Raw genomic sequence first — 55,406 nt, 5'->3', positions numbered from 1 at the left:
CGACGGCACCGCCGCGCGTACGCCGGAACCTCCGCCCGCAACCGCTCGTACGTCTCGACGGTCAGTCCGCCCTCCGCGCCGACGCGCAGCGACTCGGCATCGTCGAGCAGGTCGGCGAGCAGCCCGGCCAGCGCCTCCGGACGGTGGTCCGGCACGCCGAGGGCGACCAGTTCGTCGGCGCGCGACGCGGTGGCGAGTTGCAGCGCCGCGTACCCGGGCAGGGCCCGCTCCCAGCGCGTCAGGTCGGGGTCGCGGCCCAGCACGTCGCGCAGCGTCTCCCCGCCGTCGGGGAGCAGCGACCAGCCCCGCTCCCGGTCCACCCCGATCGGGGCCAGCACCCGCTCGGGCGTCAGCGCGGCCAGCGTCGCGATCAGGACCGCCTCGTGCGTCGTGCCGGAGTTGTTGGCCTTGAACCAGACCGGTCCGTCGTCGGTCGGCACCCGCCAGACCAGCGACCACGGCCGGACCCGGGGCTCGACCGGCCCACTGACCCGCCGGCCGGTGCCCGCGAGTCGCTCGTCGACCCAGGACCGGGCCTGCTCCTGCCACTGCACGCTGGACCAGTCGGGAGCGCGCTCGTCGGCGATCGTCGTCACGATGGGCACCCTAGGCGGCGTGCCCGGCCTCGGCGAGAGCATTTCCGGGGCGGATCAGACCAGCTCGACGATCGTGGCGTTGGCCATGCCGCCGCCCTCGCACATGGTCTGCAGGCCGTAGCGGATTCCGTTGTCCCGCATGTGCGCCAACATCGTCGTCATGATCCGGGCGCCGGAGCCACCGAGCGGATGCCCGAGGGCGATCGCCCCGCCACGGGGGTTCAGCCGCTCCGGGTCCGCCTCGGTCTCCGCCAACCAGGCGAGCGGTACGGGGGCGAACGCCTCGTTCACCTCGTACACCCCGATCTCCTCGATGCCCAGCCCCGCGCGGCGCAGCGCCTTCGCGGTGGCCGGGATGGGCGCGGTGAGCATGGTGACCGGGTCGTCGGCGGCGACCACCGCGGTGTGGATGCGGGCCAGCGGGCGCAGGCCGTGCCGGCTGGCCCAGTCGGACGTGGTCACCGCGAGCGCGGCGGCGCCGTCGGAGATCTGCGACGCGGAACCGGCGGTGACCACACCGTCGGCGCGGAACGGGGTGGGCAGCTCGGCGAGCCGGTCCAGTGAGGTGTCCCGGCGGATGCCCTCGTCGGCCGCGACCGTGCCACCGTCGTCGAGGGGCACCGCCGCCAGCTCCGGGTCGAACGCGCCGGCGTCCTGCGCGGCGGCGGCCTTCTCGTGGCTGGCCAGGGCGAACTCGTCGAGCTGGGTACGGGAGAAGCGCCAGCGCCGGGCGATCAGCTCGGCCCCGACGCCCTGGTTGAAGGGGAGCGGCGCGTCGTCCGCGAAGCCCTCCACACCCCGGTAGCGGGCGCGGAGCTGGTCGCTGAACGGCAGGCCGTCCGCCACGCTGGAACCCATCGGCACCCGGGTCATCGACTCCACCCCACCGGCGACCACCAGGTCGGCCTGGCCGGAGAGCACCGTCGCGGCGGCGAAGTGCAGGGCCTGCTGGCTGGAACCGCACTGCCGGTCGAGCGTGGTGCCGGGCACCGCCTCCGGCCAGCCAGCGGCGAGGACGGCGTTGCGGGCGATATTCCACGACTGCTCGCCGACCTGGGACACGCAGCCCCAGAAGACGTCGTCGACCTGCGCTGGGTCGAGCCCCGTACGCTCGGCGAGGGCGCGCAGCACGTGCGCCGACAGGTCGACCGGATGGACACCGGCGAGACCGCCCTTGCGCCGCCCGACCGGGGTGCGTACCGCGCCGACGATGACCGCGTCACTCATGTTTACTCCCCGGTAACTTGGGCTGTCCCGATCCTACGCTGACGCGGCGGGCCGCCGCCCGCCCCTCTCCGGCGTCGATCATGGAGTGGTGGTGGGCAGAAGCGGGAGGCCATGACCGCTGGCATGCTGGGCGGGTGGATGACATTCCCGGAACTCGGCAGTGGCGGGTGCCGTCGACCCTGCCCACGGCGAAGCTCGCCGGTGCCGTTCTGCTGATCGCACTCGGGTTGCTGTTCGCCGACGGTGACCCGGTGCGGCTGGTCGTGGCCGGCGTGGCCGCCGCCGCGCTGGCCGTCTGGGCGGTACGCGACCTGGTGGCGCCGGTCCGGCTGGCGGTCGACCCGGCGGGGCTCACCGTCATCCACGGCTTCGCCGGCCGGCGGCTGCTGCCCTGGTCGACGGTCGAGGCGATCAGCGTGGACCGCCGGCAACGGCTCGGATTGACCGGCGAGGTCCTGGAGATCGACGCGGGCGAGTCGCTGCACCTGTTCGGCAGGTACGACCTGGGAGCCACCCCGGAAGAGGTGGCCACGGCGCTGCGGGCCGCCCGCCCGGTCAGCTGAGCAGTTGCACGGTTCGGAAGATCACCGCGGCGAGCAGGATCAGCACGATGACCGAGCCGCCGACGACCTGCACCAGCGTGCGCCGCTCCCGTGGCGCGTACGCGAGCACCGCCGCCATCGCCCCGCCGACCACCAGGCCACCGATGTGCCCGGCTTTCGAGATGCCCGGCACGGCGAAGGTGAATACCAGGTTGATGACGAGGAGCGGAACGATCGCCGAGGTGTTCAGGCCGAGACGACGCATGATCACGAAGATCGCGGCGAAGAGCCCGAAGGTGGCCGTCGACGCGCCGACAGTCAGACCTTCGTTGGGAGCACTGGTCAGGAAGACGGCGACATTGCCCCCGATCCCCGCGATCAGGTAGAGGGCGAGGAAACGCACCCGCCCGAGCGCGCCCTCCAACTCCCGCCCGAGCACCCACAGCGCCCACATGTTCAGCAGCAGGTGGAACACGCCGTAGTGCAGGAACATGGCGGTGACCAGGCGGTACCACTCACCGGCCGCGACACCGTGCACCGGGCCGAAGGCAACGTACGAGGCGTAGCCGAGCACGCCACCCCAACGGGTCAGCGGCGTTCCGTCCCCGGCCAGCCCGCCGAAGCCGGAGCCGCCCAGCACCGCGGTAAAGGACCGGGCGGAGGCGACGGAGAGCAGGAAGAACAACACGTTCAGGGCGATGAGCGCCTTGGTGACGTAGCCGTGCCGGCCGGCGGCACCGCCACCGAAGGCGGTACGCGCCGGCCGGACACTACGACGACCCTCGTTGACGCACTCCGGGCACTGGTGCCCGACGGACGCCTCCCGCATGCACTCCGGACAGATCGGCCGGTCGCAGCGGGTGCACCGGATGTAGGTCTCCCGACCGGGGTGCCGGTAGCAGACCGGGGTGGTCGGCGGAGACTCGCTCACCGGGCCGACCCTCCGTCCGCCACCGCGCGAGGCACCGACGCCGGCCGGCGTGATGCTCCGGAGCGCTCAATCATGCGAGCAAAGGTACCTCGCGATGTCGTCAGGAAGCGGATCGCTCGATCTCGACCCGCTCGATGACGACGTCCTGCAGCGGACGGTCGCTCGGGCCGGTCGGGGTGTTCGCGATCGAGTCGACGATCTTCACCGACTCCTCGTCGGCGACCTGGCCGAAGATGGTGTGCCGGTTGTTGAGGTGCGGCGTCGGGGACACGGTGATGAAGAACTGCGAACCGTTGGTGCCCGGTCCGGCATTCGCCATCGCCAGCAGGTAGGGACGGTCGAACCGCAGCTCCGGGTGGAACTCGTCGGCGAACTTGTAGCCCGGCCCGCCCCGGCCGGTGCCGGTCGGGTCGCCCATCTGGACCATGAAACCGCTGATCACACGGTGCGAAATGGTGCCGTCGTAGTACGGCCCGTTGCCCGGCTGACCGGTGCGCGGGTCGGTGTACTCCCGGTTGCCCTCAGCCAGGTCGACGAAGTTGCGGACGGTCTTCGGCGCGTGGTTCGGGAAGAGCTCCAGCCGGATCGGGCCAGCGTTGGTGTGCAGGGTGGCGTAGACAGCCTCGGCCACGGGTACTCCTCACTTGTTGGTCAGTTCCATGCGGATCCTCCCATGTGCCCGATCTGGCATCGCGGAGGCATCCGAAGGTGGAGGATGACGAAGGAACAACTCCCAGGAGGTAGGACCGTGTTTGGAATCGGGCGGCGTAAGTCCCAGGGCCAGCTCGCGAAGGCAGAGCTGAACCAGAGCATCAGCCACCTGATGCAGGCAGCCAACCACGCCGCCAAGGGCGCCGGCTCCTCGGTCGGCCCGCGGGTCCAGGCGGCCCGGGGCTACGTCGGGCCGGCCGCGGTGAAGGTGCGCGACCGCGCGTCGACCGGTTGGGGTACGACACTCACCACGCTGGCACCGCTGGCCGCGGCGGCTCGGGACGGCGCCGCGCAGGCAGGGCCGCTGACCAGGAAGGCCAAGTCGAAGACCATGCGGATCACGGGGAAGAAGAAGCAGCCGCGCCGTCGCGGTTCGAAGATGACCGGCCTGCTGGCCGCGGGCGCCGTCGTCGGTCTGGTCGGTGCGGTGGCCCTGCGCCGCCGCCGCGAGCAGCAGGAGTGGGCCGAGTACGACCCGACCCACACCCTGGAGCCGATGCGCGACGAGGTCGACTCGATCGAGGTGCGTACCCCGGCCGCGACCAAGGGCTCCGACGGGTCCGCCATCTCCGGGATGACCGGCGCGGGCAGCTCGGCGGTGGCCGGCGGCGACAGCGCCAGCACCACCGCCACGGCCAAGCCGACCGCTGTCCGCCCGACCGACAAGGTTCCGTCGGTCGCCGAGGGCGCCAAGGACGTTTCGGGACGCCCGGCCGACGACCTCACCAAGGCGCTGGGCAAGGACACCGCCCGCACCAACGGCCGCCGCTGACCCCTGACAGCAGCGCGACGAGCGCCGGCGACGCGGGCTTGCCCCCGCGCACCGGCGCTTCGCGCGTCTGCCGGGCCGGTCAGAGCCAGCCGTTGCGGCGGAACCAGCGGTAGAGGGCCAGCGAGACGCCGAGCATGAGGGCCAGGGCCACCGGATAGCCGTAGGTCATCTTCAGCTCGGGCATGTTCTCGAAGTTCATGCCCTCGACCCCGGCGATGGAGGTCCAGACGGCGGCGATGGCCGCCCACGCCGCGATCTTGCGCATGTCGTTGTTCTGGTCGACGGACACCTGGGCCAGCCGCGCCTGGAGGATCGAGTTCAGCAGGTCGTCGTACGAGTTCACCTGCTCGACCGTACGACTCAGGTGGTCCTGCACGTCCCGGAAGTACTTGCGGATCTCCTTGGGTACGTCCCGGTTGACCTGCGAGGTCAGGTTCATCAGCGGCCGCTGCAAGGGGACCACCGCCCGCTTGAACTCCACCAGCTCCCGCTTCATCTGGTAGATCCGCTGGATGCGCCCGTGGCTGTTGCGGTCGAAGACCTCGGCCTCCAACTGGTCCAGGTCGTCCTCGAGCTGCTCGGCCACCTCGAGGTAGAGGTCGACCACCCGGTCGGTCACCCCGTACGCCACCGCCCACGGGCCCTGGAGCAGCAGTTCCTCTTTGGTCTCCAGATCCGCCCGGACCGGGGAGAGCCGGCAGGCGTCACCGTGCCGGACGCTGATCAGGAAGTTCGGGCCGATGAAGAGCATCACCTGACCGGTCTCGACCACCTCGGAGGTCTCGGTCAGCTCGGTGTGCTCGCAGTACCGGGCGGTGCGCAGCACCAGGAAGCTGACGTCGCCGAAGCGCTCCAGCTTGGGCCGCTGCTCGGCCTTCACGGCGTCCTCGACGGCCAGCTCGTGCAGGCCGTACGTCTCCGCGATGGCGCTCATCTCGGCCAGCTCGGGCTGGTGCAGCCCGATCCAGACGAAGCCGTGCTCCTCGCGACGTGCGGCCTCCAGCGCCTCGGCGTACGACCAGTCGCCGGGCTGCCGCCTGCCGTCGATGTACAGCGCGCAGTCGACCACTCCGCTGCGCCCGGCGCCGCTGGGCGCCGGGGTGGGTGGTGAGCCGTCGGCGTTGAGCATCCGGGTCATCGCCCGGACCGGGGACGGCCAGGCTCGGGGTCGCAGCACCCGAGATGTGTTCAACGGCGCCGTCCGGCCCCGCTCCGCCCGATCCGTCATCGCGACACCTCCCCGCGCTCGCCTGCGGCTTGCAGGCTACGCCGATGGTGGCCATCGGCAGGTGTGACGGCGGTCGCGGGTGCGGCGCCGGGCGGGCCGGGCCGCATCGGGGGGTGAAGGGACGACACGGCCCACCCGGCGCCCGTGGGGGCGGGGGTTGTGCTGCACGCGTGATCCGAGGTGGGCGGGCGGTGATCTCCGCTACACCTGACGGATGACGCTCGCAGCATTGTGGGCCGCCGGCCGCCCGCTGGGGAGACCTGAGACGGCCGGCATCGTCTTTTTGTCGGAAACCCGACAGATTTTCAGCTTCGGCTGGCCTCGACGGCCTCGGCGAGCCGGCGGACGCCCTCGTCGATCCGGTCGGCCGTCACCGCGGAGAAGGCCAGCCGCAGGGCGTGCCGCCCGCCGTCGAGGACGAAGTCACTGCCCTTGACGACGGCGACGCCACGCTCGGCCGCCGCCGGGGCGAGCCGATCCACCAGCACGTCCTCGGGGAACTCCACCCACAGGAAGTAGCCGCCGTCGGGCTCGACGAACCGCGCCTGCGGCAGGTGCCGGCGCAGCGACTCGGCCAGCACCTGGGCCCGCTCGCCGAGCGCCGCCCGGACGGTCTCGATCGAGCGGTCGATGTCGCCGGAGACGCAGAACTGGTGCACGATCGCCTGCGACACCATGCCGGGCGAGATGTAGAGGCTGGTCGCGTTCTTGGCGATGTCGGCGATCAGATCCGCCGGACCGACCAGGTAGCCGACGCGTACCCCCGGGCAGACCGTCTTCGTGAAGCTCGACGCGTGCACGACGACGTTGCGGGTGTCCATCGAGAGCATCGACGGCAGCGCCTCGCCCCGGAAGCGGATGTCCGCGTACGGGTCGTCCTCGAAGATCGTGAAGTGGTATTCAGCGGCCAGGTCGAGCAGCTCGCGGCGCTTCTCCAGCGACAGCGTCACGCCGGCCGGGTTCTGGTAGTTCGGGATGACGTGCGCCAGCCGGGGGCGCACCCCGGACTCCAGCAGCTTGCGCAGCTCGGCGGTGTCCAGGCCGTCCGGCTGGACCGTCACACCGTGCAGCTCGCCGCCCATCCGCTGGAGGTTGAGCAGCGTGCGGTCGTACGTGGGGCGCTCGACGACCACCGCGTCGCCGGGGCGGATCAGGTGATCGAAGAGGAACGCGTCGGCCTGCAGCGACCCGTTGGTAACCAGCACCTGGTCGGCCGCGACGCCGTGCTTCTCGGCGATCCACTTGCGCAGCGGCACGTAGCCGACGGAGGTGCCGTACGCCGTGACCCCCGCGGGATCGGCGTCGAAGGCGCGTACGGCGGCGGCCTTGAGCCCTTCGACATCGACGATGTCCAGCGAGGGGGCCCCACGGGCAAAGGAGATCAGCTGCTCGGCGGTCATGGATATTGAGCGTACGGGCGGCGGCGGGGGACGCGCCGACGGCACGGCGATGTCCGCATCCTGAGCCACCGGGACGGGTGACCCGGCCGGGCCGGACGGCGACAGATCAGACCGGAAGTGCGAGCGAGTCGTGCTGCGCCGCCCGGGAGAGGCCGTCAAACTGCACGCCGAGCGAGTCGAGGAGCTGGCTCCAGTCGAAGTAGGAGCGCCACGCGACGATCCGACCCCGGCGTGCCCGGACCACGTCGGCGACCTCCCAACTCACCGAACGGCCGGTCGGGGCGACCGTGCCGTACGGCGAGTGCAACGTGCCGGTGTGGGTGCCACTGAGACGCAGCTCCACGGCCGCGCCGCTGGACGTGCGCACCGTGCCCAGCGGGTCGACCAGCAGGTCCGGAAAGGCCCCCGTCCAGGTACGCAGCAGCGCCGGCAGCTCGATCGGTCGGACCGTGACACCCGGCATGGAGTAGAACGCCTCCGGGGCGTATAGGTCCGGCAGTCGGGCCACGTCCCGCCGCAGGAGCATCGCGTACTGCTGCTCGACCAGGCGCTCCGCGTCACGCATCGGGCCCTCCCCCACGGGCCACGGCATCTCCGCGCCCGCGAGGGATCCTTACCCGTCGATCCGACCCGGCACACCTGCGCGGTTCAGGTCGTGGCGGCCACCTCGCTCCGGGCCCAGACGCGCATGATGTCCCGCACCGAGATCACCCCGGCCACCTCCCCGCCGTCGAGCACCACGAGGTGCCGGAAACCACCCCGGGCCATCGCGGCGGCCGCCTCGGCGACCGTCCACTCCGGCGCCGCGTACACGACGTCCCAGGTGAGGTGGGCGCCGGTGCGTTCGGTGTCGCAGTCGAGACCCGCGCCGATGGCCTTCAACACGTCGCGTTCGGTCATGATGCCGACCCCCTCGGACTCGGGATCGATCACGACCGCCGACCCGACACCGCGGGCCGACATCATCCGGGCCGCCTGACGGAGCGTGTGCTCCGGACCGACGACGAGGACCTGGCTGGACATTGCTTCCCGTACCTGCATCACGCATCACCCCTTTGGGACCGTGGCATTCGGTACGGACATGGTCGTCCGTGGATGTTTCCAGGACAAGACCGGACATCGTCGGGATGCGGCGACGCTCGCTACTGTCGACGCGTGTCCACCGAGCCCCTGCGCTGCGCCGGCGCGTTGATCGTCGACCGCGACGGCCGCATCTTCTTCCAGCGCCGCTCACCACACCGGCGCCTGTTTCCCGACTGGTGGGACATCGTCGGCGGCCTGATCCGGCGGATCGCGGAGGAGGGCTTCGCGCTCCTGCGGTCGATCGGCCGGTGAACAGCGTCGCGCTGCCGCCGCACCGGATCGCCGGACTGCTCGCCCCGGCCGTGGACCGCACCTTCCGCGCCACCATGCTCGCCGGCCACCACGGCGGTGGGGCCGAGTTGTCCCAGCGTTACGGCGGGGCGGCGGCGAGCGGTTTCCTCGTCGACCTGCGCACCCGACTGGCCGCGCCCGGTGGCGCTGTCGACGGGGCGGGGTTCGCGGCGATCACCAGGTACCGGGATCCGATCGCCTGCCGACGAGCCGTGGACAAGCAGGTGGCCCACGCGATGATCTACCGGAGCCCGGACGGCGCCCTCTCCGCCACCGAGCGCGGTGCCGCCTTCCTCGGCGAGCTGTACCAGGTGCACGCCGAGGTCACCGAGGAACTGTGGTCCGGGCACGACGAGCGGGTGGCGCGACTGGTCGCCGTGCTCGGACGGCTGGTGGCGTACGCCCTCGTGCTGGCCGACGAGGAGGGGACCCGGAGCGGCTCCGCCTTCGCCGCGCTCGCGCCCCCGCACGAGCCGGACGGCACCCCGCCCGGTGTGCTGCTGCTCAACCGCCTCGGCGCGCTGCGCTACCACCGGGCGGACGCGCACGCCGCCGCCTGGACCGCCGCCGGGCACACCGCGTCCAGCGTCACCGCCCTGCCACCCGGTCCGGAGCGGCTCGCCATCGAGCTGGAGACCGACCGCCGGGCCGCCGGGCCGTACGCCGTGCTCGCCGCCGAGGAGCGGCTGACCATGCTGGCCGACCTCGCGGCGCTGCCCGGCTGACCGGTTGGCCGGAGTCGCCGGGCTTGCCGGGGCTATCCTCCACCGGTGACGGCAGCAGGACGAGGGAGGATGTCGCGATGATCGGAATGGTGCTCGCGGCCGGGGCGGGGCGCCGGCTGCGCCCGTACACCGACACGCTGCCGAAGGCGCTCGTGCCGGTGGACGGCGAGATCACGATCCTGGACATCGCGCTGGGCAACCTCGCCGAGGTCGGGCTCACCGACATCGTGATCGTGGTCGGCTACGCGGCGGACGCGGTCCTCGTGCGGCAGGCCGAGCTGGAGAAGAAGTACGGGGTCACGCTCACCCTGGTGCACAACGACAAGGCCGAGGAGTGGAACAACGCGTACTCCCTCTGGCTGGCCCGGGAGCACTTCGCGCGCGGCGTGCTGCTGGTCAACGGCGACACCGTGCACCCGGTGAGCGTGGAGAAGACCCTGCTGGCCGAGCGCGGACCGGGCATCCTGCTCGCGGTGGACACCCTCAAGCCGCTGGCCGAGGAGGAGATGAAGACCACCTTCGACGCCGCCGGCCAGCTCACCCGGATCACCAAGATCATGGATCCGGGCGAGGCGTACGGGGAGTACATCGGCGCGACGCTGATCGAGCCGCAGGTCGCCGACGCGCTCGCCGACGCCCTCGAGGCGACCTGGCGGCGGGACCCGAACCTCTACTACGAGGACGGCTACCAGGAGTTCGCCGACCGTGGTGGCGAGGTCCGGGCCGCGCCGATCGGTGACGTCCCGTGGGTCGAGGTCGACAACCACGCCGACCTGGCCCGCGCGCGGGAGATCGCGTGCCGCTACTAGCCCGGAGCGTCCTCACCCCGCTGCACATCGACGTGCGACGCGGGGCGGTCGCCGACCTGGCCGCGATCCTGGCCGACGGGCGGATCTCCTCCGGCGGCGACGTCGCGGTGGTGCTCGGCCCGGGTCAGGGCGCCCAGATCGCCGAGCTGATCCAACCGTCGCTGCGCTCGGCGGACGTCTTCACCGTCTCCGGCGGGACGCTCGAGGCCGCCGACGACCTGGGCGGCAAGCTCCGCACCCGCTCGTACGACGCGGTCGTCGGCATCGGCGGTGGCAAGACGATAGACGTCGCCAAGTACGCCGCCACCCGCCGAGGGCTGCCGATGGTGTCGGTGGCGACCAGCCTCGCCAACGACGGGATCGGCTCCCCGGTGGCCAGCCTCATCACGGACGGGATCAAGGGCTCCTACGGGGTGCACATCCCGATCGCGGTGATCGTTGACCTGGACTTCGTGGAGAGCGGCCCGGACCGGCACAACCGGGCCGGCATCGGCGACGTGGTCAGCAACATCAGCGCGCTGGCCGACTGGGAGCTGGCCCGGCAGGTACGCGGTGAGCCGGTCGATGGACTGGCCGCCTCGCTCTCCCGGGCGGGCGCCGAAGCGGTGCTCAACCACCCCGGCGACATGAGCGACGACTCCTTCGTGACCGTCCTCGCCGAAGCGTTGATCTCCAGCGGCCTGGCGATGGCGGTCTGCGGCACCAGCCGTCCGTCCAGCGGCGGCTGCCACGAGATCATGCACGCGGTCGACTCCCTCTTCCCCGGCACCGCCTCGCACGGCGAGCTGGCCGGGCTGGGGGCGTTGTTCTGTACCTGGCTGCGCGGTGACCAACGCCGCTTCGCGGAGATGTCCGCCTGCCTCGCCCGGCACGGTCTGCCCCGGCTCCCCGCCGAGGTGGCGCTCACCGACGACCAGTTCGTGGAGGCGGTGCAGTTCGCGCCGCGTACCCGCCCGGACCGGTACACCATCCTCGAGCACCTGGCCCTGTCGCCTACCGAGACGCGGGAGCGGCTGGCAGACTACGCCGGTGCAATCCGCGACCAGCTTGGCTGACCCCCGTCCCACCGTCGCCGACTTCCACCGGGTCAACCGGGGCGGCGGCCTGTTCAGCGAGTCGATCAGCCAGTGGCTCGGCGCGGTGTTCGCGCTGGTCGCGCAACGCCTCGGGCTGCGCCCGACCGCGCTGACCCTCACCAACCTGGTGCTCGGGCTGGCCACCTCGATCTCCGTGGTAGCGCTCGCCGGTCCGGTCGCCGACGGGGACGTACCGGCCTGGGTCGTCGGCCTGATCGCCCTGGTCGGCTGGCAGGTGGCGTACTCCCTGGACTGCGCCGACGGGCAGCTCGCCCGGGTGACCGGCCAGGGCAGCGCGGCCGGGGCCCGGATCGACGTGCTCTGCGACGTGGCCGCGCAGATCGCCCTGGTGGCCGCGCTGGCCGCCACCGCCGTCGCGCAGGAGCCGTCCACCCCGACCTGGCTGGTGGCCACCTTCGCGGGCACCTGGATGGTCAACCTGGTCACCTCGGTGATGCAGGCCGGCCCGAACGCCGCCAGCATGGTCACCTCGACCTCGCTGCCCGTACGCCTCGTGAAGCTGGTCCGCGACTACGGCGCGGTCGTCTTCGTGGCCGCCCTGGTCCTCGCCGCAGCGCCCGCGCTGGCGCTCTGGGTGCTTGTCGCGTTCACCATCGTCAACGGCGGCTTCCTGCTGGCGAGCATCGCCTTCTCCGCCCGCGCCTCGCTGCGCTGACCCCACCCCCGCCGCGTTCCGCAAGATCCGCAGCCTCCCTGCGCTGACCCGCCTGCGGCTGCGTTTCACAAGATCCGCACAACTTCCCCGAAACTGCTGCCTCCTGGATGTGGGAGGCAGCAGTTTCCCTGATGTCGTGTAGATCTTGCCGCGCCCGTGCGCCCGAAACGACCGCAGTGGTGTCCTGACCCGACGCCCGCCGACAAGATCGTGCTCGAACCAGGAAACAGTGCCATCCAGTCGCCCCGAGGCCACTAGCTCCTGGTTCGAGCACGATCTCGCGGGGGCGCGGGGGCGCGGGGGCGCGGGGGCGCGGGGGCGCGGGGGCGCGGGGGCGCGGGGGCGCGGGGGCGCGGGGGCGCGGGGGCGCGGGGTGTCGGCGTGTGGGTCGACGGAAGGCAACCCGTTGGCATCGGGGCGTCTCGTCTTCGCCGTCGGCAGCGCTGCCCTCACGGTCCCGCAGGCGGTTCAGAACCGCGGTCTTCCGCGCGTTGTTGGCGGAGTTGTTCGAGGATGGCGGTGTCGGCTTCGAGGTCGGGGTGGTCGACCTGCCGGTCGAGGTCGACGACCTGTTCGAGTTCCCGGATCGCCTGGTCGAGGTCACCCCCCGCCCGGTGGGCCATCGCGATGTTGTACCGGGTGACGGCTTCGCCGGCCCGGTCGCCCACCTCCCGCTGGATGGGCAGGGCCTGGTGATAGTGGTCCAGAGCCCGCTGCCGATCCCCTGAACCGGCGTACACGTGGCCGATGTTGCTGAGGGTGGTGGCTTCGCCGGCCTGGTCGCCGACCTCCCGCGTAATGGGGAGGGCCTGGTGATAGTGGTCCAGGGCCTGCTGCCGATCCCCTGAAGCGGCGTACGCGTGGCCGATGTTGCTGAGGGTGGTGGCTTCGACGGCCCGGTCGCCGACCTCCCGCGTAATGGGGAGGGCCTGGTGGTAGTAGTCGAAGGCCCGCTGCCGATCCCCCAACCGGCTGTACACGTGGCCGATGTTGTTGAGGGCGGTAGCTTCGCCGGCCCGGGCGCCGACCTCCCTCAGGATGGGCAAGGCCTGGTGGTAGTGGTCGAGGGCCCGCTGCCGATCCCCCAACCGGTTGTAGACGCTGCCGATGTTGTTGAGGGCGGCGGCTTCGCCGACCCGGTCGCCGGCCTGCTGGTACAAGGTCAGGGCCTGCTGGTAGTCCTCCAGTGCCGGCCAGGGCCGACCGGTCGACGACCGGGCCCAGCCACGCTGATAGAGGGCATCGGCGTCCGGGCCGAGGGTCAGGGTCGCGGTAGCCATGGCCTCGACCGCGGCGAACCGCGACGTATCCAGCCACACCTGACACACGCGGGCACCGAGGTCCCGGGCGATCGCCGGCAGCCGACCAGCGACAGCAAGCCGATGCACCTCCACGTGTCGGGCGACGGTGGTCGCCGCAGCGGGGGCGACGGGGCGCGGTCGCGGCGTTCCCCGACCCGCCATGCCCGACCCACCTCGCTCCTCCTGCTGCTACCGGTTGCCGACGCGGCGGTTGCCGAGGGTCGGACCGCGACACCACCGGCATGCGGCGGTGGCATCGGCCGTCATTGTTCTTCCCACGATGGCCGGGATGCGCTAAGCGCGTCGGAAACCCGTCACCTGAGGCGGACTCATCGAGCGGTCCCGGGAAGCGGATGAAACGTACAGTAGCCGCCAAGGTCCGCCCGTCGATCACTTAGCCGAGGCCGGACGTGGGCGGTCCTGGGCCGGCTTGACCGGGCGTACCGGGGGAGGGCGCGGGCGATGGGAAACGCCACGGTGCAGGTGTCCGGGGCGCAAGCCGCGAGCTGGGCGGCGGAGCTGCGGGCCGCGCTGGTCGGGGCCGTGGGGCCGAACGACAGCGTCGCCCCTTCCGATGGCCACTGACCCGAGGGACCTCGCCCGATGGGTCGAGGTGCATCGGCTTGCTGTCGTCGGGCGGCAGCCGGCGATCGCCGGGGATGTCGGTGCCCGGGTGTGTCAGGTGTGGCTGGATACGTCGCGGTTCGCGGCGGTCGAGGCCATGGCCACCGCGACCCTGACCCTCGGCCCGGACGCCGACGCCCTCTATCGGCGTGGCTGGGCGCGGGCGTCAACCGGTCGGCCCTGGCCGGCACTGGAGGACTACCAGCAGGCCCTGACCTTGTACCAGCAGGCCGGCAACCGGGCCGGCGAAGCCGCCGCCCTCAACAACATCGGCAGCGTGTACGACAAGCTGGGGGATCGGCGGCTGGCTCTCGACCACTACCACCAAGCCCTCCCCATCCTGAGGGAGGTCGGCAACCGGGCCGGCGAGGCCGCCACCCTCAACAACATCGGCCACGTGTACAACCGGTTGGGGGATCGGCGGCAGGCTCTCGACCACTACCACCAAGCCCTCCCCATTGGTAGGGAGGTCGGCGACCGGGCCGGCGAAGCCGCCACCCTCAACAACATCGGCCTCGCGTACCACGGTTTAGGGGATCGGCAGCAGGCCCTCGACCACTACCAGCAAGCCCTCCCCATCCAGCGGAACGTCGGCAACCGGGCCGGTGAAGCCGCCACCCTCAACAACATCGGCAGCGTCCACAACAGTTTGGGGGATCGGCAGCAGGCCCTCGACCACTACCACCAGGCTTTCGGCATTGCGCGGGAAGTCGGCGACCGGGCCGGCGAAGCCACCATCCTCAACAACATCGGCCACGTGTACGACGGTTTAGGGGATCGGCAGCAGGCCCTCGACCACTACCAGCAGGCCCTCCCCATCCAGCGGAACGTCGGCAACCGGGCCGGCGAAGCCGTCACCCTCAACAACATCGGCAGCGTTCACAACCGGTTGGGGGATCGGCAACAGGCCCTCGACCACTACCACCAAGCCCTCTTTATCCAGCGGGAGGTCGGCGACCGGGCCGGCGAAGCCGTCACTCGGTACAACATCGCGATGGCCCACGGGGCGGGGGGTGACCTCGACCAGGCGATCCGGGAACTCGAACACGTCGTCGACCTGGACCGGCAGGTCGACCGCCCCGACCTCGAAGCCGACACCGCCCTCCTCGAACAACTCCGCCAACAACGCTCCCTGCCCAACACCTGAGCGGTGATCAACCTTTCGGCAGGTTCGGGGTCAACGGCGGCGGGCCACGTCGGCGTAGATGTCCAGGTGGCGCTTGATGACCACGTCGGGGTGAAACGTCTGCTCGTACCGCAGCCGGGCCGGTGCGGCGAGCGCGGCGGCGCCAGCCCGCGCGACCGGGAGCGCTGCGGCCAACGCGGCCGGGTCCGGCGGGACCACCCAGCCGGCGGTGCCGGTGACCAGGCCGGCCGGCACCGCAGGCGGACCTGCCGGCGGCGGGGAATGGCCGGCGACGGCGGAGGCGATCTCGGCGGGCCCGGTGCCGGCGGGCTCGTGCGGGGCGTCGGCCCCGACCAGGTACGGAATGCCGCCCAGCGCCGTCCCCAGCACCGGCCGGCCGCTCGCCAACGCCTCGATGATCACGGTGGGCAGCACGTCGTGCCACATCGCGGCGGCGATCACCACCGCGCTCGCCTCGACTGCGGCCTGCACGCCGGCCCGGTCGAGCTGACCGAGGTAGACCACGTCGGGTCGTTCGGCGGCGGCTGCCTCCACGAGCGGGCGCAGCTCGCCGTCACCGGCCACCCGCAGCGTGCCCAGCGAACCCACCGGGTGCCGCCGCCAGGCGTCCAGCAGCAGGTCGACGCCCTTCTCGGGGGAGAGCCGGGCCAGGTAGAGGAACCCGTCACCCAGCGGCGACGGTCGGCCCGGGTCGGGGATCGCGTTCGGCTTCACGACGATCCGGTCGTCCGGGATGCCGTAGTCGCGGAGGTGGTCGGCGATGGCCGTGGTGAGCGCGATGTACCGGTCCACGGAGCGCCAGGTGCCCCGGTGCACGGCCAGGGTGGTCGCCATCAGCGCGCTCTGCGCCGCCGAGTCGCGGTAGCACCGGTGCCTGATCGCCGGCACGCCCAGCGCCCGGCCCTTGCAGTCCTGGCAGATCACCCCGTCGCGGAAGTAGATCCCCGAGGAGCAGACCTGCCGGTAGTTGTGCACCGTCTGCACCACCGGCACGCCGTGCCGGTGCGCGGTCCGCACCACCCAGGGCGAGATCAGAGGGTACGGGTTGTGCAGGTGCAGGACGTCCGGTCGGTGCTCGGTGAGCAGCCGGCTCAGGTCCTGCTGTGCGCGGGGCGCCCAGATCGGTGAGATCGGCAGCAGCGCCTTGGCGGCCTTCGACATCGAGGGGATCTCGTCCGAGCTGCGGATGAAGGGCAGCACCTCGACACCGGCGGCGGTGAGCTGGGCGATCTCCGCGTCGACGATGGTGTTCTCGCCGGAGGGCTGAGCTTCCCGGTACCGGTTGTGCGCCACCACGATTCTCACGGGAAAGAAGGCTACCGTTGGCTGGTGCCCGAACTACCGGAGGTTGAAGCGCTCGCGGGTTACCTGCGGCAGCGCGCGGTGGGGCGGCGTGTCGACCGGCTGGAGATCGCCGCGATCAGCGCCCTGAAGACGTACGATCCGGCACCCACCGCCGTCGCCGGCAAGGCGGTGGTCGACGCCCGTCGGCACGGCAAGTTCCTCGACGTGGTGATCGAGGGTGACCTGCATCTCGTGGTTCATCTGGCCCGGGCAGGCTGGCTGCACTACCGGGAGGCGTTCCCGGCCACCACCCCGTTGCGCCCCGGCAAGGGCCCGATCGCCGTGCGGGTCCGGCTCGACGACGGCTCCGGCTTCGACCTCACCGAGGCCGGTACGCAGAAGAAGCTGGCCGCCTACCTGGTCACCGACCCGGCGGCGGTACCCGGGGTGGCCAAGCTGGGGCCGGACGCGCTCGCCGCCGACCTGCCCACCTTCGCCGAGCGGCTGCGCAGCCGACGCGGGCAGGTCAAGGGGGTGCTGACCGACCAGTCGGTGCTGTCCGGGGTGGGCAACGCGTACTCCGACGAGATCCTGCACGCCGCGAAGCTGTCTCCGTTCGCGATCACCGATCGGCTCACGGACGCCCAGCTCGCCACCCTGCACGCGGCGACACGGCAGGTGCTCGGGGACGCCGTCGAGCGGTCCCTCGGTCAGCGTGCCGCCGAACTCAAGGGCGAGAAGCGATCCGGGTTGAAGGTGCACGCCCGTACCGGCCTGCCCTGCCCGGTCTGTGGCGACACCGTCCGGGAAGTCTCGTTCGCCGACTCGAGCCTGCAGTACTGCGCCACCTGTCAGACCGGCGGCAAGCCGCTGGCTGACCGACGGTTGTCCCGTCTCGTACGGTGAGTAATCCCACGAGGCGACTACAGAGCGGAATCGACCCGAGTGAGCCGAACCTCCGGTCCACCGTTCTCGCCACAGGCGTATCCATCGGTATAGTGGCCCGGTCCCCGGCTTCTGAAATGGTGCGGAGCCGGCCAGATCCCGCCGACACCATCGGTCGCCAATCTCCTGCGGGGCGGCGACCGGCCGGAGCCCGCGTGGGAGACTGGGACGGTGGGCGACCCGGGCCCTCACGGCGAGTGAGCGGCACGTGTCATGCGGGAGGACATGGGTGAGGTGACGGCAAGCCTCCAGCGCCCGGTATCCAACGAAGGCCGGAGCAGACTCGTGCGGCACGTCGACAGCTTCGAGATCCAGCCGCCGACGCCGCCGTCACACAACGGCGTCCCTCGGTCGGCGTGGGCCAGGGCGCGACGACGTGTCTCCCGTTGGCACCGCCCCTACACCGCGATCCTGCTGCTGCTCGACTTCGGCGCGGCGGCGTTCGCCAGTTGGATCGCGATCCAACTCTTCGACCAGGCCGCCTCGGGTTTCTCGGGCACCAACCAGGACCCGACCTGGTTCCACACCATCTCCTACCTCCTGCTGCCGCTGGGCTGGGTGGTCATCCTCTGGAGCAACCGGGCGTACGACCGGCGCTATCTGGGGCTCGGCCCGGACGAGTTCAAGCGGGTCATCAGGGCCGCGGTCACGGTGGCGGCCAGCGTCTCCTTCCTCGCCTTCGCCACCAAGACCGCGCTGTCGCGGTGGACGGTGGGCACGGCGCTGCTCGGGGCGCTGCTGCTGATCCTGTGGGGCCGTTTCGTGGCCCGCTGGGCGCTGCACTACATCCGTCGGCGGGCCGGTCAGGCCGCGCACCGGATGGTGCTGGTCGGCACCCTGCCGGAGTGCCTGGAGGTCTACGCGGCGGTCACCCGTAGCCCGGCCGCCGGCCTGATGCCGGTCGCCATCCACATCACCGACGGCTACGCGGCGGCCCGCGGGGTGCCGACACCGGTGCCGGTGCACTCGGGCCGGGACGTCCTGGCCCTGGTCCGCGAGGTCGGCGGGGACACCATCGCCGTGTGCGGGTCGGCCAGCGCCGAGCCGGGCGAGCTGCGCCGACTGGCCTGGCAGCTCGAAGGCTCCGGGGTCGATCTCGTGGTCGCCCCGCAGTTGACCGACATCGCCGGCCCGCGTGTGCACATCCGGCCGATCGAGGGTCTGCCGCTGCTGCACGTCGAGGAGCCGACGCTCTCCGGGCCGGCGCTGCTGGCCAAGAACCTGATGGACCGGGTCGCCGCCGGCCTGGGCCTGCTGCTGCTGATCCCGCTCTTCATCTCGATCGCGGTGGCGATCCGAATCTCCGACCGCGGGCCGGTCTTCTTCCGCCAGCCCCGGGTGGGGCACGAGGGACGCACGTTCCGGGTGTGGAAGTTCCGGACGATGTACGTCGACGCCGAGGACCGGCTGGCCAGCCTCACCGACCAGAACGAGACCGACGGCATGCTGTTCAAGATGAAGCAGGACCCCCGGGTCTTCCCGGTGGGTCGCTTCCTGCGGGCCTCGTCGCTGGACGAGCTGCCGCAGTTGATCAACGTGCTCTGGGGTGAGATGTCGCTGGTCGGACCGCGCCCGCTGCCCGCCGACGACGGCGACTTCCTGGGCGACGTGCGACGCCGGCTGCTGGTGCGCCCCGGCATGACCGGGCTGTGGCAGGTCTCCGGCCGCTCCGACCTGTCGTGGGACGAGGCCGTCCGGCTCGACCTCTACTACGTCGACAACTGGTCGCTGGCGTACGACCTCAGCATCCTGTGGCGGACGGTCGGTGTGGTGCTCGCCCGCAAGGGCGCCTACTAGCGCGGGCGGCGGCGAGCCGTCAGGATCGCTGCGTGGGTGGCAACCTCTCCGCCGTCGTCGGCGTCGTCTCGCTGGTCACCGCGCTGACCGCGGCTCTGCTGGCGGTGCTGCGACTGCGCGCCCGGCGCGGCATCGCCACCGCCACCCAGCGGGCCACCTACGAGGTGCTGCACACCGCCGGGCTGGCCGCCGAACCGCTCCGGGCGGGGCTGAGCGCGGCCGGCGCGGCGAAGGCCGTACGCCATCTGCGGGCCCTGGTGGGCGCGGTCGGGCTGGCGCTCACGGACGCCGACAAGGTGCTCGCCCTCGACGGACGCGGCACGCACCACGGCGAGCAGCTGCTGGCGGCGGCCCAGCGGTCGATCAGCTCCGGGCGGTCGACGGTGCTCGGGGAGTCCGACCTGCGCTGCGACCGGGTGGACTGCCCGATCCGGGGTGCGGTGGTCGCGCCCCTGCACGGCGCCGACGCCCGGGTGGTCGGGGCGCTGGTGGCGATCGCCGACAACGCGCCGGCGCCGGGGCTGGTGCAGGCGACCCTGGAGACCGCGCACTGGGCCGGCAACCAGCTCGCCCTGGCCGAGCTGGACTCGTCCCGGGAGCGGCTGGCGCGGGCCGAGATCCGGGCGCTGCGGGCGCAGATCAGCCCACACTTCATCTACAACGCGTTGACCGCGATCGGCTCGTTCGTCCGCACCGACCCGGAGCGCGCCCGGGAGTTGATCCTGGAGTTCGCGGAGTTCACCAGGTACTCGTTCCGGGCGCACGGGGAGTTCACCACCCTCGCCGAGGAGCTGCGGTCGATCGACCGGTACCTGACGATCGAGCGGGCCCGCTTCGGCGACCGGTTGCAGGTGCGGTTGCAGATCGCGCCGGAGGTGCTGCCGGTGACGCTGCCGTTCCTGTGCCTCCAGCCGCTGGTGGAGAACGCCGTCCGGCACGGGTTGTCCCGCAAGCCGGGCACGGGCATGGTGAGCATCGAGGCCCGGGACGCGGGCGCCGAATGCCACATCACGGTGGAGGACGACGGGGTGGGTATGGATCCGACCGCGCTGACCGCCGGCATCGCCGAGCTGGCCCGCAGCACCGGCGACCCGGGTGACGACACGGGCCAGCACGTCGGCCTCTCGAACGTCGACGAGCGGCTGCGCTCGGTCTTCGGTGATCGTTTCGGGCTGGTCGTCGAGACCGGGCTGGGCTCGGGCACGCGGGTGAGCGTGCGGGTGCCGAAGTTCCACCCGGGCGTAAGGGCCGGCTCGTGACCACCGGGTTCCTGCGGGTGTTGGCGGTGGACGACGAGCCGCCGGCACTCGACGAGTTGGCGTACCACCTGCGGGCCGATCCCCGGGTGGCCCGCCTGCACACGGCCGGGGACGCCACGGAGGCGCTGCGGCTGCTGCGCGACGGCGACGTGGACGTGGTCTTCCTGGACATCCGGATGCCCGGCCTGGACGGCATGGAGCTGGCCCGGGTGCTGCGGCGGTTCGCCCGGCCACCGGCGATCGTCTTCGTCACCGCGTACGACGACGGCGCGGTGGACGCCTTCGACCTGGGCGCCACGGACTATGTCCGCAAACCCGTACGCGCCGAACGGCTGGCCGAGTCGCTGCGGCGGGTGATCGGTTCGCGGGTGGTGCCGTCACACCCGGCGGCGCTGGCCCGCGCCGAGGAGGATCCGACCATCCCGATCGAGCTGGCCGGGACGACCCGGATGCTGCCGCGCTCGGCGGTGCGCTGGGTGGAGGCGCAGGGCGATTACGCGCGGCTGCACACCGCCGAGGGGTCGCACCTGGTACGGGTTTCGCTCGCCACGCTTGCCGAGCGTTGGGCGGACGCGGGTTTCGTGCGGGTGCACCGGTCGTACCTGGTGCAGTTGAAGTTGATCGCCGAACTGCGTCTGGTGAACTCCGGCTACGTGGTGGTGGTCGACTCCACCGAGCTGCCGGTGAGCCGGCGGCACACCCGCGAGCTGAAGGACAAGCTGGTCAGGGCGGCGAAGCAGGATTGGAGTCGCTGAACCGGGAATGCGCCCGACCATCCCGTACGTTGTACGCTAGGCCGTACGACAACCCGGGAGGCCGCCGTGCACGAAACTCCGTTCAACGCCGAGACCGAGTTCGACAGCCAGCTCGACCGCCTGCTGAAGTTGGGCTATCCGGCCCTGGCCGGGATGACCGAGAGCGCCTTCCGCGACCTGGTCGCGCCCCTGCGGGCGCGAGCGGTCGACGGTGCCGCCGGCCTGCCCGCGCCCACCGACGCCCGGGTGCCGTTCCTGCTGGTCGTCACGCGCGACCTGATCGGCGTGGAGCCCCGACTCGAACTCACCACCCTGGCCGGCAAGCGCAAGCCCGGCTTCCTCGACCGGCACTACGCCGAGGACGACCTGCCGCGCTTCGACCCCATCAAGGAGCTGGAGGTGCCCGCCGGGCCGGCGTACCTCCTCTTCGACGTCGACCGTGGTGAGGAGTTCCGCAACCTCGCCCCGGCGGCGGCCATGGAGGGTATGACCGCCCAGGATCGGCTTCCGCTCACCATCGACGAGGGGCTCGCCTTCATCACGCTGTACCCCGAGGCGCTGGCCAGCAACAGGTGCTTCTCGCTGGTCGGATCACGGTGCGGCGACAAGCGGGTGCCGGCGCTGTGGATCAGCCAGGGCGCGCCGAAGCTCGGCTGGTGCTGGTACGGCAACCCGCACACCTGGCTCGGCTCCGCCTCGGCCCGCCCCGAGCGCGTCGGCCTGGACTGAACCCGGCAACCACCGAGCAGAGGCCAGGTCAGAAGATGTCGGCGAGCGCAAGCGTGAGCGGGAACGGCTGCTCACTGCGGTAGACCTCGCCCGCTGGCATGACGACCTGCTCCCGGTAACCGCCGGGCGCGTTCACGAGCACCGTCACGGTCTGCTTGCGGGGCTCCACCAGCCAGTAGCGGGGAATGCCGGCCGCCGCGTACTCGTGCCGGTTGAGCACCAGGTCGCGGCCGGCGTTGCTCGGCGAGATCACCTCAACGACGAGGAGCACGTCGACCGGGTCGAGCGCGGCGCCACCCCGATCCATCGCGCTCTCGCGTGCGACGAACAGATCCGGAACGAAGTACGACGAGCGCTTCGCGCTGACGCCGATGTCCTGCCCGACAAGCAGACCAGCCGGTGCCTGCCGGTCGAGGATTCGGCGGAGGCGGTTGGCGACCGCGCCGTGGAAGACGTCCGCATGGGGGGACACGAGCAGGCTCCCGTCGAAGATCTCGTAGACCTGGTTGTCCTCGGGGAGGGCCTGGAGGTCGTCCACCGTCCAGGCGTCACCTCGGCCGGGCCGGGCAGGGTTGGTCACCGTCACACCTCCTCTCTACCGGTCCACCCTGACAGCTCGGTTGGTCGTCCACAACGAGCCTCGGACGTTCGGGGAGGCCGGCGGCCATTACCGCCGAGTTATCCACAGGGCTGACCGGTTCTCCACAGGTTGTTCACAACGCCACCCACTGATCTCCACGGTGGCTCCCTACAGTCAGACCCCATGAAGGAACGCCGCGTCCTGGTCGTCGAGGACGAACGCACCATCGCCGAGTCGGTCGCCGCCCGACTCCGCGCCGAGGGTTTCGCGGTGGAGATCGCCACGGACGGCCCCAGCGCGGTCGAGCGGTTCCGGACCGGGCAGCCGGACCTCGTCGTCCTCGACGTGATGCTGCCCGGGTTCGACGGTCTGGAGGTGTGCCGGCGTATCCAGGCCGTCCGGCCGGTTCCGGTGCTGATGCTCACCGCCCGCGACGACGAGACCGATCTGCTGGTCGGGCTCGCCGTCGGCGCGGACGACTACCTCACCAAGCCGTTCTCGATGCGCGAGCTGGCTGCCCGCGTCCACGTGCTGCTGCGCCGGATGGAACGGGCCGCGACCCCCGCGCCACCCGCCATCCGTCTCGGCGACATCGAGATCAACGAAGCCGAACGGCGGGTTCGCCGGGCCGGCGCGGACGTGCACCTCACGCCGACCGAGTTCGACCTCCTGCTGCACCTCGCCGGGCGACCCCGGACGGTGCTTCCCCGGGAACGACTGCTCGCCGACGTGTGGGGCTGGGCCGACGGCACCGGCACCCGCACGGTGGACAGCCACGTGAAGGCCTTGCGCCGCAAACTCGGCGCCGACCTGATCCGGACCGTCCACGGCGTCGGGTACGCCCTGGAGGTTCCCGCGTGACCGGCCCGCAGGTGGACTGGCTGAACCGGGTGCTTCCCCGCCCCCTCGACCCGGTCCGCTCGATCAAGATGAAGCTCGGCGTCCTGCTGGTCGCCTCCTGGGCGGTGGCCATCGGCTACTTCTGGTACGGCATCGGCTGGCTCCCACCGGGCACGGCGATCACCGCCATCTGCATTGCGCTGGTCACCTCGCAGGTGCTCGCCCACGGGATGACCTCGCCGCTGCGCGAGATGACGGCCGCCGCCGGGGTGATGGCCCGCGGCGACTACACCCGTCGGGTACGCGCCACCTCCCGGGACGAGGTGGGCGAGCTGGCCCAGGCGTTCAACAAGATGGCCGAGGACCTGCACGCGGCGGACCAGCGGCGGCGTGAGCTGATCGCCAACGTCTCGCACGAGCTGCGGACGCCGATCACCGCGTTGCAGGGCGTACTGGAGAACATGGTGGACGGGGTGGCCGAGCCGGAGCCGGCGGCACTGCGCGCGGCGTTGTCCCAGACCGAGCGGCTCGGTCATCTCGTCGCCGACCTGCTCGACCTGTCCCGTCTCGACGCCGGGGTGGTGCCACTGCGCCGGGTCACCATCGACGTGGGGGACTTCCTCGACGAGGCGGTGGAGCACGCCACCGCCAGCGCGGCCGGCGCGGGGCTGGACGTGGACTTCCGGCTGCACGAGTTGGCGACGCCGTTGACCGTGCACGCCGACCCGTGGCGGTTGCACCAGGTGTTCACCAACCTGCTCGACAACGCGGCGCGACACAGTCCGCCGGGCGGCACCGTGCGGGTGAGCGCCGAGGAACACGCCGGCCAGCTCCACTTCGAGGTCAGCGACGAGGGACCGGGCATCCCGACGGCCGAGCGGTCGCGGGTGTTCGAACGATTCACCCGCGGCGACCGCGCCGCCGGGGGTGGAACCGGCCTCGGCCTCGCCATCGCCCGCTGGGTCGTCGAACTCCACGGCGGCCGGATCGCGGTCCTCGACCCGGTCAGCGCCGCCAAGGGCGCCCGTCCGGGCTGCCGCATCCAGGTCACCATCCCGAACAACGGCCCAGACCGAGGAGAGGTCGCATGACCACCCCTGGCAGCACTCCGCCGCCGACCAGCGGCCCGGCGACGCGAGTCGCCGAAGCACCGGCACGGCCGACCGCCAACCCGTCGGCACCGCCGACCGGAGGCCCAGCGGCACCCCGGGCCGGAGGCCCAGCCGCACCGCCGACCGGCCCTGCCGGACGGCCGCTTCCGGCCTGGCCCCAGCCGATGGCGGCTGTACCCCGGCCGCCATCGCTGATCGAGCGGCGCTGGCCAGGGCCATCGGGTGCCGCGCGCCCGCTCGTCCTGGCGGCCCTGACGGCGGCCTCCGTCCTCGGCGCGTCGACGATCACGATGATTCGTCCCGGACTCGGCTGGCTGGTGGCCGTGCTGGCCGGCACCGCCGCGCTGGCCGTCGCCGCCGTCGTTCGGGGGAAGCCGTCGACCACTCCACCCGCGTCGGCGACACCGACGCCACCGACCACCTCACCCAGTCCGACGAGTCCGGCGACCCAGCCCAGCGCAACCGGCCAGCCCAGCCCGGCTACCCCGGCCGCCCCGACGGCCCAGGTCACCTCGACCACGCCGGCCACGGCGGCCGGTCCGGCCGCTCCGACCACGCCGGCAGCCCAGGCCACGCCGACGGCCCAGGCCACGCCAACCACCCCCACCACGCCGGCGGACCAGGCCACGCCGACGGACCGGGTGACCCCGGCGGCCATCGCCCGTCCCGATGCCACGGGGGCATCGGGGCGGGCGGCGCAGGTCGTCTGGGCCGCCGCGACCGTCGCGTTGGTGGGCGTGGGTACCCTCCGGGCAGCCGGCTGGCTCTTCGCGCTCTGCCTGCTCGCCGCCGTGGTGACCGGGACGCTCGCGGTGACCGGCGGGCGGAGCCCGCTCGGGATGCTGCTGGCCGCGACCCTGCCGCCGGCCGCGACGGTACGGGCGCTCCCCTGGGCGGTACGCGGGCTGCGCGACACCCGACCGGCCGGCTCGGGGATCGCCGTCGGACGGGTCCTGACCAGCGTGGCGATCTCCGCCGGTCTGCTGATGCTGTTCGGCCTGCTCTTCTCCTCCGCCGACGCGGTCTTCGCCGACCTGGTCAGCGGCTTGTTGCCCGACATCTCGGTTCCCGGCACCATCGGGTGGACGTTCCGTCTGCTGCTGATCGGTGGCGGTCTGCTGGGTGCCGCGTACCTGGTCAGTCGACCGCCCAACCTCGACGGCCTGCGGCCTGGGCCGGCGCGGCCGGCGCACCGGCTCGAGTGGACGCTTCCGCTGGTGCTGCTCGACGCCCTGTTCGCGGCGTTCGTACTGGTCCAGTTGACGGTGCTGTTCGGTGGCTCGGGGCACGTGCTGCGCACGGCAGGGCTCACCTACGCGCAGTACGCGCGCGGCGGCTTCTGGCAACTGCTCGCCGTCACCGGGCTCACCCTGCTGGTGATCGCCGTCGCCGCCCGTCGGGCACCGAAGGCCACACGGACCGACCGGCTGCTCGTCCGCGCGCTGCTCGGGGCGCTGACCGCGCTCAGCCTGGTGATCGTCGCCTCGGCGCTCTACCGGATGCAGGTCTACGCCGACGCGTACGGCGCCACCCGCCTGCGGCTCGTCGTGGCAACCGTCGAACTGTGGCTCGGGCTGCTGTTCGTGCTGGTCGGCGTGGCCGTGGTACGGCTGCGGGCCACCTGGCTGCCCCGACTGGTGATCGGCACGGCGGTACTGGCGCTGCTCGGGCTGGCCCTGGTCAACCCCGATCGGCTGATCGCCGACCGGAACGTCGACAGGTACCTGCAGACCGGCCGGTTGGACGTCGACTACGTGTCCGGCCTCTCGGCGGACGCCGTACCCGCCCTGGCCCGGCTGCCCGAGCCGATGCGGATCTGCGCGCTGTCCCGGCTCGCCGTCGAACTGCCACGGGACGGTGTCTGGGCGACGAACCTCGGACGGGAGCGCGCCCGCCCCGAGCTGGACCGGATCCCGGTGATCGGCCCGGCCTCGCACTGCCTCGTCCCGCGTGGCTGGTGAGCGTCGACGCTTGACAATCCGGCGAGGCGGGCAAGACTGCCGGGGTGGCCAAGCAACTCCCTGACGTGGGGTCGGGCGGTGCGGTTCCGCCGCCCCGCCGGGCCCGGATCGTGTTGGCCGACATCACCCGGCGCGACACGCGCTCCGAGCGGACCCGCGCCGAGCTGGCCCAGCAGACCCAGGTCGGCGAGGCGCTGGTCCGTGGCCTGGTCCGGGCCCAGCTCGCGCTGGCGTTGCGGTTGTCGCTGGTGGTCGTCATTGGGCTGGGCGGGTTGCCCTGGCTGTTCGCCATCGCGCCGTCGCTCGGCCGGACCACCGTGGCCGGCGTCAACCTGCCCTGGCTGCTGCTCGGGGTGGCGTCGTTCCCGTTCCTGATCGCGGTGGGCTGGGCGTACGTGCGGCTGGCCGAGCGCAACGAGCAGGACTTCACCGACCTGGTGCAGCGGCCGGAGCACTGAGGTGGGCAACGACTACGTGGTTCCGGCCATCGTCGCGGTCACCCTGGTCACCGTCGGCATCGGCTTCTACGGGCTGCGGCTGGCCCGGACCACGTCAGATTTCCTGGTCGCCTCGCGGGCGATCAGTCCGACCTGGAACGCTGCCGCCATCGGTGGGGAGTACCTGTCGGCCGCGAGCTTCCTCGGCATCGCTGGCCTGGTCCTCAAGTACGGCGTGGACGTGCTCTGGTACCCGGTCGGCTTCGCCGCCGGCTACCTGGCTCTCCTGCTGTTCGTGGCCGCGCCGCTGCGCCGCTCCGGCGCGTTCACGCTGCCCGACTTCTGTGAACTACGGCTCGGGTCACGCCGCCTGCGCATCCTCGCCACCGCCTTCGTGATCTTCATCGGCTGGCTCTACCTGGTGCCGCAGTTACAGGGTGCCGGGCTCACGCTGGCCACGGTGGCCGGCTCCCCGTACCCGGTGGGTGCCCTTCTGGTCGCGGCCGTGGTCACCGCGAACGTGGCGCTCGGCGGGATGCGGGCCATCACCTTCGTCCAGGCCTTCCAGTACTGGCTCAAGTTGACCGCTCTCGCCGTACCCGTGATCTTCTTGGCGCTGCAGTGGCAGGCCGATGCCCGCCCGGCGGTGACACCGCCGGACGGGCCGACGTTCCGGGCCGCGACCACCGTCGTGGTCGAGCACCGCGCGACCCTCACCCTGGCCGACGGTGAGATTCGGGAGGTACGCCCCGGCGACGAGCTGTCGTTCGCCGCCGGTGACCCGGTGCCGGAGGTGTCCGGGGTGGCCACCGACGCGGCGGACTGGTTGCTGCCCAGCGCCGCCGGCGCCGACGACCGGGGCCTGTTCGGCACGTACTCGCTGATCCTGGCCACCTTCCTGGGCACGATGGGTCTCCCGCACGTGCTGGTCCGCTTCTACACCAACCCCGACGGCGCGGCGGCACGGCGGACGACGCTCGTGGTGCTGGCCCTGGTCGGCGTCTTCTACCTGCTACCCACCCTGTACGGGGTGCTGGGCCGGATCTACACCCCGCAACTGCTCGTCAGCGGGCAGACCGACGCGGTGGTGGTCCTGCTGCCCGGCGCGGTCCTCGGTGACGGGCTCACCGGGCGGCTGCTCGCCGCGCTGGTCTCGGCGGGAGCGTTCGCCGCCTTCCTGTCCACCTCGTCGGGCCTGCTGACCAGCGTCGCCGGGGTGATCTCGACGGACGTGCTCGGCCGCGGCTCGGTACGCGGCTTCCGCTGGGCGACCGTCATCGCCGGGGGCGTACCGGCGGTGCTGGCCCTGCACGTCTCCGGCCTGGACGTCTCACAGGTGGTCGGGTTGGCCTTCGCGGTCGCCGCGTCGAGCTTCTGCCCGCTGCTGGTGCTCGGCATCTGGTGGCGCGGTCTGACCGACCTGGGCGCGGCCGCCGGTGTGCTGGCCGGCGGCGGGGCGGCGATCGGCGCGGTGCTGGTGACCGTCCTCGGCCCGCCGCTGTCCGGCTGGCCCGCCACCCTCACCGCGCAGCCGGCCGCCTGGACGGTGCCGCTGGCCTTCACCGTGATGGTCGCGGTGTCGATGGCGACCCGCCGCCGAGCACCGGCCGACGTAGCGGCCACCATGCTCCGCCTCCACACCCCCGAAGCCCTGCGCCTGTAGCCCCCCGCCCCCCGCCCCCTCCGCCCCCCGCCCCCCCCCCGCGCCCCGCGCCCCGCGCCCCGCGCCCCGCGCCCCGCGCCCCGCGATCTTGCAGTTTCTGTGGCGACAAAGACGACATCTCACGCTTATGGACAACCGAAACTGCAAGATCGGCGCCGCGAGGGCATTGATCCACTCGGGATCACTGAAATAGGGGTGTCCGGGCGGAGGGGATACCGCAGCATCACGAAACACGAGTGGATCAAGCCGGGCGGCTACGCCTCCGGAATGATCGTGCGTCCGCCTGTCGCCGGACGGCGGATCTGGCGGTCGGCGGATAACGTCGGGCCATGACTGGTGAACATCCCGCGCTCGTGCTGCGTGGTCTGGCTAAACGGTTCGACGGCACGGTCGCGGTCGCCGGTGTCGACCTGGACGTACCGGCCGGGTCCTTCTACGGGCTGCTCGGCCCGAACGGGGCCGGCAAGACCACCACCCTGTCGATGGCGGTCGGCCTGCTACGGCCGGACGCCGGCTCGGCGTGGGTGCTCGGCCAGGACGTGTGGCGCGACCCGGTCACGGCCAAGCAGTTGCTCGGCGTGATGCCCGACGGCGTCCGGCTGTTCGACCGGCTCAGCGGCGCGGAACTGCTGGCGTACCACGGGCTGCTGCGGGGGATGGACCCGGCAGTGGTCGACCAGCGGGCCGCGGAGCTGCTGGACGTCCTGGCGCTCGGCGACGCCGGCCGGACGCTGGTGGTGGACTACTCGGCGGGCATGAAGAAGAAGATCGGCCTGGCCTGCGCGTTGCTGCACGCGCCCCGGGTGCTGGTGCTGGACGAGCCGTTCGAGGCGGTCGACCCGGTGTCGGCGGCGCTGATCCGCGACATTCTCACCCGGTACGCGGCCGGCGGCGGCACGGTGGTCTTCTCCAGTCACGTGATGGAGGTCGTCGAGCGGCTGTGCTCGCACGTGGCGATCCTGGCCCAGGGCACCATCAAGCGGGTCGGCACGATCGCGGACGTCCGGGGCGACCGGTCGCTGGAACAGGTCTTCGTCGAGGTGGTCGGCGGGCGCACCGCGACCGGTGACGAGTTGTCATGGCTGTCTCGGTGAACCCGGCCACCGCGCCCGCCGCACCCGCCGCTCCGGCGCGACGGGTCTCCGCGCGGCACTTCGTACGGCTCAAGCTCCGGGTGATGGGCAACAACTTCCGGGGCCAGGGCTGGCGGATCGCGATGTTCGTCGGCGGGGCGCTGGTCGGCCTCTGGCTCGCGGCCAGCGGCTTCTTCCTGTTCGCCGCGCCGGGCATGACGGGCAACGGCCGGTACGCGGTGCTGGTCGCGGCGGCCGGCGGGGGCCTGCTGGTGCTCGGTTGGCTGCTGCTGCCGCTGGTCTTCTTCGGGGTGGACGAGACACTGGACCCGGCCCGGTTCGCGCTGCTGCCGCTGCCGCGCCGCACCCTTGTCGTCGGCCTGTTCGCCGCCGCGCTGGTCAGCGTGCCGGTGCTGGCGGCGTCGATCGCCTCGCTGGGGCTGGTACTGACCGCCTGGGCGCTGGGCGGCTGGTCCGCCGGTGTCGTGGCCGTGCTCGGCGTACTCGCCGGGTTGTTGCTCTGTGTGGCCGCGAGCCGCGCGGTGACCAGCGCCTTCGCCAGCATGCTGCGGTCCCGTCGGGTACGCGACCTGGCCGCCGTGCTGTTGGCGGTGACCGCCGCGCTACTCGGCCCGTTGCAGGTGTTCGGCCTGGCGGCGCTGCGCCAGACGGACTGGACCCGACTGACCGGAGCCGCGTCGGTGCTCGGGTGGACGCCGTTCGGGGCGCCGTGGACCGCCGGCATCGACGTGGCACAGGGACGGGTGTGGGCCGCCCCGCTCAAGCTGCTGATCACGCTGGCGGCGATCGGCGCGCTGCTGGCCTGGTGGTCGCGGTCGCTGGAGTCGGCGATGGTGGGCTCGGCGACCGCCGGCCGGGCACCGGCGCGACGCGGCGTCGACGGCGGCGCGGTCGCCCAACTCTTCCCCCGGGCCGCCACCTGGGCGCGGCGGGACCGGTTCGGCGCGCTCGTCGCCCGGGAGGCCCGCTACTGGTGGCGGGACGCCCGCCGCCGAGCCAACCTGATCACCATCGCGGTGGTCGGCATCTTCGTGCCCGTCCTGATCAACGTCATGGGCGGCGACTTCGCGGCCGAGAACGCGGGGTTCACGGCGGCCGCCAGCGACAGCTCACCGGTCGTGGTCACCATCTCGCTTCTCTTCGTCGGCGTACTCGCCTCGGTCACCCTGGCCAACCAGTTCGGCTTCGACGGCAGCGCGTACGCCGCGAACGTCGTGGCTGGCGTGCCGGGTCGCGTCGAGCTGCGCGCGCGGATGACCGCCTTCTCGCTGTACGTCCTGCCGATGCTGGCGATCATCGCAGTGGTGCTGTCGGCGCTGCTCAGCCGACCGGAGTGGATCGGGCTGATGGTGGGCAGTCTGCTCGCCACCTACGGTGCGGGATTGGCGGTGAACAGTTTCGTCTCGGTGCTCGGGGCGTACTCGCTGCCGGAGACGAGCAACCCGTTCGGGATGAACAGCGGTGCGGGCATGGCGAAGGGGCTGCTCACCCTGCTGGCCATGGTCACCTCGGCGGCCGTCGCGGTGCCGATGGTGGTGGCCGCCGCGCTGCTCGGCGAGGCCTGGCTGTGGCTGGCCCTTCCGGTCGGCACGGCGTACGGGCTGGGTGCGGCCCTGCTCGGCGCTTACCTGGCCGGTGACGTGCTGGACCGACGTCAGCCGGAACTGCTCGCCACCGTCACCCCACGCCGCTAGGCGGCCGGGCCGCGAGACGCGTGGGCAGCGAGGAATCCGGTCCAGGCCGACGGGCTGAACGTGAGCACCGGCCCGGACCGATCCTTGCTGTCCCGCACCAGGACGACACCCGGCAGATTGTCCGCCACCTCGACGCAGTTGCCGCCGGAGTCGGTCGACCGGATAGAGGTGCGCCAGCGCGGCTCAATCATCGTCACGGTGTCACCTTCAGCTTCCGAATCAGGTCCATTGACGCACCTGTGGACAGTGCTTCGCCGAGCAGACTATCCCATTTGCGATCAATCAATCGGAGCGTCTGCGGTTCATCCATGACGTGTCCGCGAGCGGCATTCTCCAGGTAGAGCACCCCTTCCCCGTCAGGCAGATCGGCGAATACGAAGCCGCCACCGAACCCGACATGCTCACCGACGCTCAATGGAATGACGTGCAGCCGCACGAACGGAAGGTCCGCCACCTCAAGCAGTCGACCGAGTTGGGCATTGAGCACGGCGTGACCCCCCACGGGGCGATGCAGGCCCATTTCATCCACCACGAAGACGCAGTGCGGCGGCACCTCCCGGGACAACAGCCGTTGACGTTCCAGGCGAACCGCGACAAGTTCGTCGACCACGGCCGGCGGCTGCAATCCACCCGCCGAGATGACAGCGCGGGCATACTCCTCGGTCTGCAACAGGCCGGGCACCAGGCATGCCTCGAAGGCTCGGAGGCGCGTCGCCCGCTGCTCGTAGCCGCGCCACGGGACGAACCAGGATGGGCCGTGTTCCTGGTCCGCAGCCTTGAGGAGTTCGGCGAGGAGGCCGCCGGTGGCCAGGGCTTCGTCGGCGGCCACCGCGAATTCCATCGTCGGTCGGCGACGGCCGGTCTCGATGGCGGCCACCGTGGACGGACTCCACCTGATCAGGGTCGCCAGAGCTTCCTGGGACACGTCGGCACCGGCGCGGGCGGCCTTCAACGCCCGTACCCACATCTCGATGTTCATCCCTACCTCTCCGGTAAGTACGTGACTGCGCTGCGTAGTAAGCCCTGGAATCCTCCCGTGTCCGCGCCGCGCCGTCCAGGGTGGAGAGCACGCGGCCCGGCTGGTGGAGGCGATGACCCGGCGGTCGGTCCTGCGTCGGGGCCGTCCCGGTCACTCCCCCGGTCGGGGCGGCCCCTTGATCGAACGGGAGGAGGTCAGCCGTGCTCGGATTCATTCCTGGTCGGGGCGGGGCGCGGTGGTCGTACTCGATGAGGAACGTGGCGGCGACGGCCGTGCCGGGCGCGATCGAGCTGGCACACGGCGGTGTGGCGCGTCTCGCGCGGGCACCTGACACCCCAACGAGCGTGATGCCTGTCAGTCATCAAGATGACTCACCGGCATCACGCTCACCGAAGTGTTGCCTCCCGCCAGCCGCCGGCGGTGCGGAGTGAGTCGGCCGCACCTGCCGATGCGACCGCTGTGGCGGTGTCGCGGCTGCGGCGCGCACTGGCCCTGCCAACCGGCGCGGCTGGCGTTGCTGGCCGAGTACCGGGACGACCGCACGGCGCTGCTGTTCTACCTGGGCACGCTGATGGCGGAGGCGGGCGATCAGCTCGCCCGGCTGAGCGGGCGACCCGCCGACCTGCACGCACGCTTTCTGGGCTGGGTGCGCGGCCGGGGCGGCACAATGTTTCACGTGAATCATGAGCCGGGCGCCGAGATCCACCACACCGATCCGTTCGCGGTGCCGGCCGGGCAACGGTCGCCGGCCCGCCGGCTGCGGGGTCGGCTCGCCGCGCCGGTCACCCTCTGGACGGCGCCCGGCCCGGCGGGTCTGACGGTCGCGTCGACACTGGTCGCCGAGGGGGAGCCGGACCGGCTGCTCGGGCTGATCGACCCGGAGTCCGACCTCTGGGCCGCCGTCGAGGAGGCGGGTCGGTTCGCCGTCGCGCCGCTCGGCCCGCCACACCGGCAGCTCGCCGACCGCTTCGCCGGCCTCTTTCCCGCGCCGGGAGGGCTCTTCGCCTCCGGCGGGTGGACCGACACGCCCTACGGGCCGGTGCCGTCCGACGCCGGCGGCTGGGCGGGGTGCCGGCTGGACACCGCCCGGGAGTACGGCTGGGGCCTGCTGGTGGAGGCCACCATCGAGGCCGTCGACCTGGCCGAGGACACCACCCCGCTGCTGCACTACCGGGGGCGGTACCTCGAGCTGCCGGGCTGACCAGGGGCCTGGGAGCGCGACCGGTCACCGGGGTGACGTAGGTCACTCGGCGCACCCAGCCAACCGCTCGGCGCACTCGACGACCGGCGTCGATCTCGACCTTCCCCGGCGGGGAGCGTGCCTCCTACGGTGCGCGCAACTACCCCCGACGCCTGTGAAGGTGGTGATCCACAGATGTCCACGGACACACCCGCGCCGACCGCTTCCCAGCCGGACAAGTACCTGGCCGTACAACAGTCAGACGAGTTCGCCGGGTTGCGGCGCGCGTTGCGCGGCTTCGTCTTCCCGATGACCGTCGCGTTCTTCCTGTGGTACGCGCTCTACGTCATTCTCTCCGCGTACGCCCGGGACTTCATGGGCACGAAGCTGTTCGGCAGCAACATCAACGTTGCCCTGGTCTTCGGCCTGCTCCAGTTCGTCTCGACGTTCCTGATCGCCTGGCTTTACTCCCGGTACGCCGACCGGAAGATCGACCCGGTGGCCGACCGCATCCGTGCCGAAATCGGGGAGGTGACCCACGATGACGGTCCACGCGGCTGACCTGCTCCTCGCGGCCGACGCGACGAACCACACGGCCCGCAACCTGACCATCACGCTGTTCCTGGTGTTCGTGGCGGTGACCCTGGGCATCACCATCTGGGCCAGCCGGCAGACCAAGACGGCCACGGACTTCTACGCCGGCGGCCGCTCCTTCTCCGGTTTCCAGAACGGCATGGCGATCGGTGGCGACTACATGTCGGCCGCCTCGTTCCTCGGCATCGCCGGCATCATCGCGCTCTACGGCTACGACGGCTTCCTCTACTCGATCGGCTTCCTGGTCGCCTGGCTGGTGGCCCTCCTGCTGGTCGCGGAGCTGCTGCGCAACTCCGGCCGGTACACGATGGCCGACGTGCTGGCGTTCCGGATGCGGCAGCGTCCGGTGCGTACGGCAGCTGCCGTCTCCACCATCACCGTCTCGATCTTCTATCTGCTCGCCCAGATGGTCGGCGCCGGCGCGCTCGTCGCGCTGCTGCTCGGCATCAAGCCCGGGACGACCTTCCTCGGCATGGATGCCGCCACGGCCAAGGTGGCGACCATCATCATGGTCGGCGCCCTGATGATCATCTACGTGACCGTGGGTGGCATGAAGGGCACCACGTACGTGCAGATCGTCAAGGCGTTCCTGCTGATGAGCGGCGCCCTGCTGATGACCGTGCTGGTGCTGGCGAAGTACCACTTCAACCTGTCCGAGCTGCTCGGCGCCGCCGCCTCCGCGTCCGGCAAGGGCGACAAACTCCTGGAACCGGGCCTGCGGTACGGGGTGGAGGTCGCCGGGAACGCCACGCAGACGTTCTACAACAAGATGGACCTGCTCTCGCTCGGCATCGCCCTGGTGCTCGGCACGGCCGGTCTGCCGCACATCCTGATCCGCTTCTACACCGTGCCGACCGCCAAGGCGGCCCGTAAGAGCGTGCTCTGGGCCATCGGCATCATCGGCACCTTCTACCTGCTCACCCTGGCCCTCGGCTTCGGCGCGGCGGCGATGGTGGGTGGTCCGGCGATCATCGCGCAGGACAAGGCCGGCAACACCGCCGCGCCGCAGTTGGCCGAGGCGCTCGGCCTGGAGTTCTTCGGCGGTGACCTGGGTGGCGCGGCCCTGCTGGCGATCATCGCGGCGGTCGCCTTCGCCACCATCCTGGCCGTGGTCGCCGGATTGACCCTGGCCTCCTCGTCCAGCCTGGCCCACGACTTCTACGCGAACGTCCTGAAGAAGGGCGAGACGTCCGAGCGCCAGGAGGTACGGGTCGCCCGGATCTCCGCCCTGGTCATCGGCGCGATCTCGATCCTGCTGTCGATCTACGCGCAGAACCTCAACGTGGCGTTCCTCGTGGCGTTGGCCTTCGCGGTCGCCGCCTCGGGCAACCTGCCGGCGATCCTCTACAGCCTGTTCTGGAAGCGGTTCAACACCTCCGGAGCGGTATGGGCGATCTACGGCGGTCTGATCTCGGCCGTGGTGCTGGTGTTCTTCTCACCGGTGGTGTCGGGCGCGGCGACGTCGATGTTCCCGGACCATGACTGGCAGTGGTTCCCGCTGTCCAACCCGGGCATCCTGTCCATCCCGTTCGGGTTCCTCTGCGGGTTCGTCGGCACGCTCATCTCGAAGGAGCACGACGAGGACAAGTACGCCGAGCTGGAGGTCCGCGCCCTCACCGGCGCGGGTGCGCACTGACGCGCTAGCTGTTAGGAAGGGCCCCCTGTACAACGCCAGGCGTTAGCAGGGGGCCCTTCCTTCAGTCGGTAGGCTGACCGGCATGAAGGTTGCTACGCGCTTTGGGTCTGGTCACCGCGTTCTTGTCACCGGCGGCGCCGGTTTCGTTCCGTCGCACCTGGTCGACTCGCTGATCGCCCGCGGGTGCACGGTGGTGGCCCTGGACAACTTCGTCACCGGTTCCAAGGAGAACGTCGCCCACCTGCTGGACCGGCCAACCTTCACCCTGGTCGAGGCGGACCTCTCCGACGGCCTGCCGACGCACCACCCGGCGCTGGCCGAGCGCTTCGACGCGATCCTGCACATGGCCTCGCCGGCCAGCCCCACCGACTTCGCCCAGCTTCCGGTGGAGATCCTCCGGGTCGGGTCGGTGGGCACCCTGCACCTGCTGGACCGCGCGGTCGCCGACGGCGCCCGGTTCCTGATGGCCTCCACCAGCGAGGCGTACGGGGACCCGAAGGAGCACCCGCAGCGCGAGACCTACTGGGGCAACGTCAACCCCATCGGCGTCCGCAGCGTCTACGACGAGGCGAAGCGCTTCTCCGAGGCGGCCACCATGGCGTACCACCGGTACCGGGGGCTGGACGCCGCGATCGTGCGGATCTTCAACACGTACGGCCCGCGGATGCGCCCGGACGACGGTCGCGCCATCCCGACCTTCATCTCCCAGGCGCTGCGTGACGAGCCGATCACCGTGCACGGCACCGGCAACCAGACCCGATCGATCTGCTTCGTCGAGGATCTGGTGCGGGGCATCCTGCTGCTGCTCGACTCGACCGAGACCGGGCCGGTCAACTGCGGTACCGAGCACGAGATGTCCATGCGTCAACTCGCCGAGTTGATCGTGTCACTCTCCGACAGCAACTCGGAGGTGACGTACATCACGCGCAGCGCGGACGACCCAGAGATGCGGCGCCCCGACCTGACCCTCGCCCGTGAACTGCTCGGATACGAGCCGGCCGTGACGCCCGAAGACGGCCTGCGACGCACGATCGAGTACTTCCGGGCGCGGCTAGGGTAACCGGCTCGCGGCGGACCGCCGATCGCTGAGTGTCACCTGAGGGCGGTAGTGGCCCTCGCTACGTACTCTGAGTTGCATGTCAGCGACCCCTGCCGGCGTTCCCCACCCGTACCTGCACCGCAGCGCCGGGCGCGCCTCGGTGCCCGGCCCCGACCGGGGCGCCTCCGGACGCGCGCGTCCGGCCGAGGCGCGCTTCTACCCGTCGTACGACGATCGGCAGGTCGGCCCCGGCGGGCCGACGGGACCGGGCGGGCCGGGTGGCGCCGGCGGGTCGGGACGGCGTGGTCCCCGCCCACGCTGGGGGCGGATCGGCCTGGTGGCGGGCATCGCGGTGCTGGTGTTGGCGCTGCTCGGCGGCCTGGGCGCGTGGCTGTACGCGCGCGGCCTCAACAACGACCTGGCCCGCACCGATCCCTTCGCGGAGATCACCGGCGGCCGTCCGGCGAAGCCCGTCGACGGCGCGTTGAACATCCTGCTGGTCGGCAGCGACTCCCGGGACCCGGACGCGCCGGTCGACACCAAGAGCCAGTGGCGGGCCGACACGATCATCGTGATGCACATCCCGGCCGACCATAAGGAGGCGTACCTGGTCTCCATCCCGCGTGACCTGTACGTGCCGATCCCGGAGAGCGCGGGCGCGGACTGCGGCTCCGGCCGGCGCGCGAAGATCAACGCAGCGTTCGCCTTCGGTGGCCTGCCGCTGGCGGTCCGTACCGTCGAGTGCTTCAGCGACGTCCGGATCGACCACGTCATGGCGATCGACTTCGGCGGGTTCAAGGAGGTCACCGACGCCCTCGGCGGGGTGGACCTGAAGGTGGAGCGGACGATCACCTCGATCCACAAGCCGTACCGGACGTTCACCAAGGGCACCAACCACATGGACGGCGCGGAGGCGCTGGACTGGATCCGGCAGCGTAAGCAGTTCCCGGACGGCGACTTCGCCCGGATGCGGCACCAGCAGGACTTCCTGCGGGCGCTGATGGACAAGGCGGCCAGCACCGGCACCCTGGCGAACCCGAAGAAGCTCAACGACTTCCTCAAGTCGGTGACCGCGGCGGTGACCGTCGACCAGGGCTTCTCGTTGACCGATATGGCGGTGCAGTTCCGGAGCCTGCGTGGTGAGAACCTCACGTTCCTGACCAGCCCGAACTCGGGCAGCGACACCATCAACGGCGAGTCGGTGGTGGTGTCGGACCGGGAGAAGGCGCTGGCGATGTACAAGGCCATGTCGGCGGACACGATGGCGGACTGGGTGAAGGCCAACCCGCCGAAGAGCAACGACGGCGGCTGAGCCTCCTCTCCTGCCCCCACTCCGTAAGTGTCTTGACCGTCCATTGGGGATTGTCTTAGGTTTGGGCCTCGCACCTCGATCAATGACAACCACGGACACGGCAGGGGCCCTGGCCGGGCGAACCGCTTGCCGGGCGTCTCGATCGAGGGAGGCGCCCGGCATCGCTTCGGGTCGTTGCCCTCTGCCACCAAGGCGAGGAGAAGTCGATGACAGGCAAGCTGCACAAGGCGTTAGGGGCGACGGCCGCCGCCGCGCTCATCACGGGGGCTGGCCTGGCAGCCACCGCCGCACCGGCTCAGGCTGCCGCCCTCGGGTGCCCGTACCCCTACACGTGCCTCTCCGACCAGGACAAGGTCATCGATCACAAGTACCAGGTCGTGACCTCGGGCTTCCAGTCCATCTCGAACGGGGTCGATGTCGTGTACGGCGCCAACAGCCGCAACGACGACGTTGTGTACGTCCGATACACCACCGGGCTGATCAAGTGCATGGCCGCCGGCAAGCCCAACACCCTCTACGACGTCGGGTACTACGGGATCCCCAACGGGATCCGCATCGACTCGGCGTCCACCTGCGCGTACGGGCCGATTCCGCCAGCGAGCAAGTAGACCCTGCGGGGGTCCGACCCATCCGGGTCGGGCCCCCTTTTCGCGCGTGCCACACCAGGTGCCGCGCCAACTTGTCAGATAGAATCGGACATTAGGGGCATCGAGGCGTTCGAGCCGATCAGGCCATCGCTGCCTCGCCTTTCTGGTCATCGAGTGGGGGCGATCGCCTGGTTGACGGTGCCTGGCGAGCGAATTGAGTCCAGATGAACTCGCAAAGTCGAATTGATGTACGTACAGTGGTGCCGCCCCCTCCTGATCACGAGCTGGAGCACGAATGCCGGTTCAGGCCAGCCGTCGCCCTCCGTCCACTACATCCGCCGCGCAGAGCGGTCGTATCGCCGCGTCCATACCGGTGCAGCCCGGCCCGTCGGGCGGCGGCCCGGGCGGTCGTCCGCCAGGTGCCGGCGACAGCCGGACAGGCGGCAAGGGGCCGGCGAAGAAGCGGCCCCGGCGCAAGGATCCGCTCTGGGCCCGCCTGACCGTGATCTTCGGTGCGGTGCTGATGCTCAGCAGCGGGGTGGCGATCGTCGGCACGAAGGTGCTGGTCGGTCAGGCCACCGGTGACATCGCCCAGCGCAACCTGCTCGGCGACGCCGGCAAGACCGACGCCGAGGGTGGCGCGAGCCTGGACGGGCCGATCGACATGCTGCTGCTCGGCGTGGACGCCCGGGAACGCTGGGCCGCCGACGACGTCCGGTCGGACAGCATCATCGTCCTGCACATCCCGGCCTCGCACGACCAGGCGTACCTGATCTCCATCCCCCGCGACACCGAGGCGCAGATCCCCCCGTTCAAGAAGAGCGGCTACACCGGCGGCACCGACAAGATCAACGCCGCCTTCCAGGCCGGTGCCCGCAACGGTGGCGGCTGGGAGGGTGGCGCCCAGCTCATGGCGCAGACGATCAAGCGCCTCACGGGCATCAGCTTCGACGGCGCGGCGATCATCAACTTCGGGGGCTTCAAGAACGTCATCGACACCCTGGGCACCGTGCGCATCTGCGTGAGCCAGGAGGTCACGTCGCTGCACATGAGTTATGTCGACGGTAAGCCGATGTGGAACGCCGACGCCAAGAAGACCGGCAAGACGATGAAGCCGGTGGTGCACAAGAAGGGCTGCCAGGAGATGGAGGGTTGGGCTGCGCTCGACTACTCGCGGCAGCGCAAGACCCTCCGCAACGGCGACTACGACCGGCAGCAGAACCAGCAGCAACTGATCAAGGCGATGGCCCGCAAGGCCAACGACGGCGGCATGCTGACCAACCCGGCCAAGATGAACTCGTTGATCAAGGCAGCCGGCAAGGCCTTCGTCCTGGACACCGGCGGCGTGCCGATCGAGAACTTCATCTTCACCATGCGTGGCGTCACCGCCAACGAGTTGACCATGTTGAAGACCAACAACGGCAGCTTCAACGGCAACGGCAACAACCGTGAGGCGTTGAACGAGGAGACGATGGCGATGTTCGAGGCGGTCAAGCAGGACAAGCTCGCCGAGTTCGTCTTCACCCACCCCGAGGTGATCTCCGGCCGGAAGTGACGGCCAAGTCGCGGAAAGCCCGGCGACCGTTCCGTCACTGACCGTAGCCTGACGTGAGCAAGGTTCACGTATCGGCTGCGGGGAGGCGGTCACGTCCAGGTGGGGACGGAACGCGGCCGGCCGGGCACACCCGGCCGGGTCGCGCCGCGATCGCTGGCCACGCCTCCTGCTCGGCGTCGGACTGGCCCTAGTCCTGCTGGCCGGGCTCGCGGTGATGGGCCTCAAGACACTGACCCACCGGTACGACCGTACGGTCACCAAGGAGCAGTTGCTCGACGCCAACGCCCGAACCGACCGGACCGACCTGGACGGGGCGCTCAACTACCTGCTGATCGGCACCGACAAACGCGCCGGCGGCAGCGAGCCGGACCAGCGCTCCGACACCATCCTCATCGTGCACGTACCCGCCGGACGGCGTGCGGCGTACCTGGTCTCCATCCCCCGTGACCTGCTGGTCGCCATCCCACCGGCGAACGGCTTCGGCGGCGGCCCCGACAAGATCAACGCCGCGTACGAGCACGGAGGCGGCGGATCGGCCGGCGCCCGACTGCTCTCCACCACCCTGAACCGGCTCACCGGCATCCGGTTCGACGGCGCCGCCCTGATCGACTTCTCCGGCTTCCGGAAGGTGATCGACCTCCTGGGCGGGGTGCAGATGTGCGTCGACACCGAGGTGCGCTCGATCCACACCAACCGGGTCTTCCGGACCGGCTGCCAGCGGATGGACGGGGCACAGGCGCTGGACTACGTACGGCAGCGCTACGACCTGCCCGGGGGCGACTACGACCGGCAGCGCCACCAGCAGCAACTCCTGCGGGCGATGCTGGACAGCGCCGGCGACGCCGACCTGCGCAACAATCCGGTGAAGCTGGACCAGGTGCTCCGGGCGGTCGGCGGCTCGTTGACCGTCGACACCAACGGCGTACCCCTTGAGGATCTGCTCCTCGCGCTCCGCGCGCTGCCGCCCGACGGAATGCGCGGCATCCAGGTGCCCTCGTCCCCGCAGACCATCGACCAGGTCTCGTACGTGGTGCTCGACAACGGCGGCAACGGGCTGTTCGAGGCGGTCCGGGGCACCCGCGTACCGGACTGGGCGCAGGCCAACCCGCGCTGGGTGACCCGGTTGTGACCGTGGCGACGGCCGGGTCGGTGCCGATCCGGCCCCCGAGGATCTAGTGTTGCTTCCTGTGTTCGGACCCCAGGTTCCCACCGTGCCCGTGACCGAGATCGCCGACGACACCTACCTGCTCGATGTGCGGGAGGCCGACGAATGGGCGGCCGGCCACGCCCCCACCGCCCACCACCTGCCGATGATGGAACTGCCCGCGCGGCTGGCCGAGGTGCCGACCGACCGGGACGTGGCCGTCATCTGCCGCTCCGGTGGACGATCCGCCCAGGTCGTCGCCTACCTGATCAACAACGGGTGGGGTCAGGTGCGCAACGCCGACGGCGGGATGCGCCAGTGGGCAGCGGTCGGCCGAGCAGTGGTCGACGCGAACGGGCAGCCCGGCCAGGTCATCTGAGGCGGCCGGGATGGGCGGGCCACTGGTCTTCGCGCACCGCGGCGCCTCGTACGACCTTCCGGAGCACACCCTCGCCGCGTACCTGCGCGCCCTCGACGAGGGCGCCGACGGGCTGGAGTGCGACGTCCGGCTGACCCGGGACGGTCATCTGGTCTGCGTACACGACCGGCGGCTGGACCGCACGAGCAACGGTCGCGGGCTGGTCAGCGCGCGAACTCTCGCCGAGTTGGACGCGCTGGACTTCGGCTCGTGGCATCCGGCCGGCGCGCCGAGCGGTGACCTGCCGCCGGACGAGTCGCACACCCGGCTGTTGACCCTGGCCCGGCTGCTCGACGCGGTGCTCGCTGCCGGGCGGCCCGTCCGGTTGCTCGTCGAGACGAAGCATCCGTCCCGCTTCGGCTCGTTGGTGGAGCGGCGGCTGGTCGACCTGCTGCGGCAGTACGGGCTGGTCGATCCGGCACCGGACGACCCGGTCCAGGTGACCGTCATGTCGTTCTCCCCGCTGGCCGTACGCCGGGTCCGGGAGTTGGCCCCGGCGCTGCCCACGGTGCTGCTGCTGGAGGTGCTTCCACCCTGGCTGCGGCTGGGCCGGCTGCCGTTCGGCGCCCGCATCGCCGGCCCGGGCATCGGCCTGCTCCGGGCCCGCCCCCACCTGCTGCCCGCGCTGCGCGCCGCCGGCAACCAGGTGTACGTCTGGACGGTCAACGAGCCGGCCGACGTGGAGCTGGTGCTGGCCGGGGAGGTGGACGGGATCATCACGGACCGACCGGCGCACGTGCTGGCCCGGCGGGACCGCTGAACGGGCCGCGACGCCGAGCCGGCCGCCCAGCGCGTCGACCGCCGGCAGCGCCTACGCCTACGCCCACCCGACAACCGGGGGTGCCGAAAGCCGGGCCGGCGGGGCAGACTCGGCACATGCCGGAGCGTATCGATTTTCCCGCTCTTCTCGCCGGCCACACCGTCGTGATCGAGATGATCAATGCGGGGGACGCGGGCCTGCCGGTCCTCACCCAACTCCTCCGGATGGCCCAACCGGCGCTGTCCGCGAGCGGAATGGCGTTCGTCGAGTTCGGTCCGACGGGCGGCCGGGTGATCGCGGCCACCGGCGCGGCGGAGTGGGCGCTCGGCCGCCCGCTCGCGGCGGACGACCCGGACACGGTCCGGCTGCTCTCCGGCCCGCGGGTGAGCCAGGTCCGGGTGACCGATCTGAGCGGCAAGCTCGCCGCCGAACTCGCCGGCAGCGGCCTGCACCGGATGGTGGTGTCCCGGGCCGAGATCGGCGGTCACACCGTCGGCAGCCTGCACGCCCTCTATCCGGGCGACGACGAGCCGGGCGCCGAGCAGCAGGGAGTCATCGCGTACCTCGCCTCGTGCGTCGCCCACATGTACGGCGACCAGAGCGGACTGCCGGTGCACGGCGACGGGCCGGTGGTGGCAGCGCTCGCCGACGGGCTGGCGGTGGTCGACCGGGACGGGCACGTCCGGCTGTGGAACCCGGCGGCCGTCCAGGTCACCGGCTGCACGACGGGCCAGGCCCTGAACCGGCCGTTGCCGTTGCCGCTGCCGCCTGCCGGCCAGGTTCGCGACCACCGGCTGCCGGACGGGCGCTGGCTGCGCATCACCTCCGGCGACCTGCCCGGCCCGGGCGCGCTGCGGGTGGTCACCTTCCGCGACATCACCGACCAGCAGCGCCGCGATCACGACCGGGAGCTGTTCGTCGCGGTGACCAGCCACGAGCTACGCACGCCGGTCACCGTCATCAAGGGGTACGCGGACACCCTCACCGACCACTGGGAGTCGCTGACCGACGGCGACCGACGGCAGGCCGCCCGGGTGATCGGGCAGCGCGCCAACGAGCTGGCCCGGTTGGTCGACCGGCTGCTCTCCTCGGCGGCCGAGACGGGGCCCGCGGACGAGCCGCCCACCCCGTTCGACCTCGGTGCGGCGCTGCGCGCGGCGGTCGTGGACCTGCCGGCGGAGCTGCGGCACCGGCTGACGCTCCGCCTGCCCGTCGACCTGCCCAAGGCGCTCGGCCACCGTCCCAGTTTGGCCACCGTCCTGACCGAGCTGGTGACCAACGCCGGCAAGTACTCGCCGCCGGGCTCCCCCATCGAGATCACGGCCGGGGTCGACGGTCAGTTGGTCGCGTTCCGGGTGAGCGACCGCGGCATCAGCATCCGGCCGGAGCACGTGGAACGGGCGTTCGACCGGTTCTGGCAGGGCGAGTCCGGTGACCGGCGCGGCTACCCCGGGGCGGGGCTGGGCCTCTATCTCGTCCGCCGGATCGTTGAACAGCAGAATGGATGGGTATCCCTACGTCCGAGGACCGACGGCGGTACGGTCGCAGAGGTGCGGCTACCGCGCGGTTGACCTGCGGGGCGCGACGTGGAGGCGACGGTGGCGACGGCGGCGAGGGATCGGGCGTGGTGCGTGGTGGTTCCCCACCACCCCGCCGGCGCACGACTGGCCCGGCATCGGCTCGCCGACGACCTGGCGGACGTCGTGCCCCCGGCGCTCCTCGCGGATCTGATCGCGGTGCTCGCCGAACTGGTGGGCAACTCGGTCCGGCACGCCCACCCGCTGCCCGGCGGCGTGGTCCGGGTGGCCTGGCGGCTGCGGCCGTCCGCCGACGGCCCACGGATCCAGTTGCGGGTGACCGACGGCGGCGCGGCCACCGGCCCACGGATCCGCACCGCCGGCCTCGACGCGGCGGACGGGCGGGGCCTGCACATCGTCGCCGGCCTGGCGACCCGCTGGGGTGTCGAGCGGGACGGTATGGGTCAGCGCGTCTGGGCGGAGTTCGACCCCACTCCCACCCCCGGCCTGGTGCCGGCCGGCTAACACCTTCATGATCAACTCGCGCTGGGTTGGGTGGGTCCGGGTCATGCCGGGGCCGGCGGGGCTCTAGGCTGTGACGCCGTGAGCAAGCGTCGAAAGAGCCAGCGAGCAGCCAGCGACACCACTCCCCGTCGGGACAAGGTGCGGGACGTCTTCGTGCCGCGTCCCTTCGAGGGCCTGGTCGACGAGCCCGAGTGGATCGCGCTGCGCGAGCTGGTGCCCGCCGCGTCCGCCCCGCTGCGCCTGGCGCCCGCCCTGGTCGAGGAGTTCGGCGACCGGTCGGCGACCCTGGCCACGGTGCTGCCGATGGCCGCGCCGGCGGTGAGCAAGCCGGACGGCCAGGTGCTCATCGGTCTACAGCGTCACCAGCAGTCCGGCGATGTCTCCCGGGACCTGGCCGAGGCGCTCCTCAGCGCGCTGCGCACCGAGCCGGGCGGCCAGGTTTCCGTGCCGCCGCTGCCCGGCCCCGGGCCGCGACTTCAGGACATCCTCGTGGACGGCCCGCTGGGGATCAGCATGCACGACGGGTTCGAGTTCTGGCTCGATCCCGGCGCGACCGATGACCCGAGCGTCCAGGCGTCCCTGGAGCGGGCGAACGCCGCCATCTACCCGACGGTGCGGATGACCTCCGCGAAGGCCGCGTACTGGTGCCGGGTCCCCGAGAAGGCGCACGTGCGCTGGGTGCTGCCGGACGACGAGGACGCCGCCCTCGACGCGCTGGCCCGGCTCGGCGCGGCCGGCACGCTGACGCTCGGCGACCAGACCAAGTTCGCCGGGATGTTCCGCGCCCACGGCCGGCTCGTACCCGTCTGGGACCTGCCCGAGGAGACGCCGGCGAGCGAGTGGGAGGACCCGGTGGCGCAGTTTGCCAAGCGGTACGCGGAGGCTCTCGCCAGCACCGAGGTGTTGGACGCCGCCGGCCGGCGGGCCCGCCAGGGGTTGCTCGGCCGACAGCTCACCCTGCGCTGAGGCGTTGTTAGGAAGGGCCCCTTGCTATGCACTAGGCGTTAGCAGGGGGCCCTTCCTTCAGGGGGGCGCGGACGATCGGGCAGGACATGCAGCGCGGGCCGCCCCGGCCGGAGCCCAACTCCGAACCGGCGATCGGGATGATCTCGATGCCGGCCCGCTCCAACTGCGCGTTGGTCTCCGTGTTGCGCTCATAACCGACGCACAGCCGGGGCGCGAGGGCGAGGGTGTTGTTGCCGTCGTCCCACTGTTCGCGTTCCGCGGTCACCGGGTCCAGGCCGGTGTCGATGACCCGCAGCTGGTCCAGGTCCATCGCGTCGGCGGCGGCTCGCAGGAAGGGCGCCGGGCCGTCCACCCGTGGGTCCTCGCCGTCCGCGCCGGCGATGACGGTGTACGCCGAGAGCGTGCTGGCGATGTTCGGATACATCAGGACGGCGTCGACGTCGACCATCGTGCAGACGGTGTCCAGGTGCATCGTGGCGCGTTTCTGGGCGATCGGCACCACCAGGATGGTGTGGGCCAGGCCGGCGGCGAAGACCTGCCGGCCGAGGCGTTCCGCGCCCGCCGGGGTGGTCCGCTCACCCACGCCGACCGCCAGCACGCCGGGTGCGAGCAGCAGCACGTCCCCGCCCTCCAGGTGTTCCAGGTCGGGGCGGTAGACGAACTCGGTGCCGGCGAACCGGGGGTGGTGCCGGTAGATGGCGTCGGTCAGGGTGGTCTCCCGGCGGCGGGCCGGCATGGCGAGGCTGGTGACGCCGACCCGGTCGCCGATCCACAGCGACGAGTCCCGGGTGAAGAGCAGGTTGGGCAGCGGGTCGATGACGAAGTCGTGCCGGTCCATCAGGGTGTAGACGAGCCCGCCCGGCCGCTCCGAGCTGATCCGCAGCTCCTCGTGGGCCAGCCCGGCGGTCAGCACGTCGGCCAGCGCGGCCGGGTCCAGGTAGGCGAGGTGGTCGGCGACCCGGGCGCGGAGCGTGTCGCCGAGGCGGCGCGAGCGCAGCACCTGCTCGGTCAGTTCGGCGCGGGCGTCCTCGACGGCCAGCGTCTCGGCCAGCAGGGTGGCCAGGTAGAGCACCTCGACCCCGCGCTCGCGCAGCGCCGCCGCGAAGGCGTCGTGCTCCTCCTGCGCGCGGCCGACCCAGGGGATCGCGTCGAACAGGAGCGAGTCGTTGTTGCGCGGGGTGAGCCGGGCCAGTTCCGGGCCGGGCCGGTGCAGCAGGACGGTGCCGAGCCGGCCGACTTCACTGTCGACGTAGTGGGTCACTCCCGCAGCGTAGGGCAGGGTTTGGCGGCATCCGAGAAAAGAACTGTGGATGAATATGGCATTCATCCACAGTCACTCCGGCGTTCCGGCTTGCCGAACACCCACAGTGGCAACGTAGGGTAGTGAGGACATAACTTCGAGGGACCTTTTGCCGGAGGTCGCGATGACTGTCTTTCCCGCACGACGAGCCGTACCGACCGCACGGGCACTGCCGCCCATCGCGGTTCCCCACCCCCGCGTCGAGGCGCCGGGGGCTCTCGAACCGATCCGCCCCACACCGCTCGAGTGGGCCCGACGCCGCCGTGCCGAGCGAGGCGCCCGTCGGCTGGAGGCGGCCGGCGCGCGGGCACTCGGTCAACTCGACCACCTCGGGCCGTCCTGGCACGTCATCGAGTGGCCCCGCACCGACGTGGCGGACGTCCTGCTCGACCGCGCGCAGGACGACCGCGCCGGTTTCCTCGCCATCGGGCCGAGCGGCCTGTTCGCGGTGACCATCGCCGACCACGGCCGGGCCCGGGTGCTCGTCGCCGGGGACGTCGTACAGATCAACGGGAAGCGGCCCCCGTACGTGACCGAGGCCCGCCGGGACGCCAAGCGGGCCAGCAAGGTCCTCTCCGAGGCGGTGGGGCTGACCATCCCGGTGACGCCCGTGCTGACCTTCGTGGGTTCCGGCGTGATCAGCGTCTACGGCCTCCCGAAGGACTGCCTGATGGCCACCCACCGGGAGCTGGACCGGCTTCTCGTGGCCGGTGGCAACCGGATCAGCCCGACCACGGCCGAGAAGCTGGCACGGGTGGCACAGCACCCGAGCACCTGGCTGAACGGCACGTACCGTCCATCGGCCGACTACCGGTGGTACGAGGAGGGCCGAACGGCCGCTGACAAGGCGGCCCACCGCCGGTAACGTCACCGGCGACGCCACGCGGCCCCGGTCCCCCACCTACCCACCGGCTCCCGCGCCGTCGCCGGCCGCCCGGGAGTTCTCCGCTGCGGCGCGGTGACCCGGCTCGCTCGGTGAATCCGTCGTTGACCGGCTAGCGTGGACAGTCCGTCGTTGTACATAGGAGGCGCGGTGGCCCACGTCGAACTCTCGCTCTCAGAAGTGTTCGTGCCCTCGGCCCGAGCCTCGACAGAGTCTGAGTTCGACAATGTCGGCCAGTGGTCCTCGACCGTCGGGCGGGCGGACGAGCCCTGCCTGCTGATCGACGCCGACACCCGGGTGGTGGCCATCTCCACCGCCGGCTGCGCGCTGCTCTGCCTGGGCGAGCCCGCCGGCCTGATCGGGCGTCCACTGCTCGACGGCGGCCTTCGCCTGCTCGACTTCACCGCGAACCGGGGCGAGCTGACCGAGGCCGAGATCGACAAGATTCCGCCCCTGCTGGCGCTCTCCTCCGGCCGGCTCGCCCGGGGCCTGCTGCGGGTGCAGGCCGCCTCCGGCGGGGGGCCTGACGCGACGGTCGACGCGATCTCCACGCCGGTGCTCTCCGACGGCGCCGTCGCGGGCTCGCTCACCTTCTTCTCCGAGGTCTGACCTGCGGCGCGATGTGGTGTTCGCCGCACGCGGCGATGCCCAGATGGGCTCGGTTCCACGCCGTAGGGTGCCCTCATGCTCGATATCACTCTGCTGCCGGGGGAGTACGCCGTGTGCCGGCTCGGTGGCGGCACCGCCCTGCCGGACGAGTTGTCGAGCGGGCTGGGTCGCGCCGACGTGGTCACGGTGAGCTGGACCGCCGACGGGATCTCGGTGATCTGCCCGGCCGATCGGTTGCCCGACGAGGCCGTGGTGGAGACCATCTGGCGCTGCCTTCGCGTCGCCGGTCCGGCGGGCATGGACGGCACCGGCACGCTCGCGGCGCTCGTGGACCCACTCGCCGCGGCCCGGGTCAGCGTGGTCACCTTCTCCACCTTCGACACCGACTACGTGCTGCTGCCGGCCGTCCGACTGACCGAGGGCACAACCGCGTTGGAGCGCGCCGGACACCGCGTCCTCGGCTGAGCTTCACCCGGCCGACCGCTCGCCCTACGATGGGCTCGGCCACCCCGGCCGCGACGTATCCCGATGTCCCGAGGACCGGCCCGTGCCGTTCAGCCCACCCCGCCGCCCGTCTGCCCCCACCGCGCCCGCGTGGGCGGCGCTGCTGGCGCTCCTCACCATCGGAGCGCTGACCGGCTGCGGAGCACCTCCGGAACTGCGTGACCCGACCGGCGTGCCCACCGGGGCCGGCAGCCCCAGGCCGTCGGGCCCGACCGGCGTCGCGACCGGCACGCCCTCGACCGCGCCGACCGCACCGCCGCCCGCCACCCACGCGGCCACTCCGGAGCCCGGCCTGGTGGCGACGACCTGCCGGAACGGGCCGACCGGGCAGCGGGTGGTGCAGTTGCTGCAGGGACGGGCCTCGGTGCTCCCGGACAACGTCCGGGTCCGGGTCCGCACCGGCCCGTTGTGCGCCGGGGACTGGCAGTACACCGTGCTGGAGGTGACCGGGCACGAGGAGCTTCAGGTCGTCACCCAGGGCGGGCCGACGGCTCTGCAACTGGTCACGGCCGGCACCGACGTGTGCACCATCGAGGTCCGGGCCACCGGGCCGGCCGGAATCCGTACGCTCGCCTGCGATCCATCTCCAGCGGTCGGACCGGGTGCGTAGTCTGGGCGGCATGCCCGGAACACCGCCTACGCGCTACGTGTACCTCGGCCCCGAGGGCACCTTCGCCGAGCAGGCCCTGCGCACCATCCCGGCAGCCGAACACGGCTCCCGTACGCCGGCTCGCAGCGTCGGGGAGGCGCTCGACAGCATCCGGGCCGCAGAGGCCGACGCGGCGCTCGTACCGCTGGAGAACTCGATCGGCGGGGCGGTCGGCGTCACCCTCGACGAGATCGTCGAGGGTGCGCCGCTGGTGATCACGCGCGAGGTGGTCCTGCCGGTGGAGTTCGTGCTCGCCGCGCGTACAGGCACCGCGCTGTCGACGGTCCGCTCCATCGCGGCACACCCGCAGGCGTCCACCCAGTGCCGCGGCTGGCTGCGTGACCACCTGCCCGATGCGACGGTCGTCGATGTCCTCTCCAACGGCGCGGCGGCGGCCGGCGCCGGGTCCGGCGAGTACGACGCGGCGATCTGCGCGCCCATCGGGGCGGCCCGGCACCGGCTCACGCTGCTCGCCGAGAAGATCGCCGACCACCCCGACGCGGTAACCCGGTTCGTGCTGGTCTCCCGTCCCGGGCCACCCCCACCGCCGAGTGGCGACGACCTCACCTCACTGGCCGTCTACATCGCTCACGACCGGGTGGGCGCGCTGCTGTCGGTGCTGGTCGAGCTGGCCGTACGCGGGGTGAACCTGACCCGGATCGAGTCCCGCCCGACCGGTGAGGCGCTGGGCCGGTACGTCTTCTTCCTCGACTGCACCGGGCACGTGGCCGACGTACGCCTGGGTGAGGCGTTGCAGGGGCTGCGCCGGGTGTGCGCGGAGGTCCGTTTCCTCGGGTCCTATCCCCGACACCGTTGGGTCGAGGCCGGCGAGCGGCGGGTGCCCGCGCCGGCCGGCCTGTCGGACGTCGACTACGCCGACGCGGCGGCCTGGCTGGCCCGGCTGCGCACCGGCGAGATGAGCTGACCGGGCCGAGCGCCGAGGCCCTGGGGGTGGGGTGCTCCGGAGCGCGCCCCACCCGGATCGGCGCTCAGCTCAGCAGACCGCCGAGCAGGCCACCCTCCTGCTGCTGCTGACCACTGCCCATGACGGGCGGCTCCTCGGACGGCTGCACCACGACGAAGCCCTGACCGGCGAAGCTCATGGTGAACGACTCGCCGGTGCGTCGACCGAGCAGCGTGCCGAGACCGAGCTGCTCGGCTCGGTGGTAGCCGGTCTGGAGGTTGGCCGACCAGCAGACGGCCGCCTGCGGGTCGACGTACGTCGGGGCGTCCACGTTGAGCACCACGGGAGTGCCCTTGGTCGTGATGGCGATCCGGCCGTACCCGCTGAACACGCAGTTGAACAGCCCGGACGAGGAGGCCATGCCGGCGCCGCCGACCATCCTGATGTCGTACTGCAGGGTCGAGTCGAAGGCGAGCACGCTGGAACCGTTGATAGAGAGCGCGTCGCCCGGCTCCAGGTCGATGATGTGGACGTCCTTGGCCAGCTCGGCGAGGAAGACGTCACCCTGGCCGGTGACCTTCATCAGGGGGACGCCCTCGCCGGTGAGCTTCTGCTTGAGGAACTTGCCGAGGCCGCCCGAGCCCAGCGCCTGGAACTGCACGTTGCCCTGGTAGGCGACCATCGAGCCGACCCGGGCCATCGCCTCGCCGTTGAGCTCGATCTTCAACATCTTGGAGTTCTGCAGACGCATGCCCGCCTGCGCCGACTCCTTCTCCAGATTCTCGGACGAGAACAGCTCGCTGCGCATGAAAGGTTCCTCCTGAAATGGTCGCGGTCGCTGCATCGACCGTAGGTGACCACGGCAACCGGAGGCGATCGGTTCAGCGGCGCGCGGACGGGGGGCTCGCGCGTCAGCCCCAGCCCAGGGCGTGCAGCCGCTCGTCGTCGATGCCGAAGTGGTGGGCGATCTCGTGCACCACTGTCACCGCCACCTCGTCGACGACGTCCTCGTCGTTGTCGCAGATCCGCAGGATCGGGTGGCGGTAGATGAAGATCCGGTCCGGCAGTACGCCGGAGTAGTCCCAGCCCCGGTTGGTGAGCGCGTGCCCCTCGTAGAGGCCGAGCAGGTCGGACTCACCCGGCGGTGGGTCGTCCTCGACGAGGATCACCACGTTGTTCATCAGGCCGAGAAGCCCTTCGGGCACCTCGTCGAGCGCGTCAGCGACCAGCTCCTCGAAGCGCTCGCGGGTCATCTCCACCGGCACGACGTTCATTCTGCCCGACGCGGGACCGATCGGCCGGGTCGCGCTCGGCGACCCGGGCCGTGGTCCACGTGTGTGCGGGTCGCCGGGTCAGGCGGCCAGGCGGGCGGTGAGGGTGATCTCGGCACCCGGCGAGAGCAGGCGGGAGATCGGGCAGTTGGCCTTGGCGGCCTCGGCGAGCTTCTGGAACTCCGCCTCGTCGACCCCGGGCACCTGGCCGACGGTCTCGAGGTCGATCCGGGTCACGCTGAACCCGGCGTCGGTCTTGTCCAGGTGGACCTTGGCGGTGGTCTCGACCGAGGTGGGCGTGGTGCCGGCGTCGGCGAGGGCCTTCGAGAACGCCATCGAGAAGCAGCCCGCGTGCGCGGCGGCGATCAGCTCCTCGGGGTTGGTGCCCTCGCCCTCCTCGAAGCGCGACTTGAAGGAGTAGTTGCCGGACAGGCCGCCCTTACCGGTGCGGACGGTGCCGGAACCCTCGGTGAGATTGCCCTGCCATTGTGCGGAAGCGGTACGGATAGGCATGTTGAGAACGCTAGCGGATACCTGACCTGCGGGCGACCGGCCGGCACCGAGGACCGCCCTGCGATTCCCGTCACCGTGATCGGCGGCGCGGCGGACGTGGGCGGGCGCGCGGTGTCGACGGCAGCGCCGCGACCGAGGGCTGTGCCATGATTCGACGCAGGCCCGTGACCGGCGGAGGGATGGCCGATGCCCGAGGATCTGCCCGTTCCGCGGCAGGGAGACTCGCCCGACGCGCCGGCTGTGATCGAGTGGGGCGCCGACGAGCCCGCGCGGACACGCCGGTTCGGTAATCCCCTGGTCGGCCTGACCCGTGACCCTCGTCTGCCGCTGCTGCTGGCCGGCCTCGGCGCGGTCGCCGGGATCGCGTCGATGATCGGCGAGTGGCTGCTGACGACCGTGCCGAGCGGCGGGGCCGAGGGGCCCAACACGATCGAGGTGCGGGCCAGCGTGTCCGAGATCGGCGGCTTCGGGGTCGCTTATCTCGCCGGCCTGCTCGGCCTGGCCTGCGCCGTGGCCCTGGCGCTGGGGGGCACGGCGGCGGTCCGTGCGAACGCGCGGCTGGTCGGGCTCACGCTGGCCGGCGCGCTCCTGGCGTTGCTGGTCGCCGCTACCGCGACGCTCCACGACACCGGGGAGCGGGCCCTTCTCTACTCGCCCGAGGAAGAGTTCCGGGTCGAGTACGGCCGCGGTCTCGTGCTGGCGTTCGTCGCGTGCGTCCTCTTCGCCGCCGCCCTGCGACTGGCCGGGGCCGTACCGGCCGACGCGTCCGCCGGGCCGGCTGACGACGATGCCCCGGCCGCCGACGTACCCGCGATGCGCTCCTGGCGTCGCCGCCCGGACCCGGGTCCACTCGACGACGGCCTACCCGCCCCCGCCGATCTGACGGTGGAACCGGCCACCCCCTTCGCCCGCCCCGAAAACCCCACCTAACCCCACCCCCACCCCCGCGCCCCGCGCCCGCGCCGATCTTGCGATTTCTGTCCTCATATAAGGCGCATAAGTCGACAAATCAGCAACCGAAAGTGCAAGATCGGCGAGGCGAGGGCGGGGCGAGAGGCGCGGGCGCGGGAACGGGGCGCGAGAGGCGCGGGTGGGGTTGGACACCTGGCGGGTGGCGCGCGTTGGTGCCCGATTCGCCGGGAAGCCATGGTTGCGACCCTTTCGGCGAGGTACTGTTGCTGCCCGCCGTCACGCCGGGTCTCGACCAGGACCGCACGGCTGGCTGCGACGGCGGTGGGCGAAGGAGGAACGATGACCCGCCCGGGACTGCCCAAGCTGATCGCGACCGACCTCGACGGAACACTCGTCCGCAGCGACGACACCGTCTCCGCGTACACCCACGGGGTGCTCGACCGGGTGCGGGCCGCCGGTATTCCGGTGGTCGGCGCGACCGGACGCGGCCCTCGCCTGACCGAGCTGACCCGCAACGACATCCGCGCCGCCGACTTCCTGGTGATGGCCGGCGGCGGACGTGTGGTCGACCAGAGCGACCCGGCCGGCCCGGTGGTGCTCCGCGACGAGCGCCTGCCCGCCGAGGTGCTGGCCCGGTTGCTCGCCGACCTGGAGGCCGAGGTCGGCCCGCTGACCGTGATGGTCGAGGCGTCCGACGAGCACGACGCCCCGCTCTGGGGTGACTACCACCCGAGCTGGCCCTACCAGGACCGGTTCGAGGCGCGCACCCGCGACGAGTGCCTCTCCTGCGACGTGCTCAAGGCGTTCGCCAGAACCGCCGACCACCACGTGGACGAACTGCTGGCGGTGGCCCGCCGGATCGTCGAGCCGCAGGTCGCCACGCTCACCCAGGCCGGGCTCGGTTTCATCGAGATCTGCCCGCCCGGGGTGGACAAGGCGACCGGGCTGACCGTCGTGGCGCAGACGCTCGGGGTCGACCCGGCCGACGTGCTGGTCTTCGGCGACATGCCCAACGACCTGCCGATGTTCGAGTGGGCCGGCTGGTCGCGGGTGGCGGTCGCCAACGCTCACCCCGACGTCCGCGCGGCCGCCGACGAGGTGACCCTGCGCAATGATGACGACGGAGTGGCGGTGTATCTGGACCGACTACTCTCCCGATGATGGGAGAGACACCCCGGCTGGTAGCCACGGACATCGACGGCACGCTGATCCGCGACGACCACACGGTCAGCCCGCACACCGCCGACGTGCTCGCGCGGATCTCCGCGCGAGGCACGCCGGTCGTGCTGGTCACCGGCCGCCCGGTCCGCTGGCTCAAGATGGTGTACGACCAGCTGACCGAGCCTCTGCCGGCGGTCTGCGCCAACGGCGCCGTGGTCTACGACCCGGTCAACGACGAGGTGTTACGGGCCGACCCGCTCGCGCCACAGCATCTGGTGGAGGTGGCCCGGCGGCTGCGCGCCGAGGTGCCCGGCATCAGCTTCGCCGTGGAGATCCTGGACAGCCGGGAGATGCGTCACGAGGCGGACTACCCGCTGCGCTGGGATGCCGACGCCGACGCCATCCGGCCGATCGAGACACCGGAGGAGTTGCTCTCCGTGCCGGCGGTGAAGCTCCTCGCCCGGGCCGGCGAGCAGGACCCGGACGCGTTCGCGGCGCTGATCGCCAGGGCGCTGCAAGGGCTGGCCGAGGCGACGCACTCGTCGTCCTCGGGGCTGGTGGAGATCTCCGCGGCCGGGGTGACCAAGGCGGCCGGGCTCGACTGGTACTGCGACCGGCTCGGCGTGGCCGCGGCGGACGTGGTCGCCTTCGGCGACATGCCGAACGACGTACCGATGCTGAGCTGGGCGGGGCGCGGCGTGGCGGTGGCCAACGCGCACCCCGCCGTCCTCGCGGTCGCCGACGAGGTGACCGGCTCGAACTCCGACGACGGCGTGGCCGCGTACCTGGAGAAGGTCTTCGGGGTCCAGTGACCGGTCAGAGGTACTGGCCGGTGTTGTGACCCTCACCGCCGCCGGGCTGGCCGATGCCCGGCATGCCCGGGACGACCCCACCGGGGCCGCTGGGCAGCGCCTGCCGGCCGCCGCGCATCTGCTCAAGCTGAACCCGGGCGGCCATCTGCTGGGCGACCAGGGCGGCCTGGATGCCGTGGAACAGGCCCTCCAACCAGCCGACGAGCTGGGCGTGCGCGATGCGCAGCTCGCTCTCGCTGGGCGCCTTGTCCTCGGTGAAGGGCAGCGAGATCCGCTCCAACTCGTCGCGCAGCTCGGGCGCGAGACCTTCCTTCAGCTCGACGATCGAGCGTTCGTGGATCTCCCGCATCCGGTGCCGGCTGGCGTCGTCCAGCGGAGCGGCCTTGA

At 71.6% G+C, this 55,406-nt stretch carries 60 protein-coding genes (2 of these 60 cut by a window edge); 42 read left to right on the top strand and 18 right to left on the bottom strand.

Translation table 11 applies throughout. The annotated features are described in order from the left end of the window. Together ACIBTX_RS05895 and ACIBTX_RS05890 are read right to left on the bottom strand one after the other, a co-directional pair. A protein-coding gene (locus ACIBTX_RS05895; RefSeq protein ID WP_396832092.1) for an aminoglycoside phosphotransferase family protein crosses the window boundary here: on the bottom strand, positions 1–596 show its 5' portion. Its footprint begins 418 nt before the window's first position; the window shows 596 of its 1,014 coding nt (coding positions 1–596); its start codon is at positions 594–596; its stop codon lies off the left edge, out of view. A gap of 54 nt (positions 597–650) precedes the next feature. Then, complete coding sequence (locus ACIBTX_RS05890) at positions 651–1,823, bottom strand: acetyl-CoA C-acyltransferase (protein WP_357131604.1); 1,173 nt, start codon at positions 1,821–1,823, stop codon at positions 651–653. A gap of 134 nt (positions 1,824–1,957) precedes the next feature. Between ACIBTX_RS05890 and ACIBTX_RS05885 the strand changes: the two genes are divergently transcribed. Beyond that, positions 1,958–2,386, top strand: a complete 429-nt coding sequence (locus ACIBTX_RS05885; protein ID WP_396832091.1) for a PH domain-containing protein — start codon at positions 1,958–1,960, stop codon at positions 2,384–2,386. Here ACIBTX_RS05885 and ACIBTX_RS05880 read toward each other — a convergent pair. Both ACIBTX_RS05880 and ACIBTX_RS05875 read right to left on the bottom strand, forming a co-directional pair. Beyond that, on the bottom strand, positions 2,379–3,296 hold the full coding sequence (locus ACIBTX_RS05880) for a rhomboid family intramembrane serine protease (protein WP_396832090.1): 918 nt from the start codon (positions 3,294–3,296) through the stop codon (positions 2,379–2,381). The genes ACIBTX_RS05885 and ACIBTX_RS05880 overlap by 8 nt on opposite strands. A 100-nt stretch (positions 3,297–3,396) precedes the next feature. Continuing rightward, on the bottom strand, positions 3,397–3,927 hold the full coding sequence (locus tag ACIBTX_RS05875; protein ID WP_357131595.1) for a peptidylprolyl isomerase: 531 nt from the start codon (positions 3,925–3,927) through the stop codon (positions 3,397–3,399). An 84-nt stretch (positions 3,928–4,011) separates the two neighbouring features. Between ACIBTX_RS05875 and ACIBTX_RS05870 the strand changes: the two genes are divergently transcribed. Further along, a complete protein-coding gene (locus tag ACIBTX_RS05870; RefSeq protein ID WP_357171791.1) occupies positions 4,012–4,779 on the top strand; it encodes a hypothetical protein in 768 nt (255 codons plus the stop codon). Positions 4,780–4,858: 79 nt separating this feature from the next. Here the strand turns inward: ACIBTX_RS05870 and corA are convergent, their stop codons facing one another. From corA to ACIBTX_RS05850, 4 genes are all read right to left on the bottom strand, one after another. Continuing rightward, positions 4,859–6,007, bottom strand: a complete 1,149-nt coding sequence (corA, locus tag ACIBTX_RS05865; protein WP_357131588.1) for a magnesium/cobalt transporter CorA — start codon at positions 6,005–6,007, stop codon at positions 4,859–4,861. 305 nt (positions 6,008–6,312) lie between these two features. Then, a complete protein-coding gene (locus ACIBTX_RS05860) occupies positions 6,313–7,407 on the bottom strand; it encodes a PLP-dependent aminotransferase family protein (protein WP_357131584.1) in 1,095 nt (364 codons plus the stop codon). Positions 7,408–7,513: 106 nt separating this feature from the next. After that, the gene (locus ACIBTX_RS05855; protein ID WP_357171790.1) at positions 7,514–7,972 is read right to left on the bottom strand and encodes an ester cyclase; all 459 of its coding nucleotides are present in this window, start codon (positions 7,970–7,972) and stop codon (positions 7,514–7,516) included. Positions 7,973–8,055: 83 nt separating this feature from the next. Further along, entirely contained in the window at positions 8,056–8,448 is a 393-nt protein-coding gene (locus tag ACIBTX_RS05850; RefSeq protein ID WP_355048683.1) for a CBS domain-containing protein, read from the bottom strand. Positions 8,449–8,562: 114 nt separating this feature from the next. On the opposite strand from ACIBTX_RS05850, the gene ACIBTX_RS05845 reads away from it, so the two are divergent. The 5 genes from ACIBTX_RS05845 (at position 8,563) to ACIBTX_RS05825 (ending at position 12,067) form a co-directional block, all read left to right on the top strand. Next, complete coding sequence (locus ACIBTX_RS05845; RefSeq protein WP_363660854.1) at positions 8,563–8,742, top strand: NUDIX domain-containing protein; 180 nt, start codon at positions 8,563–8,565, stop codon at positions 8,740–8,742. Next, positions 8,739–9,506: a hypothetical protein gene (locus ACIBTX_RS05840; protein WP_396832089.1), complete on the top strand. Its 768-nt coding sequence runs from the start codon at positions 8,739–8,741 to the stop codon at positions 9,504–9,506. Before ACIBTX_RS05845 ends, ACIBTX_RS05840 begins: the two co-directional genes overlap by 4 nt. A gap of 77 nt (positions 9,507–9,583) precedes the next feature. Continuing rightward, on the top strand, positions 9,584–10,315 hold the full coding sequence (locus ACIBTX_RS05835; protein WP_357131571.1) for a phosphocholine cytidylyltransferase family protein: 732 nt from the start codon (positions 9,584–9,586) through the stop codon (positions 10,313–10,315). Then, the gene (locus ACIBTX_RS05830; protein WP_357131568.1) at positions 10,303–11,370 is read left to right on the top strand and encodes an iron-containing alcohol dehydrogenase family protein; all 1,068 of its coding nucleotides are present in this window, start codon (positions 10,303–10,305) and stop codon (positions 11,368–11,370) included. The genes ACIBTX_RS05835 and ACIBTX_RS05830 overlap by 13 nt, the downstream gene beginning before the upstream one ends. Then, positions 11,345–12,067, top strand: a complete 723-nt coding sequence (locus ACIBTX_RS05825) for a CDP-alcohol phosphatidyltransferase family protein (RefSeq protein WP_357131565.1) — start codon at positions 11,345–11,347, stop codon at positions 12,065–12,067. The genes ACIBTX_RS05830 and ACIBTX_RS05825 overlap by 26 nt, the downstream gene beginning before the upstream one ends. 449 nt (positions 12,068–12,516) lie before the next feature. Here the strand turns inward: ACIBTX_RS05825 and ACIBTX_RS05820 are convergent, their stop codons facing one another. After that, complete coding sequence (locus tag ACIBTX_RS05820) at positions 12,517–13,347, bottom strand: tetratricopeptide repeat protein (protein ID WP_396832088.1); 831 nt, start codon at positions 13,345–13,347, stop codon at positions 12,517–12,519. A gap of 483 nt (positions 13,348–13,830) precedes the next feature. On the opposite strand from ACIBTX_RS05820, the gene ACIBTX_RS05815 reads away from it, so the two are divergent. Next, positions 13,831–13,953: a hypothetical protein gene (locus ACIBTX_RS05815; protein WP_357131559.1), complete on the top strand. Its 123-nt coding sequence runs from the start codon at positions 13,831–13,833 to the stop codon at positions 13,951–13,953. Between the two features lie 97 nt (positions 13,954–14,050). Continuing rightward, positions 14,051–15,139 carry a tetratricopeptide repeat protein gene (locus ACIBTX_RS05810; RefSeq protein ID WP_396832087.1) on the top strand — a complete coding sequence of 363 codons (1,089 nt, stop codon included), beginning with the start codon at positions 14,051–14,053 and terminating at the stop codon, positions 15,137–15,139. Positions 15,140–15,169: 30 nt separating this feature from the next. On the opposite strand, the gene ACIBTX_RS05805 is transcribed toward ACIBTX_RS05810, so the two are convergent. Beyond that, positions 15,170–16,444, bottom strand: coding sequence for a glycosyltransferase (locus tag ACIBTX_RS05805; protein ID WP_357131553.1), 1,275 nt, complete (start codon positions 16,442–16,444; stop codon positions 15,170–15,172). A gap of 24 nt (positions 16,445–16,468) precedes the next feature. On the opposite strand from ACIBTX_RS05805, the gene ACIBTX_RS05800 reads away from it, so the two are divergent. The 5 genes from ACIBTX_RS05800 to ACIBTX_RS05780 all read left to right on the top strand — a co-directional run bounded on the left by ACIBTX_RS05800 (position 16,469) and on the right by ACIBTX_RS05780 (position 21,908). Beyond that, on the top strand, positions 16,469–17,329 hold the full coding sequence (locus ACIBTX_RS05800) for a DNA-formamidopyrimidine glycosylase family protein (protein WP_357131550.1): 861 nt from the start codon (positions 16,469–16,471) through the stop codon (positions 17,327–17,329). Between the two features lie 264 nt (positions 17,330–17,593). Then, positions 17,594–19,165 (top strand): sugar transferase, encoded by a 1,572-nt coding sequence (locus tag ACIBTX_RS05795; RefSeq protein ID WP_357131827.1) that lies wholly within the window; start codon positions 17,594–17,596, stop codon positions 19,163–19,165. Positions 19,166–19,197: 32 nt separating this feature from the next. Continuing rightward, positions 19,198–20,424 carry a histidine kinase gene (locus tag ACIBTX_RS05790; RefSeq protein WP_363660852.1) on the top strand — a complete coding sequence of 409 codons (1,227 nt, stop codon included), beginning with the start codon at positions 19,198–19,200 and terminating at the stop codon, positions 20,422–20,424. After that, on the top strand, positions 20,421–21,179 hold the full coding sequence (locus tag ACIBTX_RS05785) for a LytTR family DNA-binding domain-containing protein (protein ID WP_053651534.1): 759 nt from the start codon (positions 20,421–20,423) through the stop codon (positions 21,177–21,179). The genes ACIBTX_RS05790 and ACIBTX_RS05785 overlap by 4 nt, the downstream gene beginning before the upstream one ends. Before the next feature lie 66 nt (positions 21,180–21,245). Further along, complete coding sequence (locus tag ACIBTX_RS05780) at positions 21,246–21,908, top strand: DUF5701 family protein (protein ID WP_357131542.1); 663 nt, start codon at positions 21,246–21,248, stop codon at positions 21,906–21,908. Positions 21,909–21,936: 28 nt separating this feature from the next. On the opposite strand, the gene ACIBTX_RS05775 is transcribed toward ACIBTX_RS05780, so the two are convergent. After that, a complete protein-coding gene (locus ACIBTX_RS05775; RefSeq protein WP_357131539.1) occupies positions 21,937–22,488 on the bottom strand; it encodes a Uma2 family endonuclease in 552 nt (183 codons plus the stop codon). A 183-nt stretch (positions 22,489–22,671) separates the two neighbouring features. Here ACIBTX_RS05775 and ACIBTX_RS05770 point away from each other — a divergent pair, with 183 nt between their 5' ends. The 7 genes from ACIBTX_RS05770 (at position 22,672) to ACIBTX_RS05740 (ending at position 31,289) form a co-directional block, all read left to right on the top strand. Beyond that, the gene (locus tag ACIBTX_RS05770; protein WP_355048673.1) at positions 22,672–23,349 is read left to right on the top strand and encodes a response regulator transcription factor; all 678 of its coding nucleotides are present in this window, start codon (positions 22,672–22,674) and stop codon (positions 23,347–23,349) included. A gap of 68 nt (positions 23,350–23,417) precedes the next feature. Beyond that, the gene (locus ACIBTX_RS05765) at positions 23,418–24,419 is read left to right on the top strand and encodes a HAMP domain-containing sensor histidine kinase (RefSeq protein ID WP_357131824.1); all 1,002 of its coding nucleotides are present in this window, start codon (positions 23,418–23,420) and stop codon (positions 24,417–24,419) included. A 311-nt stretch (positions 24,420–24,730) separates the two neighbouring features. Continuing rightward, positions 24,731–26,401 carry a DUF4153 domain-containing protein gene (locus ACIBTX_RS05760; RefSeq protein WP_396832086.1) on the top strand — a complete coding sequence of 557 codons (1,671 nt, stop codon included), beginning with the start codon at positions 24,731–24,733 and terminating at the stop codon, positions 26,399–26,401. 44 nt (positions 26,402–26,445) lie between these two features. After that, complete coding sequence (locus ACIBTX_RS05755) at positions 26,446–26,859, top strand: hypothetical protein (RefSeq protein WP_355048671.1); 414 nt, start codon at positions 26,446–26,448, stop codon at positions 26,857–26,859. A gap of 1 nt (position 26,860) precedes the next feature. Then, positions 26,861–28,501: a cation acetate symporter gene (locus tag ACIBTX_RS05750; RefSeq protein WP_357131532.1), complete on the top strand. Its 1,641-nt coding sequence runs from the start codon at positions 26,861–26,863 to the stop codon at positions 28,499–28,501. A 329-nt stretch (positions 28,502–28,830) separates the two neighbouring features. Continuing rightward, complete coding sequence (locus ACIBTX_RS05745) at positions 28,831–29,595, top strand: ABC transporter ATP-binding protein (RefSeq protein ID WP_355048664.1); 765 nt, start codon at positions 28,831–28,833, stop codon at positions 29,593–29,595. Beyond that, positions 29,580–31,289, top strand: coding sequence for an ABC transporter permease (locus ACIBTX_RS05740; RefSeq protein ID WP_357392290.1), 1,710 nt, complete (start codon positions 29,580–29,582; stop codon positions 31,287–31,289). Before ACIBTX_RS05745 ends, ACIBTX_RS05740 begins: the two co-directional genes overlap by 16 nt. Here the strand turns inward: ACIBTX_RS05740 and ACIBTX_RS05735 are convergent. Both ACIBTX_RS05735 and ACIBTX_RS05730 read right to left on the bottom strand, forming a co-directional pair. Continuing rightward, complete coding sequence (locus ACIBTX_RS05735; protein WP_357131526.1) at positions 31,286–31,486, bottom strand: DUF397 domain-containing protein; 201 nt, start codon at positions 31,484–31,486, stop codon at positions 31,286–31,288. The two genes, ACIBTX_RS05740 and ACIBTX_RS05735, sit on opposite strands and share 4 nt — an antisense overlap. Then, entirely contained in the window at positions 31,483–32,268 is a 786-nt protein-coding gene (locus ACIBTX_RS05730) for a helix-turn-helix transcriptional regulator (protein WP_357131523.1), read from the bottom strand. Before ACIBTX_RS05730 ends, ACIBTX_RS05735 begins: the two co-directional genes overlap by 4 nt. 448 nt (positions 32,269–32,716) lie before the next feature. Between ACIBTX_RS05730 and ACIBTX_RS05725 the strand changes: the two genes are divergently transcribed. From ACIBTX_RS05725 to ACIBTX_RS05665, 13 genes are all read left to right on the top strand, one after another. Further along, positions 32,717–33,469 carry a flavin reductase family protein gene (locus ACIBTX_RS05725; RefSeq protein ID WP_357131821.1) on the top strand — a complete coding sequence of 251 codons (753 nt, stop codon included), beginning with the start codon at positions 32,717–32,719 and terminating at the stop codon, positions 33,467–33,469. Between the two features lie 174 nt (positions 33,470–33,643). Further along, complete coding sequence (locus tag ACIBTX_RS05720; RefSeq protein WP_355048660.1) at positions 33,644–34,009, top strand: DUF485 domain-containing protein; 366 nt, start codon at positions 33,644–33,646, stop codon at positions 34,007–34,009. Continuing rightward, positions 33,990–35,678, top strand: coding sequence for a cation acetate symporter (locus ACIBTX_RS05715; protein ID WP_357131519.1), 1,689 nt, complete (start codon positions 33,990–33,992; stop codon positions 35,676–35,678). Before ACIBTX_RS05720 ends, ACIBTX_RS05715 begins: the two co-directional genes overlap by 20 nt. Before the next feature lie 82 nt (positions 35,679–35,760). Continuing rightward, entirely contained in the window at positions 35,761–36,738 is a 978-nt protein-coding gene (locus ACIBTX_RS05710; RefSeq protein ID WP_357131516.1) for an NAD-dependent epimerase/dehydratase family protein, read from the top strand. Positions 36,739–36,814: 76 nt separating this feature from the next. Further along, the gene (locus ACIBTX_RS05705) at positions 36,815–38,029 is read left to right on the top strand and encodes an LCP family protein (RefSeq protein ID WP_357131512.1); all 1,215 of its coding nucleotides are present in this window, start codon (positions 36,815–36,817) and stop codon (positions 38,027–38,029) included. Positions 38,030–38,235: 206 nt separating this feature from the next. Continuing rightward, on the top strand, positions 38,236–38,637 hold the full coding sequence (locus ACIBTX_RS05700) for a hypothetical protein (protein WP_357131509.1): 402 nt from the start codon (positions 38,236–38,238) through the stop codon (positions 38,635–38,637). Positions 38,638–38,911: 274 nt separating this feature from the next. Further along, a complete protein-coding gene (locus ACIBTX_RS05695; RefSeq protein ID WP_357131506.1) occupies positions 38,912–40,171 on the top strand; it encodes an LCP family protein in 1,260 nt (419 codons plus the stop codon). Between the two features lie 214 nt (positions 40,172–40,385). Further along, positions 40,386–41,300 carry an LCP family protein gene (locus ACIBTX_RS05690; protein ID WP_396832084.1) on the top strand — a complete coding sequence of 305 codons (915 nt, stop codon included), beginning with the start codon at positions 40,386–40,388 and terminating at the stop codon, positions 41,298–41,300. Between the two features lie 58 nt (positions 41,301–41,358). Continuing rightward, on the top strand, positions 41,359–41,694 hold the full coding sequence (locus tag ACIBTX_RS05685) for a rhodanese-like domain-containing protein (RefSeq protein WP_357131500.1): 336 nt from the start codon (positions 41,359–41,361) through the stop codon (positions 41,692–41,694). A 10-nt stretch (positions 41,695–41,704) separates the two neighbouring features. Beyond that, positions 41,705–42,493 (top strand): glycerophosphodiester phosphodiesterase family protein, encoded by a 789-nt coding sequence (locus ACIBTX_RS05680; RefSeq protein ID WP_357131497.1) that lies wholly within the window; start codon positions 41,705–41,707, stop codon positions 42,491–42,493. A gap of 116 nt (positions 42,494–42,609) precedes the next feature. Further along, a complete protein-coding gene (locus tag ACIBTX_RS05675; RefSeq protein WP_357131494.1) occupies positions 42,610–44,064 on the top strand; it encodes an ATP-binding protein in 1,455 nt (484 codons plus the stop codon). Positions 44,065–44,124: 60 nt separating this feature from the next. Continuing rightward, the gene (locus tag ACIBTX_RS05670; protein ID WP_357131818.1) at positions 44,125–44,535 is read left to right on the top strand and encodes an ATP-binding protein; all 411 of its coding nucleotides are present in this window, start codon (positions 44,125–44,127) and stop codon (positions 44,533–44,535) included. Between the two features lie 78 nt (positions 44,536–44,613). Continuing rightward, positions 44,614–45,501, top strand: a complete 888-nt coding sequence (locus tag ACIBTX_RS05665) for a DUF5926 family protein (RefSeq protein ID WP_396832083.1) — start codon at positions 44,614–44,616, stop codon at positions 45,499–45,501. A gap of 31 nt (positions 45,502–45,532) precedes the next feature. On the opposite strand, the gene ACIBTX_RS05660 is transcribed toward ACIBTX_RS05665, so the two are convergent. Beyond that, positions 45,533–46,762 (bottom strand): arginine deiminase, encoded by a 1,230-nt coding sequence (locus ACIBTX_RS05660; RefSeq protein WP_357392288.1) that lies wholly within the window; start codon positions 46,760–46,762, stop codon positions 45,533–45,535. A 163-nt stretch (positions 46,763–46,925) separates the two neighbouring features. Between ACIBTX_RS05660 and ACIBTX_RS05655 the strand changes: the two genes are divergently transcribed. From ACIBTX_RS05655 to pheA, 5 genes are all read left to right on the top strand, one after another. Further along, the gene (locus tag ACIBTX_RS05655) at positions 46,926–47,666 is read left to right on the top strand and encodes a hypothetical protein (protein WP_357392287.1); all 741 of its coding nucleotides are present in this window, start codon (positions 46,926–46,928) and stop codon (positions 47,664–47,666) included. A 168-nt stretch (positions 47,667–47,834) separates the two neighbouring features. Continuing rightward, positions 47,835–48,293 carry a hypothetical protein gene (locus ACIBTX_RS05650; RefSeq protein WP_357131480.1) on the top strand — a complete coding sequence of 153 codons (459 nt, stop codon included), beginning with the start codon at positions 47,835–47,837 and terminating at the stop codon, positions 48,291–48,293. Positions 48,294–48,368: 75 nt separating this feature from the next. Then, positions 48,369–48,758, top strand: coding sequence for an ACT domain-containing protein (locus ACIBTX_RS05645; RefSeq protein ID WP_357131477.1), 390 nt, complete (start codon positions 48,369–48,371; stop codon positions 48,756–48,758). Between the two features lie 82 nt (positions 48,759–48,840). Then, the gene (locus tag ACIBTX_RS05640; RefSeq protein WP_357392286.1) at positions 48,841–49,407 is read left to right on the top strand and encodes a hypothetical protein; all 567 of its coding nucleotides are present in this window, start codon (positions 48,841–48,843) and stop codon (positions 49,405–49,407) included. Between the two features lie 10 nt (positions 49,408–49,417). After that, entirely contained in the window at positions 49,418–50,371 is a 954-nt protein-coding gene (gene pheA, locus ACIBTX_RS05635; protein ID WP_357131471.1) for a prephenate dehydratase, read from the top strand. A gap of 64 nt (positions 50,372–50,435) precedes the next feature. On the opposite strand, the gene ACIBTX_RS05630 is transcribed toward pheA, so the two are convergent. From ACIBTX_RS05630 to ACIBTX_RS05620, 3 genes are all read right to left on the bottom strand, one after another. Next, entirely contained in the window at positions 50,436–51,158 is a 723-nt protein-coding gene (locus tag ACIBTX_RS05630) for an AIM24 family protein (protein WP_357131467.1), read from the bottom strand. 103 nt (positions 51,159–51,261) lie between these two features. After that, a complete protein-coding gene (locus tag ACIBTX_RS05625) occupies positions 51,262–51,609 on the bottom strand; it encodes a metallopeptidase family protein (RefSeq protein WP_357131815.1) in 348 nt (115 codons plus the stop codon). Between the two features lie 93 nt (positions 51,610–51,702). After that, positions 51,703–52,134 (bottom strand): OsmC family protein, encoded by a 432-nt coding sequence (locus tag ACIBTX_RS05620; protein WP_355048644.1) that lies wholly within the window; start codon positions 52,132–52,134, stop codon positions 51,703–51,705. 186 nt (positions 52,135–52,320) lie between these two features. On the opposite strand from ACIBTX_RS05620, the gene ACIBTX_RS05615 reads away from it, so the two are divergent. The 3 genes from ACIBTX_RS05615 (at position 52,321) to ACIBTX_RS05605 (ending at position 55,019) form a co-directional block, all read left to right on the top strand. Continuing rightward, complete coding sequence (locus ACIBTX_RS05615; RefSeq protein WP_357171777.1) at positions 52,321–53,064, top strand: hypothetical protein; 744 nt, start codon at positions 52,321–52,323, stop codon at positions 53,062–53,064. Between the two features lie 321 nt (positions 53,065–53,385). Beyond that, positions 53,386–54,207 carry an HAD hydrolase family protein gene (locus ACIBTX_RS05610; RefSeq protein WP_355048642.1) on the top strand — a complete coding sequence of 274 codons (822 nt, stop codon included), beginning with the start codon at positions 53,386–53,388 and terminating at the stop codon, positions 54,205–54,207. Continuing rightward, entirely contained in the window at positions 54,207–55,019 is an 813-nt protein-coding gene (locus ACIBTX_RS05605) for an HAD family hydrolase (RefSeq protein WP_357131459.1), read from the top strand. The genes ACIBTX_RS05610 and ACIBTX_RS05605 overlap by 1 nt, the downstream gene beginning before the upstream one ends. Positions 55,020–55,023: 4 nt before the next feature. On the opposite strand, the gene ACIBTX_RS05600 is transcribed toward ACIBTX_RS05605, so the two are convergent. Further along, positions 55,024–55,406, bottom strand: partial view of a bacterial proteasome activator family protein gene (locus tag ACIBTX_RS05600; protein ID WP_357131456.1) — the 3' portion only. It continues 208 nt past the right edge of the window; only the last 383 of its 591 coding nucleotides appear in the window; its start codon lies beyond the right edge, outside the window; it ends in the stop codon at positions 55,024–55,026.

Source organism: Micromonospora sp. NPDC049359, from assembly GCF_044466585.1.
In the GTDB taxonomy this organism is placed as follows: Bacteria; Actinomycetota; Actinomycetes; order Mycobacteriales; family Micromonosporaceae; genus Micromonospora.
This window is presented reverse-complemented; position numbering and strand designations above follow the sequence as displayed.

Excerpts from the sequence above, each read along its gene's own strand:
- ACIBTX_RS05740 (WP_357392290.1), top strand. The coding sequence starts at position 29,580 with ATGGCTGTCTCGGTGAACCCGGCCACCGCGCCCGCCGCACCCGCCGCT.
- ACIBTX_RS05605 (WP_357131459.1), top strand. The coding sequence starts at position 54,207 with ATGGGAGAGACACCCCGGCTGGTAGCCACGGACATCGACGGCACGCTG.
- ACIBTX_RS05850 (WP_355048683.1), bottom strand. The coding sequence starts at position 8,448 with ATGCAGGTACGGGAAGCAATGTCCAGCCAGGTCCTCGTCGTCGGTCCG.
- ACIBTX_RS05655 (WP_357392287.1), top strand. The coding sequence starts at position 46,926 with ATGACTGTCTTTCCCGCACGACGAGCCGTACCGACCGCACGGGCACTG.
- ACIBTX_RS05690 (WP_396832084.1), top strand. The coding sequence starts at position 40,386 with ATGGGCCTCAAGACACTGACCCACCGGTACGACCGTACGGTCACCAAG.
- ACIBTX_RS05725 (WP_357131821.1), top strand. The coding sequence starts at position 32,717 with ATGCGACCGCTGTGGCGGTGTCGCGGCTGCGGCGCGCACTGGCCCTGC.
- ACIBTX_RS05715 (WP_357131519.1), top strand. The coding sequence starts at position 33,990 with ATGACGGTCCACGCGGCTGACCTGCTCCTCGCGGCCGACGCGACGAAC.
- ACIBTX_RS05815 (WP_357131559.1), top strand. The coding sequence starts at position 13,831 with ATGGGAAACGCCACGGTGCAGGTGTCCGGGGCGCAAGCCGCGAGCTGG.
- ACIBTX_RS05680 (WP_357131497.1), top strand. The coding sequence starts at position 41,705 with ATGGGCGGGCCACTGGTCTTCGCGCACCGCGGCGCCTCGTACGACCTT.
- ACIBTX_RS05695 (WP_357131506.1), top strand. The coding sequence starts at position 38,912 with ATGCCGGTTCAGGCCAGCCGTCGCCCTCCGTCCACTACATCCGCCGCG.
- ACIBTX_RS05610 (WP_355048642.1), top strand. The coding sequence starts at position 53,386 with ATGACCCGCCCGGGACTGCCCAAGCTGATCGCGACCGACCTCGACGGA.
- corA (WP_357131588.1), bottom strand. The coding sequence starts at position 6,007 with ATGACGGATCGGGCGGAGCGGGGCCGGACGGCGCCGTTGAACACATCT.
- ACIBTX_RS05675 (WP_357131494.1), top strand. The coding sequence starts at position 42,610 with ATGCCGGAGCGTATCGATTTTCCCGCTCTTCTCGCCGGCCACACCGTC.
- ACIBTX_RS05795 (WP_357131827.1), top strand. The coding sequence starts at position 17,594 with ATGGGTGAGGTGACGGCAAGCCTCCAGCGCCCGGTATCCAACGAAGGC.
- ACIBTX_RS05705 (WP_357131512.1), top strand. The coding sequence starts at position 36,815 with ATGTCAGCGACCCCTGCCGGCGTTCCCCACCCGTACCTGCACCGCAGC.
- pheA (WP_357131471.1), top strand. The coding sequence starts at position 49,418 with ATGCCCGGAACACCGCCTACGCGCTACGTGTACCTCGGCCCCGAGGGC.
- ACIBTX_RS05630 (WP_357131467.1), bottom strand. The coding sequence starts at position 51,158 with ATGCGCAGCGAGCTGTTCTCGTCCGAGAATCTGGAGAAGGAGTCGGCG.
- ACIBTX_RS05645 (WP_357131477.1), top strand. The coding sequence starts at position 48,369 with ATGCTCGATATCACTCTGCTGCCGGGGGAGTACGCCGTGTGCCGGCTC.
- ACIBTX_RS05760 (WP_396832086.1), top strand. The coding sequence starts at position 24,731 with ATGATTCGTCCCGGACTCGGCTGGCTGGTGGCCGTGCTGGCCGGCACC.
- ACIBTX_RS05700 (WP_357131509.1), top strand. The coding sequence starts at position 38,236 with ATGACAGGCAAGCTGCACAAGGCGTTAGGGGCGACGGCCGCCGCCGCG.
- ACIBTX_RS05620 (WP_355048644.1), bottom strand. The coding sequence starts at position 52,134 with ATGCCTATCCGTACCGCTTCCGCACAATGGCAGGGCAATCTCACCGAG.
- ACIBTX_RS05770 (WP_355048673.1), top strand. The coding sequence starts at position 22,672 with ATGAAGGAACGCCGCGTCCTGGTCGTCGAGGACGAACGCACCATCGCC.
- ACIBTX_RS05745 (WP_355048664.1), top strand. The coding sequence starts at position 28,831 with ATGACTGGTGAACATCCCGCGCTCGTGCTGCGTGGTCTGGCTAAACGG.
- ACIBTX_RS05870 (WP_357171791.1), top strand. The coding sequence starts at position 4,012 with ATGACGAAGGAACAACTCCCAGGAGGTAGGACCGTGTTTGGAATCGGG.
- ACIBTX_RS05730 (WP_357131523.1), bottom strand. The coding sequence starts at position 32,268 with ATGAACATCGAGATGTGGGTACGGGCGTTGAAGGCCGCCCGCGCCGGT.
- ACIBTX_RS05710 (WP_357131516.1), top strand. The coding sequence starts at position 35,761 with ATGAAGGTTGCTACGCGCTTTGGGTCTGGTCACCGCGTTCTTGTCACC.
- ACIBTX_RS05855 (WP_357171790.1), bottom strand. The coding sequence starts at position 7,972 with ATGCGTGACGCGGAGCGCCTGGTCGAGCAGCAGTACGCGATGCTCCTG.
- ACIBTX_RS05835 (WP_357131571.1), top strand. The coding sequence starts at position 9,584 with ATGATCGGAATGGTGCTCGCGGCCGGGGCGGGGCGCCGGCTGCGCCCG.
- ACIBTX_RS05765 (WP_357131824.1), top strand. The coding sequence starts at position 23,418 with ATGAAGCTCGGCGTCCTGCTGGTCGCCTCCTGGGCGGTGGCCATCGGC.
- ACIBTX_RS05615 (WP_357171777.1), top strand. The coding sequence starts at position 52,321 with ATGCCCGAGGATCTGCCCGTTCCGCGGCAGGGAGACTCGCCCGACGCG.
- ACIBTX_RS05890 (WP_357131604.1), bottom strand. The coding sequence starts at position 1,823 with ATGAGTGACGCGGTCATCGTCGGCGCGGTACGCACCCCGGTCGGGCGG.
- ACIBTX_RS05720 (WP_355048660.1), top strand. The coding sequence starts at position 33,644 with ATGTCCACGGACACACCCGCGCCGACCGCTTCCCAGCCGGACAAGTAC.
- ACIBTX_RS05820 (WP_396832088.1), bottom strand. The coding sequence starts at position 13,347 with ATGGCTACCGCGACCCTGACCCTCGGCCCGGACGCCGATGCCCTCTAT.
- ACIBTX_RS05860 (WP_357131584.1), bottom strand. The coding sequence starts at position 7,407 with ATGACCGCCGAGCAGCTGATCTCCTTTGCCCGTGGGGCCCCCTCGCTG.